At 36.2% G+C, this 57,671-nt stretch carries 58 protein-coding genes and 1 other annotated feature (1 of these 59 running past the window's edge); of the genes, 39 read left to right on the top strand and 19 right to left on the bottom strand.

Annotated elements, in window-relative coordinates; translation table 11 throughout:
• The 5 genes in view from QE109_RS07195 to QE109_RS07175 are tightly spaced (at most 31 nt apart) and all read right to left on the bottom strand, a layout consistent with a single transcriptional unit that may run on beyond the window.
• Positions 1-330, bottom strand: the start of a protein-coding gene (locus tag QE109_RS07195; RefSeq protein ID WP_281093756.1) for an ABC transporter permease. Its footprint begins 396 nt before the window's first position; only the first 330 of its 726 coding nucleotides appear in the window; its start codon is at positions 328-330; the stop codon falls past the left edge of the window.
• Entirely contained in the window at positions 320-1,075 is a 756-nt protein-coding gene (locus tag QE109_RS07190; RefSeq protein WP_281093755.1) for an ABC transporter ATP-binding protein, read from the bottom strand. The genes QE109_RS07195 and QE109_RS07190 overlap by 11 nt, the downstream gene beginning before the upstream one ends.
• Positions 1,068-1,679 (bottom strand): UbiX family flavin prenyltransferase, encoded by a 612-nt coding sequence (locus QE109_RS07185; protein ID WP_281093754.1) that lies wholly within the window; start codon positions 1,677-1,679, stop codon positions 1,068-1,070. The genes QE109_RS07190 and QE109_RS07185 overlap by 8 nt, the downstream gene beginning before the upstream one ends.
• A 31-nt stretch (positions 1,680-1,710) precedes the next feature.
• On the bottom strand, positions 1,711-2,592 hold the full coding sequence (locus QE109_RS07180) for a UbiA-like polyprenyltransferase (RefSeq protein ID WP_281093753.1): 882 nt from the start codon (positions 2,590-2,592) through the stop codon (positions 1,711-1,713).
• Positions 2,579-4,324, bottom strand: coding sequence for a menaquinone biosynthesis decarboxylase (locus QE109_RS07175; RefSeq protein ID WP_281093752.1), 1,746 nt, complete (start codon positions 4,322-4,324; stop codon positions 2,579-2,581). The genes QE109_RS07180 and QE109_RS07175 overlap by 14 nt, the downstream gene beginning before the upstream one ends.
• 120 nt (positions 4,325-4,444) lie before the next feature.
• Here QE109_RS07175 and QE109_RS07170 point away from each other — a divergent pair, with 120 nt between their 5' ends.
• On the top strand, positions 4,445-5,374 hold the full coding sequence (locus QE109_RS07170; protein WP_281093751.1) for an ABC transporter substrate-binding protein: 930 nt from the start codon (positions 4,445-4,447) through the stop codon (positions 5,372-5,374).
• Positions 5,375-5,482: 108 nt separating this feature from the next.
• Here QE109_RS07170 and QE109_RS07165 read toward each other — a convergent pair whose 3' ends face one another.
• The 3 genes from QE109_RS07165 to proB all read right to left on the bottom strand — a co-directional run bounded on the left by QE109_RS07165 (position 5,483) and on the right by proB (position 8,111).
• Positions 5,483-5,953 carry a MarR family winged helix-turn-helix transcriptional regulator gene (locus tag QE109_RS07165; protein ID WP_281093750.1) on the bottom strand — a complete coding sequence of 157 codons (471 nt, stop codon included), beginning with the start codon at positions 5,951-5,953 and terminating at the stop codon, positions 5,483-5,485.
• Between the two features lie 74 nt (positions 5,954-6,027).
• Entirely contained in the window at positions 6,028-7,308 is a 1,281-nt protein-coding gene (locus QE109_RS07160) for a glutamate-5-semialdehyde dehydrogenase (RefSeq protein WP_281093749.1), read from the bottom strand.
• Positions 7,309-7,316: 8 nt separating this feature from the next.
• Entirely contained in the window at positions 7,317-8,111 is a 795-nt protein-coding gene (gene proB, locus QE109_RS07155; protein WP_281093748.1) for a glutamate 5-kinase, read from the bottom strand.
• Positions 8,112-8,313: 202 nt separating this feature from the next.
• On the opposite strand from proB, the gene QE109_RS07150 reads away from it, so the two are divergent.
• Complete coding sequence (locus tag QE109_RS07150; protein ID WP_425365114.1) at positions 8,314-9,729, top strand: ISNCY family transposase; 1,416 nt, start codon at positions 8,314-8,316, stop codon at positions 9,727-9,729.
• Positions 9,730-9,945: 216 nt separating this feature from the next.
• Positions 9,946-11,361, top strand: coding sequence for an ISNCY family transposase (locus tag QE109_RS07145; protein WP_425365114.1), 1,416 nt, complete (start codon positions 9,946-9,948; stop codon positions 11,359-11,361).
• A 208-nt stretch (positions 11,362-11,569) separates the two neighbouring features.
• Here the strand turns inward: QE109_RS07145 and fabZ are convergent, their stop codons facing one another.
• From fabZ to acpP, 6 genes are all read right to left on the bottom strand, one after another.
• Positions 11,570-11,995, bottom strand: a complete 426-nt coding sequence (gene fabZ, locus QE109_RS07140) for a 3-hydroxyacyl-ACP dehydratase FabZ (RefSeq protein WP_425365112.1) — start codon at positions 11,993-11,995, stop codon at positions 11,570-11,572.
• Between the two features lie 6 nt (positions 11,996-12,001).
• Positions 12,002-13,240 (bottom strand): beta-ketoacyl-ACP synthase II, encoded by a 1,239-nt coding sequence (fabF, locus tag QE109_RS07135; protein ID WP_281093745.1) that lies wholly within the window; start codon positions 13,238-13,240, stop codon positions 12,002-12,004.
• A gap of 16 nt (positions 13,241-13,256) precedes the next feature.
• Entirely contained in the window at positions 13,257-13,979 is a 723-nt protein-coding gene (fabG, locus tag QE109_RS07130) for a 3-oxoacyl-[acyl-carrier-protein] reductase (RefSeq protein WP_281093744.1), read from the bottom strand.
• Between the two features lie 9 nt (positions 13,980-13,988).
• Complete coding sequence (gene fabD, locus QE109_RS07125; protein ID WP_281093743.1) at positions 13,989-14,948, bottom strand: ACP S-malonyltransferase; 960 nt, start codon at positions 14,946-14,948, stop codon at positions 13,989-13,991.
• Between the two features lie 52 nt (positions 14,949-15,000).
• Positions 15,001-15,951, bottom strand: coding sequence for an enoyl-[acyl-carrier-protein] reductase FabK (gene fabK, locus QE109_RS07120; RefSeq protein WP_281093741.1), 951 nt, complete (start codon positions 15,949-15,951; stop codon positions 15,001-15,003).
• A gap of 106 nt (positions 15,952-16,057) precedes the next feature.
• Positions 16,058-16,288: an acyl carrier protein gene (gene acpP / locus QE109_RS07115; protein ID WP_281093740.1), complete on the bottom strand. Its 231-nt coding sequence runs from the start codon at positions 16,286-16,288 to the stop codon at positions 16,058-16,060.
• A gap of 256 nt (positions 16,289-16,544) precedes the next feature.
• On the opposite strand from acpP, the gene QE109_RS07110 reads away from it, so the two are divergent.
• The 21 genes from QE109_RS07110 to QE109_RS07010 all read left to right on the top strand — a co-directional run bounded on the left by QE109_RS07110 (position 16,545) and on the right by QE109_RS07010 (position 38,246).
• Positions 16,545-17,717 carry an SPFH domain-containing protein gene (locus QE109_RS07110; RefSeq protein ID WP_281093739.1) on the top strand — a complete coding sequence of 391 codons (1,173 nt, stop codon included), beginning with the start codon at positions 16,545-16,547 and terminating at the stop codon, positions 17,715-17,717.
• Between the two features lie 11 nt (positions 17,718-17,728).
• Entirely contained in the window at positions 17,729-18,835 is a 1,107-nt protein-coding gene (locus QE109_RS07105; RefSeq protein ID WP_281093738.1) for a TFIIB-type zinc ribbon-containing protein, read from the top strand.
• Positions 18,836-18,868: 33 nt separating this feature from the next.
• Positions 18,869-20,041: a sensor histidine kinase gene (locus QE109_RS07100; protein ID WP_281093737.1), complete on the top strand. Its 1,173-nt coding sequence runs from the start codon at positions 18,869-18,871 to the stop codon at positions 20,039-20,041.
• A gap of 39 nt (positions 20,042-20,080) precedes the next feature.
• Positions 20,081-20,722, top strand: a complete 642-nt coding sequence (locus QE109_RS07095) for a response regulator (RefSeq protein ID WP_281093736.1) — start codon at positions 20,081-20,083, stop codon at positions 20,720-20,722.
• A 75-nt stretch (positions 20,723-20,797) separates the two neighbouring features.
• Positions 20,798-22,339 carry a bifunctional GNAT family N-acetyltransferase/carbon-nitrogen hydrolase family protein gene (locus tag QE109_RS07090; protein WP_281093735.1) on the top strand — a complete coding sequence of 514 codons (1,542 nt, stop codon included), beginning with the start codon at positions 20,798-20,800 and terminating at the stop codon, positions 22,337-22,339.
• 169 nt (positions 22,340-22,508) lie between these two features.
• Complete coding sequence (locus QE109_RS07085) at positions 22,509-23,501, top strand: hypothetical protein (protein ID WP_281093734.1); 993 nt, start codon at positions 22,509-22,511, stop codon at positions 23,499-23,501.
• Positions 23,498-24,433, top strand: coding sequence for an ABC transporter ATP-binding protein (locus tag QE109_RS07080; protein WP_281093733.1), 936 nt, complete (start codon positions 23,498-23,500; stop codon positions 24,431-24,433). Before QE109_RS07085 ends, QE109_RS07080 begins: the two co-directional genes overlap by 4 nt.
• Positions 24,434-24,450: 17 nt before the next feature.
• The gene (locus QE109_RS07075; protein WP_281093732.1) at positions 24,451-25,788 is read left to right on the top strand and encodes an ABC transporter permease; all 1,338 of its coding nucleotides are present in this window, start codon (positions 24,451-24,453) and stop codon (positions 25,786-25,788) included.
• Complete coding sequence (locus QE109_RS07070) at positions 25,766-26,941, top strand: ABC transporter permease (protein WP_281093731.1); 1,176 nt, start codon at positions 25,766-25,768, stop codon at positions 26,939-26,941. Before QE109_RS07075 ends, QE109_RS07070 begins: the two co-directional genes overlap by 23 nt.
• A gap of 208 nt (positions 26,942-27,149) precedes the next feature.
• Positions 27,150-27,542 carry an ArsR/SmtB family transcription factor gene (locus QE109_RS07065; RefSeq protein WP_281093730.1) on the top strand — a complete coding sequence of 131 codons (393 nt, stop codon included), beginning with the start codon at positions 27,150-27,152 and terminating at the stop codon, positions 27,540-27,542.
• Entirely contained in the window at positions 27,535-28,602 is a 1,068-nt protein-coding gene (gene arsB / locus QE109_RS07060) for an ACR3 family arsenite efflux transporter (RefSeq protein WP_281093729.1), read from the top strand. Before QE109_RS07065 ends, arsB begins: the two co-directional genes overlap by 8 nt.
• A gap of 69 nt (positions 28,603-28,671) precedes the next feature.
• Positions 28,672-29,082 (top strand): arsenate reductase ArsC, encoded by a 411-nt coding sequence (locus QE109_RS07055; RefSeq protein ID WP_281093727.1) that lies wholly within the window; start codon positions 28,672-28,674, stop codon positions 29,080-29,082.
• A 75-nt stretch (positions 29,083-29,157) separates the two neighbouring features.
• Positions 29,158-29,556 (top strand): secondary thiamine-phosphate synthase enzyme YjbQ, encoded by a 399-nt coding sequence (locus QE109_RS07050; protein ID WP_281093726.1) that lies wholly within the window; start codon positions 29,158-29,160, stop codon positions 29,554-29,556.
• A 124-nt stretch (positions 29,557-29,680) separates the two neighbouring features.
• Complete coding sequence (locus QE109_RS07045) at positions 29,681-32,377, top strand: sigma-54-dependent transcriptional regulator (protein WP_281094037.1); 2,697 nt, start codon at positions 29,681-29,683, stop codon at positions 32,375-32,377.
• Positions 32,378-32,689: 312 nt separating this feature from the next.
• On the top strand, positions 32,690-32,947 hold the full coding sequence (locus QE109_RS07040; protein WP_425365111.1) for an HPr family phosphocarrier protein: 258 nt from the start codon (positions 32,690-32,692) through the stop codon (positions 32,945-32,947).
• 8 nt (positions 32,948-32,955) lie between these two features.
• Positions 32,956-33,846, top strand: a complete 891-nt coding sequence (locus QE109_RS07035) for an N-acetylglucosamine kinase (protein ID WP_281093724.1) — start codon at positions 32,956-32,958, stop codon at positions 33,844-33,846.
• A 13-nt stretch (positions 33,847-33,859) separates the two neighbouring features.
• A complete protein-coding gene (locus tag QE109_RS07030) occupies positions 33,860-34,159 on the top strand; it encodes a PTS sugar transporter subunit IIB (protein ID WP_281093723.1) in 300 nt (99 codons plus the stop codon).
• 84 nt (positions 34,160-34,243) lie between these two features.
• On the top strand, positions 34,244-35,527 hold the full coding sequence (locus tag QE109_RS07025) for a PTS sugar transporter subunit IIC (RefSeq protein ID WP_281093722.1): 1,284 nt from the start codon (positions 34,244-34,246) through the stop codon (positions 35,525-35,527).
• Positions 35,528-35,604: 77 nt separating this feature from the next.
• On the top strand, positions 35,605-35,916 hold the full coding sequence (locus QE109_RS07020) for a PTS lactose/cellobiose transporter subunit IIA (protein ID WP_281093721.1): 312 nt from the start codon (positions 35,605-35,607) through the stop codon (positions 35,914-35,916).
• Positions 35,917-35,925: 9 nt separating this feature from the next.
• On the top strand, positions 35,926-37,014 hold the full coding sequence (locus QE109_RS07015; RefSeq protein ID WP_281093720.1) for a DUF871 domain-containing protein: 1,089 nt from the start codon (positions 35,926-35,928) through the stop codon (positions 37,012-37,014).
• A 74-nt stretch (positions 37,015-37,088) separates the two neighbouring features.
• Positions 37,089-38,246, top strand: a complete 1,158-nt coding sequence (locus tag QE109_RS07010; RefSeq protein ID WP_281093719.1) for an MFS transporter — start codon at positions 37,089-37,091, stop codon at positions 38,244-38,246.
• An 88-nt stretch (positions 38,247-38,334) separates the two neighbouring features.
• On the opposite strand, the gene QE109_RS07005 is transcribed toward QE109_RS07010, so the two are convergent.
• On the bottom strand, positions 38,335-39,228 hold the full coding sequence (locus QE109_RS07005) for a selenium metabolism-associated LysR family transcriptional regulator (RefSeq protein ID WP_281093718.1): 894 nt from the start codon (positions 39,226-39,228) through the stop codon (positions 38,335-38,337).
• A gap of 198 nt (positions 39,229-39,426) precedes the next feature.
• Positions 39,427-39,651: a binding site (T-box leader), on the top strand.
• Between the two features lie 116 nt (positions 39,652-39,767).
• On the opposite strand from QE109_RS07005, the gene cysK reads away from it, so the two are divergent.
• The 3 genes from cysK (at position 39,768) to QE109_RS06990 (ending at position 42,188) form a co-directional block, all read left to right on the top strand.
• On the top strand, positions 39,768-40,697 hold the full coding sequence (gene cysK, locus QE109_RS07000; protein WP_281093717.1) for a cysteine synthase A: 930 nt from the start codon (positions 39,768-39,770) through the stop codon (positions 40,695-40,697).
• Between the two features lie 14 nt (positions 40,698-40,711).
• Positions 40,712-41,293, top strand: a complete 582-nt coding sequence (gene epsC, locus QE109_RS06995; protein WP_281093716.1) for a serine O-acetyltransferase EpsC — start codon at positions 40,712-40,714, stop codon at positions 41,291-41,293.
• A gap of 103 nt (positions 41,294-41,396) precedes the next feature.
• A complete protein-coding gene (locus QE109_RS06990; RefSeq protein WP_281093715.1) occupies positions 41,397-42,188 on the top strand; it encodes an ATP-binding protein in 792 nt (263 codons plus the stop codon).
• 146 nt (positions 42,189-42,334) lie between these two features.
• Here the strand turns inward: QE109_RS06990 and QE109_RS06985 are convergent, their stop codons facing one another.
• Together QE109_RS06985 and QE109_RS06980 are read right to left on the bottom strand one after the other, a co-directional pair.
• Positions 42,335-43,243 (bottom strand): PhzF family phenazine biosynthesis protein, encoded by a 909-nt coding sequence (locus tag QE109_RS06985; RefSeq protein ID WP_281093714.1) that lies wholly within the window; start codon positions 43,241-43,243, stop codon positions 42,335-42,337.
• On the bottom strand, positions 43,233-43,787 hold the full coding sequence (locus QE109_RS06980) for a Holliday junction resolvase RecU (RefSeq protein ID WP_281093713.1): 555 nt from the start codon (positions 43,785-43,787) through the stop codon (positions 43,233-43,235). The genes QE109_RS06985 and QE109_RS06980 overlap by 11 nt, the downstream gene beginning before the upstream one ends.
• A 718-nt stretch (positions 43,788-44,505) precedes the next feature.
• Between QE109_RS06980 and QE109_RS06975 the strand changes: the two genes are divergently transcribed.
• From QE109_RS06975 to QE109_RS06960, 4 genes are all read left to right on the top strand, one after another.
• The gene (locus tag QE109_RS06975) at positions 44,506-44,739 is read left to right on the top strand and encodes a glutaredoxin family protein (protein WP_281093712.1); all 234 of its coding nucleotides are present in this window, start codon (positions 44,506-44,508) and stop codon (positions 44,737-44,739) included.
• Between the two features lie 84 nt (positions 44,740-44,823).
• Positions 44,824-47,319: an FAD-dependent oxidoreductase gene (locus tag QE109_RS06970; RefSeq protein ID WP_281093711.1), complete on the top strand. Its 2,496-nt coding sequence runs from the start codon at positions 44,824-44,826 to the stop codon at positions 47,317-47,319.
• Positions 47,320-47,331: 12 nt separating this feature from the next.
• Positions 47,332-47,595, top strand: coding sequence for a metal-sensitive transcriptional regulator (locus QE109_RS06965; RefSeq protein ID WP_281093710.1), 264 nt, complete (start codon positions 47,332-47,334; stop codon positions 47,593-47,595).
• A 194-nt stretch (positions 47,596-47,789) separates the two neighbouring features.
• Positions 47,790-49,205 (top strand): alpha/beta fold hydrolase, encoded by a 1,416-nt coding sequence (locus QE109_RS06960; protein ID WP_281093709.1) that lies wholly within the window; start codon positions 47,790-47,792, stop codon positions 49,203-49,205.
• An 82-nt stretch (positions 49,206-49,287) separates the two neighbouring features.
• Here QE109_RS06960 and QE109_RS06955 read toward each other — a convergent pair whose 3' ends face one another.
• A complete protein-coding gene (locus QE109_RS06955; RefSeq protein WP_281093708.1) occupies positions 49,288-50,466 on the bottom strand; it encodes an NAD(P)/FAD-dependent oxidoreductase in 1,179 nt (392 codons plus the stop codon).
• A 283-nt stretch (positions 50,467-50,749) separates the two neighbouring features.
• Between QE109_RS06955 and rd the strand changes: the two genes are divergently transcribed.
• The 6 genes from rd to pcp all read left to right on the top strand — a co-directional run bounded on the left by rd (position 50,750) and on the right by pcp (position 53,674).
• Positions 50,750-50,911: a rubredoxin gene (gene rd / locus QE109_RS06950; protein ID WP_281094035.1), complete on the top strand. Its 162-nt coding sequence runs from the start codon at positions 50,750-50,752 to the stop codon at positions 50,909-50,911.
• Between the two features lie 24 nt (positions 50,912-50,935).
• Positions 50,936-51,343 carry a Fur family transcriptional regulator gene (locus tag QE109_RS06945; protein ID WP_281093707.1) on the top strand — a complete coding sequence of 136 codons (408 nt, stop codon included), beginning with the start codon at positions 50,936-50,938 and terminating at the stop codon, positions 51,341-51,343.
• Between the two features lie 10 nt (positions 51,344-51,353).
• A complete protein-coding gene (locus QE109_RS06940; protein ID WP_281093706.1) occupies positions 51,354-51,734 on the top strand; it encodes a desulfoferrodoxin in 381 nt (126 codons plus the stop codon).
• 54 nt (positions 51,735-51,788) lie between these two features.
• Complete coding sequence (locus QE109_RS06935) at positions 51,789-52,298, top strand: ferritin (protein ID WP_281093705.1); 510 nt, start codon at positions 51,789-51,791, stop codon at positions 52,296-52,298.
• A 23-nt stretch (positions 52,299-52,321) separates the two neighbouring features.
• On the top strand, positions 52,322-52,897 hold the full coding sequence (gene rbr, locus QE109_RS06930) for a rubrerythrin (RefSeq protein WP_281093704.1): 576 nt from the start codon (positions 52,322-52,324) through the stop codon (positions 52,895-52,897).
• Positions 52,898-53,032: 135 nt separating this feature from the next.
• The gene (gene pcp / locus QE109_RS06925; protein WP_281093703.1) at positions 53,033-53,674 is read left to right on the top strand and encodes a pyroglutamyl-peptidase I; all 642 of its coding nucleotides are present in this window, start codon (positions 53,033-53,035) and stop codon (positions 53,672-53,674) included.
• 9 nt (positions 53,675-53,683) lie between these two features.
• On the opposite strand, the gene QE109_RS06920 is transcribed toward pcp, so the two are convergent.
• A complete protein-coding gene (locus QE109_RS06920) occupies positions 53,684-54,226 on the bottom strand; it encodes an RNase H family protein (RefSeq protein ID WP_281093702.1) in 543 nt (180 codons plus the stop codon).
• A 168-nt stretch (positions 54,227-54,394) separates the two neighbouring features.
• Here QE109_RS06920 and glnA point away from each other — a divergent pair, with 168 nt between their 5' ends.
• Complete coding sequence (gene glnA, locus QE109_RS06915; RefSeq protein WP_281093701.1) at positions 54,395-55,822, top strand: type I glutamate--ammonia ligase; 1,428 nt, start codon at positions 54,395-54,397, stop codon at positions 55,820-55,822.
• 181 nt (positions 55,823-56,003) lie between these two features.
• Positions 56,004-57,593 (top strand): M20/M25/M40 family metallo-hydrolase, encoded by a 1,590-nt coding sequence (locus tag QE109_RS06910; RefSeq protein ID WP_281093700.1) that lies wholly within the window; start codon positions 56,004-56,006, stop codon positions 57,591-57,593.
• Positions 57,594-57,671 lie beyond the last annotated feature (78 nt).

Here is a 57,671-nt window from a genome sequence, read left to right as displayed (position 1 = left end):
ATCACCTAAACCGAAAAATAACATCAAAAGTGGTAAAAATGCAATTTTAGGCACAGGATACAGCGCGTAAATAATCGGTGAGATAAGTCGATCGATACGTGGGTGCGTTGCAATGAGAATTCCAAGTGGCACACCAATGAGTAGTGTTGCAAAAATAGCAACTAAAATTCGATAAAGACTTAGACTCGCATGGTGCATGATCAAAGGAAACTCTTGAATCATGAGTAAAACAGCGCTATGTGGTGCAGGTATGAGCCTTGGATTGACAAATAAATGCAGAAAATACCAAAATAAAGTGATAATCGATAATGCATAGAGGTTACGCTTCATTAAACACCTCCTGCATGGCTTTTCTAATCTCAACACATAGTGCATAAAACTCAGGTTTTTCTCTAAGCGAAAGATCACCAAAATAAGGATTTGCAAAACGGTTTAGAATTTGTCCGCCTTTTGAAGACATGAGCAGTATCTCTGAACCGAGAAAAACAGCTTCTTCTATATTATGGGTCACTGTAATCCAAGTTAACGCTTTGGATTTGTTTAACGAGAGAATCGCATTTTGAAGCGTCTCTCTGGTAATCGTATCAAGTGCAGAGAACGGTTCATCCATGAGTAAGATTTCAGGAGATAAAAGCCATGCTCTCGCAATTGCGACTCTTTGCTTTTGACCGCCACTAAGCTGATGAGGATACTTGCACAGATGTGGTGTAAGTCCAAGATCATCCGCTAGTTTTCGTGCGCTTTGACCTTGATCATCTGAAATGCGCCCCGCCCTGATGGTCAATCCAAGGAGCATGTTTTCCCATACGGTTTTCCAAGGAAACAGGCCATACTCTTGTAATACCATGGCAATATGGTCTTTAGTTACATCTGAGTTAAATACAATTTTACCTTTAGAGGGCTTATTTAGCCCAGCAAGGGTGTAGAGCAAAGTGGTTTTACCACAGCCAGAGGGACCAATGATGGTATAAGCACGGCCTTTTTCGAAGGTTAAGTCAAGTGAAGTAATCACTTCTTCCTGATCATAGTTAATGTGGATGTTTTCAAATGTGACAATCGGTTTTAGATTACTCATCGAATCCACCTAAAGGGCCAAGTTCAGTAAGATTGCCGCTCCAAATAGGATAGGTATCTGATTGAATACCAAGTGTTCTTAGGACCCTAGCAGCTGTTTGATCCACAATATCTTTTACTGTTTTGGGTCTATTATAAAAGGCTGGAACAGGCGGCATAATCACAGCACCGTACCTTGTTAATTTCAGCATATTTTCCAGATGGATGCCGCTAAGTGGTGTTTCTCTCGTGACGAGAACCAGTGGCCTTTTTTCTTTTAATGTGACGTCAGCGGCGCGACAAATCAGTGAGTCGGCAATCCCACCGGCAATTTTGCCCATTGTGCCCATGCTACAAGGAACGATGCACATACCATCTATAGGAAATGAACCGCTGGAGATCGCAGCAAATAAATTTTCTTGATCATACTTTATAAAAAGTGGACTAGACATAAACTTTCCAATTATTTTTTCAAAATGATCTTCCATTTCGTAAGCCATCACTTTTTCGCCTAGTTTTGAAGTGACAAAATGCACTTCGTGTCCTAAAGCTAAAAGTTGCTCGATGACACTATATGCAAGTATACTACCACTTGCGCCAGTGAGGCCGACAATGATTCGTTTCATGTGATTTCCTTTCTATATGAAGATGTTAATTCTATACGAAGATATCAATAGCAGTGGTTATGAGCAACATAGTTGAGATCAATTGATTAATATGATAGGCTGCAAAATTCATTTTCATGCGGTGCCCTGGATCAATCAATCCATGTTCAATAAGGAGCAAAAGGGCACTAATACCAACACCAACATAGTAAACGATGCCGAGATGAGCAAGCATACCCACAGATATAAGAAGTAACCACATGATCATATGAAATACTCTGGCAATCGTAAGTGCGCCAGTGAGTCCAAATCTAGCAGGTATTGAAAATAAACCGACAGAGCGATCAAAATCGATATCCTGAGTGCCGTAAACGATGTCAAATCCTGAAACCCAAAGTGTTACAATAGCGCCTAAAATCAGTGGAATCAAGTCGATACCGCCTGTGACTGCTATCCAAGCACCTACAGGTGCCCCGGCACATGTAATACCAAGAACAATATGGCATAACCAAGTGAAGCGTTTAGTATAACTATATAGTGTGAAAAGCCCAAGTGCAATTGGAGATAAATAAAAACATAAAAGGTTGATTTGATAAGCCGCAAACACAAATAATATATAGCAAAGTGCAGTTATAATTAGGACTTCTTTGGACTTAACTATGCCTTTAGGCATATGTCTAGACTGTGTCCTGGGGTTTAAGCCATCATACTTTTGATCAACGTATCGGTTTAAAGCATTCGCACCATTTCTACCAGCAAATAAACAAACCATGATCCAAAAGAACAAATTTAGACTAGGAAAACCATCTGCAGCGATGAAAAGTGCAATTAGCGCAAAAGGTAATGAGAACAGCGTATGAGAAAACATCACAAGTTCACCATAGGTTCTAATCCTTTTGATTAATTTAGTCATTATCGTATTAGTCGATGCCATATTCTAACCATCTTTCTGTTACAAGTTTGATGATGTCATCTGACATTTCTATATCGTCAGGCCATGGTCTCATCAGTCCATCCATAGGACCTTTCTTTGTTGCATCAATGCCGACGAAAAGTTGTCCATCAGGTCTTTTAGTAATTAAAAGATCACGCATTGGATCAATGTTATTAAACACTTTCCAAGAAACTGTGGATAAACTCGCCTGATCGACCCAATCATCCACAACGACAACAAACCGTTCAGAATTAGATGTATCATTTGCATAATTGCTTAATACTTCTTTTACACCATTTGGAAAAGATGCTTTATCAAAACCAATAATTTTAAGTGCCTTTAGTGCGGAGAGGGTATGATCTGGTTTCGTATAAGATGGATTTACTTCTACATCGCGTTTTCTTGTTGCATCGATACCAAGTCTAAAACCTTGAAAAGCACGATTAGAGGCATGGTCTAACGCATCAAGTGGTCCTTCAGTGATGAGCATATGACTATCATCAATTACATTTGCATTAACAGCATTTGCCACTGCGTGATAATCGTGAACATCTACATCAGCATCGACGATGATGATCATTTTGGTATACATCATCTGTCCTAGTCCCCAAAGTCCATAAAGTACTTTGTTTGCATGCCTTGGAAACGCTTTTTTAATAGAAACGATAGCGCAGTTGTGGAAAACGCCTTCAAGCGGTAAATCCATGTCTATGATTTCAGGGGTTTGAATTTTCATAAGTGGCAAGAAAATTCTCTCTGTTGCTTTTCCAAGGTAACAATCTTCCATCGGTGGCTTTCCAACAATAGTCGTTGGATAGATGGCATTTTTACGGTGAGTGATCTTTTCAAGGTGAAAGACAGGATACATATCTGCTAGAGAATAATATCCTGTATGGTCACCAAAAGGGCCTTCCAGGCGGCGTTCATCAAGCTCAACATAACCTTCAAGGATAAATTCAGCCTCTGCTGGAACATAGATATCATTAGTGATACTTTTTACCAGTTTGACGCTTTTCTTCTTAAGATAACCAGCAAAGATCATCTCATCCACCATTTTAGGAAGTGGTGCAGTTGCTGCATATATAATAGTAGGATCACAACCTAGTGCAACTGAAACAGGCATTTTCTTACCCAAACGGCGGTATTTCTCGTAAATTTCCTTACCGTCTTTATGGAGGTGCCAGTGCATGCCAGTGGTATTTTTATCATATACTTGAAGTCGGTACATGCCAACGTTTTGCTGTCCATTGTCGGGATCTTTAGTAAATACAAGAGGTAATGTGATATATTTTCCACCATCTTGTGGCCAACATTTTATAATTGGAAGATCATCTAAATTGGGTTCAGAGATGACTTCTTGACAAGGTGCCTTTTTAACTTTTCTAGGAAAGATAAAAGGTAGTGGTGCGAGTTTTGGAATTGCTCTAACCTTTCCCATAAGTGAAGCATACGACCCTACATCCATGTAACCCTCTATTTGACGCGCAATTTCATCTAGATCGTTTACACCAAAACCAAGGTTGAGACGTTCATAAGTACCCATGGCATTGATCACCAAGGGGAATTTTGAGCCTTTGACATTGTTGAAAACAAGTGCATTACCAAACTGCTTTGATACTCGGTCGGTAATTTCTGTAATCTCTAGTTCAGGATCTACTTCTATATTTATCTCTGTTAGCAACTTTTTATTTTTAAGTGCATTTAGATAACTTTGCAAATTTTTATAGGGCATATAAACCTCCTTATTTTAACACTTTAGATTATAGTCATTTCTAGGCCTCATGTCAATTTGAGACGTATTGACCGAACCCTCAAAATATGTTAGCATTATTTGGTTGACAAGGAGGACAGAATGAAAAAAAATATTTCAATATTATTGACTTTAGTTTTAATGGTAAGCACTTTGATGTTTGGGTGCGCAAAAGAAGAAACAAATCAAACGCTAAAAATTGGTGTTATGTCTGATTTAGGGGCGGCTCCGTTTATAATAGCAAAAGAAAATGGTTATTTTAATGACCTTGGCTTAGATGTGGAGATCACAGTTTTCAAAAGTGCAACTGATAGAGATACAGCGATGCAAACTGGTAACTTAGATGCAGCTATGGCTGATATGCTCACAATTGTATTTTACAATGACGCGAAATTTGATGCTAAAATGACTTCGGCAACATATGGAAATTATGTTATGGTTTCAACACCATCACTTGATGGGGAAGGGCTTAAGTCGCTTGAGAAAGTACGCGTAGGAATATCAGCAAATACTGTAATTGACTTTGCAACACAACAAATCGCTGCAAACAATGGCATTGAATCTGTACTTGAAGGTGTTGCGATTCCACAGATGCCTGTTAGGCTAGAGATGTTAAGTGCAGGTGAACTCGAAGCTGCTACATTACCAGAACCACTTGCTTCGGCGGCTGTTTTAAGTGGTGGAGAAAAAGTAAGTGGCACCTTAGATTTAGGTTTACAACCGGGCATTTTTATCGTTACAGGAAAAACACTTGACGAGAAAGAGAAAGCTGTAGAAAAACTATATGAAGGTTATAATCAAGGGGTTGATTATCTCAACACCACGGATCAAACAGAGTATATTCAAAAGCTTGTAGATCAATTAGGATTTCCGCCTTCGTTAGTGGAAAGTTTTAAGTTTCCAACATTGAGTAAAGCAACTGCTGCGGATGAAGTTACTTTTAGTACCGTGCTAGGCTGGATGCAAGATAGAGAACTTACGACCTCTGAGTATAGTTTTAAAGATCTAAGTACAAATGCTTTTATAAAGTAGTATCAATAAGAAGCTTACAAATAATGAATTTCAAAAAAATAAGAGTTAAAATGATGACCGATTAACGGATTTTCATTTTAACTCTTTTTTAGTTGAACTTAAGCGTTACTAGTTATTTTTACTTGAAGTAAAAAGGGTTTCTGAAAGTAAATTGTTAAGGTTAGAAAAAGATTGATCTAATTTTTCAAGTGTTTTGAAATCTAAATCAAGCAATTGATTTGACATCTCCTCGCCAAAACTTTCAAGTGTTGCTGCAACGATGTTTTTACCTTTTTCGGTGAGTGAAATATAGTAAATTCTTTTATCTTCTAAATCTATCTGTTTTTGAATATAGCCATCCTCAATAGCGGTTTTAACATAGCGACTACAGTTTGGCAACGAAATATTAAGGATTTCAGAAACTTCAGAAATCATCAATCTTTCGTGTCTAAATACAGTGTGTAACAATTTGAATTCTAATTTACTTACCGCAGAGTCTTGATTCTTAACGATGCTAGATTGAATTACTTCTTCATAAAAATCGTTAAATATCATTACTTGTTTTAAGATGCTTTTGATTTTATGATTATTGTCTTTCATTTGTCAATCACGCTCCTTAATTCATTATAAAATGACATGTTTATAATTGCAACATAAGATATTGTCAGAATGTGCTAATTTCTTATTTGCCCGGTACCATAAACGATATATTTAATAGTTGTTAATGCTTTTAGTCCCATTGGACCACGTGCGTGCAATTTTTGGGTGCTGATGCCAATTTCAGCACCAAATCCAAATTGACCACCATCTGTAAATCGAGTAGATGCATTTACATATACTGTAGATGAATCTACATGATTTAGAAAATACTGTGCATGATCGTAGTGGTTAGTGAGAATGGCTTCAGAATGGCCTGTGCTAAATTGTTCTATATGACCGATTGCTTCATCAATATCTGAGACGATTTTCACAGCAAGCTTGTAATCAAGATACTCTGTTTCCCAATCTACAACTGTGGCAACAGAACACTGCTTATTCAGTATATTTTTCGATGAAGCAATACCATATGCCTGCTCACACAGTGCTAGCGAGACCCCTTTTTCTGTTAGGTAATCAATGAGTTTAGGAACCATTGTATGCGCTATTTTTTTGTGTATAAGTACAGTCTCAACAGCATTACAAGCACCAGGTCTTTGAATTTTTGCATTATCGATAATCTTTAGTGCGTCATCTTCATTGTAGTCAAAGTCTACATAGATATGGCAGTTTCCGGTTCCTGTTTCTATCATTGGTATTTTTGAATGATCTGAAACAAAATGGATTAGACCAGCACCACCTCTAGGAATGACGCAATCTATGTATTGCTTCGCACAGAGTAGTTGCTTGGTAAATTCACGATCTGTAGTTTTTACAAGTTGTACCGTGCCAATAGGTAATTTACAAAGCGTAATCGCTTTATCAATTGCAACGAGTATGGCTTTGTTGGTGAGTAGTGCATCAGAGCCGCCTTTTAATATGACTGCATTACCAGTTTTGAGACAAAGAGCAGTTGCATCCACGGTTACGTTAGGTCTGGATTCGTAAATCATTGCAATAACGCCAAGAGGAACTCTTTTGGCGCCGATAGTTAACCCTGCATCGTTAATCCACATAGAATCAATTTCGCCGACAGGATCTTTGAGCCTTATGATTTGACTTAAGCCACTCATCATTTCTTCAAAACGTGTCTCGTTTAAAGTGAGGCGTTCTACAAGCGCTTCTTTGATGCCACTTGATCTTGCATCTGCAACATCAATAGTATTTGCAGCTAAAATATCTTCTTTTGCAAGTAACAATTGATCATAAATTTCGCTTAGTAGGTTTTTTTTCTCATCAGATGATAAAGTACGTAAACTGCGTGCAGCCTCTTTTGCACGGATGCCCATTTCCATAATTTCTTGCGTATAATCCTGCATAATTCCCTCTAATTCTTTCTAAAGTCAAAAAAAGTTCCAACAGTCTTTCCTTCAAATAATTCATTGAGTATGTTCGGATGTGCACTGTTGACAATAAACATTGTAGAATTTTCTGAAGCTAAGATTCTGGCTGCTTTAAACTTCGTTTGCATACCACCTGTACCAACCTTTGAACCTGCATCACCCGCATCAATATCATCTAAAGTTGAGAGTTTTGTGATCGCCGGAATCATAATGGCATCAGTAAATTTTCTAGGGTCTTTATTGTATACCCCATTAATGTCTGATAAAATAATTAAATTTTCAAAATGAATCATTTTACAAACTTCAGCTGAAAGCGTATCATTATCACCAACTTTTATCTCGTCAATAGCGACAACATCGTTTTCATTGATAATTGGTATAACGCGATGCCTAATAAGTGCTTCAAGTGCATTGACGCAGTGTGCTCGCCTAGAGGGCTCATACATATCTTCTTTGGTCAAAAGAACTTGAGCAACTGTAATTCCAAATTCAGAGAAAAACTTTTCATACATGTGCATCAAAGTGCCTTGACCTACTGCAGCTGCAGCTTGTTTATCCGGTATGGATTTAGGTTTTTCAGTAAGTTTCATTTTTCCGATACCGGCAGCGATCGCCCCTGAAGACACAAGTATAATATCTTTACCACTATTATATAGATTAGCGATTTGTTTGACGAGACTTTCCATTTTCCATAGGTCTAGTAAACCGCTATCATGTGTCAATGATGATGAACCAATTTTGATGACAATTTGGTTGAAGTTTTTAAGGGTAGTGTTCATTTTTGCCTCCTAAATTTCAAAGAGTATAACATATCAAAAACAGAATGTAAAGATTACGGATAATTAACAAAGTTGTGGTCTGATTCACATGTGATAATGTCTTAAGTAATCACACGTGATTTTGTCCCGAAGATTACAATGATATAATAATACCTCAGTGAAAAATACATCGAGGTAAATAATGACAAAGGTCGAACTACGAATGAATGAGAATCAAAAGTATGAAATCATTAAAAAGCTGGTGGAATCCAACGGCAATAAGAAAACTGCAGCGCTTAAGATAGGATGCACAGAAAGAACGGTAAACAGACTAATTCATGGCTATAGCACAAAAGGAAAAGCCTTTTTTATCCATGGCAATCGTGGTAAAAAGCCTGTTCACTCTTTATCAAATGACACTAAATCAACAGTTGTGGGCATTTTTTCTTCCAAGTATCCAGATGCAAATTTTGCACATTTTACAGAAATACTAGCTGAATGTGAAGGGATTATGATTTCACCAAGTACAGTAAAGAATATTTTGATTGAGCAGGATATTTTGTCTCCAAAGGCCCATAAAGCAACAAAGAGAGCTCTGAGAAAAAAACTTGAACGGCAAAAACAAAAGGCTGTCACTAAGAACGAGGCTGCTAAACTTCAGCATAAAATAATCGAACTTGAAGACAGCCATCCTAGAAGGCCTAGATCCTCGTATTTCGGCGAAATGCTACAGATGGACGCATCTGTCCATCCTTGGTTCGGAGGTATCAAGACACAACTACATGCCGCTATTGATGATGCCACCGGTAGAATTGTCGGAGCCCACTTCGATCACCAAGAGACCCTGAATGGGTACTACAACGTCTTCCATCAAGTCTTAACAACATATGGCATACCTTACATGTTTTACACAGACCGAAGAACGGTATTCGAGTACAAACAAAAAAAGGCACCCTCTCTTGAAAAGGACACCTTCACTCAATTTTCCTATGCTTGCCATCAACTTGGTGTTGATATCAAAGTAACAAGCGTTCCACAAGCCAAAGGGCGCGTAGAACGCTTATTCCAAACATTACAATCACGACTGCCTATCGACCTAAGAAACGCAGGCGTAACTACCATCGAGCAAGCCAACGAATTTTTAAATTCCTACATAAAAAAATTCAATGACAAGTTTGCTCTATCTGTTGATAATATCAAATCTGTTTTCGAAACGCAACCGTCTGATGAAAAAATCAATCTTACACTTGCGGTAATTGCTGACCGTAAAATTGATACAGGACATTCTATTAAGTTTGAAAACCAATATTTCAAGCCTGTAGATGACAGAGGCCTTCCTGTTTACTATCACAAAGGGACCTCTGCAATTGTTATAAAAGCTTTTGACGGTAAGATTTTTGCTTCTATCAACGACCATGTATACGAACTTGATCTCATTCCGACACATGAACTTAAATCGAAAAATTTTGATTTTTCTAATGAACTTTCCAAGATATCGGTCAAAAGAAACATTCCATCTATGATCCATCCTTGGAGAAAAAGCGCCATCAACAAATTTGTGAAGAACCAAATCTCGCATCAAGATTATACTTATCTTGATATAATGAATACTCAGGAAATCATTTGCAATTACATTTAAAAGCACCGAATTTCATCGGTGCTAATGATTTAACTTTTTTGGGACATTTTCAAATGTGATTGACAGATTACGGATAATTAACAAAGTTGTGGTCTGATTCACATGTGATAATGTCTTAAGTAATCACACGTGATTTTGTCCCGAAGATTACAATGATATAATAATACCTCAGTGAAAAATACATCGAGGTAAATAATGACAAAGGTCGAACTACGAATGAATGAGAATCAAAAGTATGAAATCATTAAAAAGCTGGTGGAATCCAACGGCAATAAGAAAACTGCAGCGCTTAAGATAGGATGCACAGAAAGAACGGTAAACAGACTAATTCATGGCTATAGCACAAAAGGAAAAGCCTTTTTTATCCATGGCAATCGTGGTAAAAAGCCTGTTCACTCTTTATCAAATGACACTAAATCAACAGTTGTGGGCATTTTTTCTTCCAAGTATCCAGATGCAAATTTTGCACATTTTACAGAAATACTAGCTGAATGTGAAGGGATTATGATTTCACCAAGTACAGTAAAGAATATTTTGATTGAGCAGGATATTTTGTCTCCAAAGGCCCATAAAGCAACAAAGAGAGCTCTGAGAAAAAAACTTGAACGGCAAAAACAAAAGGCTGTCACTAAGAACGAGGCTGCTAAACTTCAGCATAAAATAATCGAACTTGAAGACAGCCATCCTAGAAGGCCTAGATCCTCGTATTTCGGCGAAATGCTACAGATGGACGCATCTGTCCATCCTTGGTTCGGAGGTATCAAGACACAACTACATGCCGCTATTGATGATGCCACCGGTAGAATTGTCGGAGCCCACTTCGATCACCAAGAGACCCTGAATGGGTACTACAACGTCTTCCATCAAGTCTTAACAACATATGGCATACCTTACATGTTTTACACAGACCGAAGAACGGTATTCGAGTACAAACAAAAAAAGGCACCCTCTCTTGAAAAGGACACCTTCACTCAATTTTCCTATGCTTGCCATCAACTTGGTGTTGATATCAAAGTAACAAGCGTTCCACAAGCCAAAGGGCGCGTAGAACGCTTATTCCAAACATTACAATCACGACTGCCTATCGACCTAAGAAACGCAGGCGTAACTACCATCGAGCAAGCCAACGAATTTTTAAATTCCTACATAAAAAAATTCAATGACAAGTTTGCTCTATCTGTTGATAATATCAAATCTGTTTTCGAAACGCAACCGTCTGATGAAAAAATCAATCTTACACTTGCGGTAATTGCTGACCGTAAAATTGATACAGGACATTCTATTAAGTTTGAAAACCAATATTTCAAGCCTGTAGATGACAGAGGCCTTCCTGTTTACTATCACAAAGGGACCTCTGCAATTGTTATAAAAGCTTTTGACGGTAAGATTTTTGCTTCTATCAACGACCATGTATACGAACTTGATCTCATTCCGACACATGAACTTAAATCGAAAAATTTTGATTTTTCTAATGAACTTTCCAAGATATCGGTCAAAAGAAACATTCCATCTATGATCCATCCTTGGAGAAAAAGCGCCATCAACAAATTTGTGAAGAACCAAATCTCGCATCAAGATTATACTTATCTTGATATAATGAATACTCAGGAAATCATTTGCAATTACATTTAAAAGCACCGAATTTCATCGGTGCTAATGATTTAACTTTTTTGGGACATTTTCAAATGTGATTGACAGATTACGGATAATTAACAAAGTTGTGGATATGAAGTTAGGCTTATAGGTCATCCTTAGATTTAATTAAAAGAAACGTTATCACGAAAAAAAAGCTTACGTATTTGCAGTTTGCATACAACGTAAGCCTAAGAGAAGGATTATTTTAACCTATCATAAAGGATAATTCCGCTTCACAAGCAATGGCATCGCCTACGCGAGCTATTGCCTTACCCACGCCAAAATTTGCACGTGATTTGATAATTTCAATTGTTAAGGTCAAGGTATCACCAGGGATGACTTTTCTTCTGAACTTACAATTGTTGATTGCAGCAAAGTAAGCTGTTTTTCCTTTGTTCTCTTCTTTTTTTAAGATTACAATTGCCCCTACTTGTGCAAGTGCTTCTACGATAAGGACCCCAGGCATCACATGTTCCATGGGAAAATGCCCTTGGAAAAAATTTTCATTAGCGGTGACGTTTTTGATACCAGTTGCACTGACGCCCTCTTCAAGTTCAATAATTTGATCAACAAGTAAGAAAGGGTAGCGATGTGGTATAATTTCTTGAATTTGGTTACTATTTAAAAGCATACTCACCTAACCTTTGTATTTTGAGAAGATTAAAGAAGCGTTATGACCACCAAAGCCTAAAGAATTTGTAAGCGCATAATTAACTTCTTGGTTTCTACCTACATTAGGCACATAGTCAAGATCACAGTCAGGATCTGCCTCGGTAAAGTTTATCGTTGCAGGGATATAATCCTCGAGAACAGACATAGAACACACTGCTGATTCAATACCGCCTGCTGCGCCAAGTAAGTGACCTGTCATTGATTTTGTTGAAGAAACGGGGAGTTTATAAGCATACTCACCAAATGCCGATTTAATAGCTGCTGTCTCAAAAGTATCATTGTAAGGTGTACTTGTACCATGCGCGTTGATATAACCAATCTCTGTTGGTGCGATACCAGCGTCTTTAAGTGCCATTTTCATAGCTCTTGCGCCGCCCTCACCACCTGGAGCAGGTGTCGTAATATGGTAAGAATCACTTGTTGAACCATAGCCAACGAGTTCAGCGTATATCTTAGCACCTCTAGCCTTTGCATGTTCAAGTCTTTCGAGCACTAACATGGCAGCACCTTCAGCCATAACAAAACCACTTCTATCCTTATCAAAAGGAATCGAAGCTCTCATAGGATCGGTAGATTCACATAGGGCAGTCATTGCTTGAAAACCACCTATACCGAGTTGTGAGATAGAAGCTTCAGTTCCACCTGCTAAAATCACATCATGGTTGCCATAACGTAGTTCTTTTAAAGCTTCACCAATAGCAGTTGCACTTGATGCACATGCTGTATTGTATGTGAGGCATGAACCTTTTGCACCAAGCTCTATAGAAACATTACCTGCTGCAAGGTTGGCGATAGACATGGGTATAAAGAAAGGTGAAATTCTATCAACACCTTTTGTTCTCATTTTTTCAGATGTTTCTTCAATCGTGATCAGACCACCGATACCATTGCCTAGATAAACGCCAACATTTTCAGCGTTATCAGGTGTGATGTTGAGGTTCGCATCTTCAAGTGCAAACTTAGAAGCTGTGATTGCGAAATGTGTAAAGCGGTCCATTCTCTTTGCTTCTTTTTTATTTATGGTTTGAGTTGGGTCATAATCTTTAATTTCACCAGCTACTTTTACTTTAAAATTTGTCGTGTCAAATGCTTCAATCATACTGATACCACATTTTCCTGCTTTGATATTATTCCAGAAATTTTCAATACCTTGTCCAATGGGTGACACAATACCGATTCCTGTTACTACTACGCGATGTTTCATGAAATTGCCTCCTATTTTACATTGCCATTCCGCCGTCAACTTGAACGACTTGGCCTGTGATATATTTCGCCTTTTCCGATGCAAGGAAAAGAACTAAGTTAGCGACATCTTCTGCTTCACCAAATTTACCCATAGGGATATTAGAAAGTGTTGCTTTTTTGATATCTTCGTGAATGACATCTGTCATTTGAGTTGCGATAAATCCTGGGGCAACTGCATTGACACGTACACCTCTAGGTGCGAGTTCTCTTGCAACCGCTTTTGTAAAACCAATAACACCAGCCTTAGAAGCCGCGTAATTTGATTGTCCGATATTGCCAGTGATTCCTACGACAGAAGAGATGTTGACAATAGCACCACTTCTTTGTTTAAACATCACTTTTGCAGCGTGTTTAGTACAATTAAAAGTTCCTTTTAGATTAGTTGATGTAACGGTGTCAAAATCATCCTCAGACATTCTTAAAAGGAGAGTATCTTTAGTGATGCCGGCATTATTAACGAGCAGATCCAATCTACCATAGTGAGTTACAGCAGATTTTACAAGCTCCTCAGCATCCTCAAAGTTTCTGATGTCACCTTTGACCAAAATTGCATCTGCTCCAATTTCCGAAACAAACTGCTCAAGTTCTGTGACATTTGAACGATAGTTAAGCACAAGGCTATATCCATCTTTTGAAAGTGCTGTGGCTATGCTTCTTCCTATACCTCTACCTGCACCAGTAACAATTGCTACCTTCATGTAATCCTCCTAAATAGCTTCTTCAAGTGAAGTTTGTTTTTTCAGTGTATCCACTACTGCGCTTAGTGAATCGATGTCATATATGGAAAGTACTTTGATTGATTTATCAATTTTTGAAATAAAAGAAGATAAGGCGTTTCCTGGACCAAATTCTACTATAGTATCGATGCCCATGTGTTTCATTGATTCCACACATTCAATCCATCTAACAGAACTGGTTACTTGTTTAGAAAGATAAGTTGGAATTTCATCGATACTTGATACGATTCTACCGTTAACATTTGTAATCACGGCATGCTTCATCTCGTGGAAAGTGATGTTAGCGAGTTCTTCTTCGAGTTTGAGTTCAGCGGGTTTTAGCATAGAAGTGTGAAAAGGTGCGCTTACTGGTAATGGGATAACACGTCTTGCGCCACTATTTTTAGCAATTTCGTGTGCCATTTCAAGGGCTGCGAGTTCTCCTCCAATAACGATTTGGTTAGGTGCATTATAATTACAGATCTCAACTGTTCCATACTCAGATGCTTGCTGTGCGATTTGCTCAGCGGCCTCTGGAGAAAGTCCCATAAGTGCTGTCATACCTCCAACGCCCATAGGGACAGCATCTTGCATAAAAGCACCACGTTTCTTTACAAGTTGTACTGCATCAGTAAAAACCATAGAACCAGCACAAACATGAGCACTGTATTCACCTAGTGAGAGGCCAGCGCTTGCAGTTGGTTTTATATCTATTAAAGATTCAAAAGCCTTTAACATCGCTATTGATGTAGTTAATATTGCAGGTTGTGTTTTTTCAGTTTCATTAAGTGATTCTTGTGGACCATTAAAAATCAGTGATTTAAGGTCGTAACCCAGTGCCAAGTTGGCTTGATCAAATACAGCTTTAGATGATTCGAAGTTATTGTAAAAATCTAATCCCATACCTTGTTTTTGTGCGCCTTGACCAGCAAAAATATATCCTAGTTTCATGAGTCCTCCTATAATTTTTCAGTGTGTATCAAACAGATTTTTTATACTCAAGTTATTTTCCAGCAATTCTTTGGAATTGCTTTAAGATAATGGCATCGCATTCGTCAAAAATTTCATCGACTATTTCTTTAGCAGGTTGCATCTTTTTCACAAGACCTGCTACTTGACCTGCCATTACCGAACCATATACGACATCTCCATCTACAGCAGCTTTCTTTAAAGCGCCAGCACCAACAGCCTCTAATTCATCAACAGAAGCACCTTTTTTTTCTAGGTCGCAATACTGCCTATATAATTTATTTTTAAGGATCCGCACAGGATGCCCTGTAGGTCTTCCTGATACAACCGCCGATGTATCTTTGGCATCGATGACCATCTCTTTGTAATTGGCATGTACATTACACTCGTGAGCTACTAAAAATCGTGTTCCAACTTGAATCCCATCAGCACCAAGCATAAAAGCCGCAGCGGCTCCACGTCCATCTGCGATACCTCCAGCTGCTACGACGGGGATTTTCACTGCATCAACAACTTGAGGAACCAATGTCATTGTTGTTAATTCGCCTATATGTCCACCTGCTTCTGTGCCCTCAGCAATGAGTGCATCAACACCTAAGCTTTCCATTCTTCTAGCAAGTGCAACTGAGGGAACAACAGGTATAATTTTTATTTGAGCTTCTTTTAAGCGCTCGATGTATTTTCCGGGACTACCTGCACCTGTAATCACGATTGGAACTTTTTTTTCGATTGCTAGATCGATAATATCATCCGCAAAAGGGCTAAGTAACATGACATTTAGTGCATAGGGTCTATTTGTTAATGTATTAATCTTATCAATTTCCTGCTTAACAATATCTCTTGGTGCATTACCGCCTGCAATTACACCTAATCCACCTGCGTTAGATACCGCAGCGGCAAGCTCGGCATCCGAAATCCAAGCCATCCCACCTTGAATGATGGGAAATTCAATACCTAATAGTTGGCTGAGTACTGTTTTCCTCATTATGGCCTCCAAATTTTATAAAAAGTTTATTTTTCCCCTATTGAAAGAAAATCCAGGGCGATTGCCATGGATTTTCCTGTGAAGTGGATGTTTATTTAAATAGATATTATGCGTTGTACTGGGCGATGTAGTTTACAATATCGCCAACTGTTTGTATAGAAGATGCATCGCTTTCAGCTACCTTAATTTCAAATTCATCTTCGATTGACATAATTAGATCAACCATATCCAAAGAATCAGCACCAAGATCTTCTTTGATTTTGCTCTCAAGCGTTACATCATCTGCTTCTAAATCTAACTCTTCAACCAATATACTCTTTACTTTTTCAAAATTCATTTTTTGCCTCCTAATAATTTGCATTTTTATGCGTATAATAATTTATAATTGCGATTGTTTTAAATACTTCTGCTGAAGTCAATCAAAGTATATGTGATTGCATAGTGGCATTCAATAGCTTTTATAAATTGTTTATAATTGAGTATAATTTGTTTATAATCGAATTTTAATACCGAAGAAAAACTTTTTTAAGACTTTGTATGGTAAAATAAGTATTAATAATAATGAAATAAAACTTTGAATGGAGGGCGTACACATGGGATTATTTAATTTCATAAAAGGTGAATTTTTAGAGGTCGTTCACTGGGAGGATGACAGTCAAGATACGATGGTATATAAGTTTCCAATGACTGATAAGCAACAAATTAAAGAAAATGCACAATTGATTGTTAGACCATCACAAGTGGCGATTTTTGTCTATCAAGGTCAAATTGCAGATGTATATGAGCCTGGTAAATACACGCTCCATACAGATACGATGCCGATATTAACTTCTCTTTCCAACTGGAAATATTTATTAGAAAATCATTTTAAAACAGATGTCTATTTCGTTAATACGAAGCAGTTTATCAATCAAAAGTGGGGTACGACTAATCCGATTATGCTTAGAGATGCAGAATTTGGTATCTTGAGATTAAGAGGGTTTGGTGTTTATTCATTTAGAGTGGATGAACCAGTAACGTTTCTCAAAGAAGTTTTTGGCTCAAATAAATTTTATACTGTAGATAAAATAAATGAACATTTAAAGAGTTTGATCGTATCAACGGTAACTGATTCTATAGCTGAAGCTAAGATTCCTGCCATTGACTTAGCAATGCAATATGATGAAATAGGTATGATGACGCAAACGAAAATTGATGAGAGATTCTCAGTGTATGGGCTTACGATTTCTGATTTTGCAATTGAAAATATCTCGTTACCTGAATCTGTGGAGCAAGCAATTGATAAACGGACTCAAATGGGTGCGCTTGGTGATATGAACAAATATATGCAGTATCAAGCTGCAGAGGCTTTAAGAGATGCAGCGCAAAACGAAGGTGGCGGTATGGCAGGTATGGGTGCTGGCATGGGTGCAGGTATGGGAATCGGAAAGATGATGACTGACGCGATGAATCAAGCGAACACACCTCAAAACACACCTCAAAATACGACATCAAACAATTCTAATGCAACTGACAATGGAAGTAAAAGAGTGAACTGTCCTTCCTGTCAGCATCAAGTTGAAGCAGGCGTTAAGTTTTGTCCTGAATGTGGAGCGAGTATGAAAAAAATGTGTATCCATTGCCAGGCTGAATTAAAAGGCGATCCAAAATTCTGTCCAGAATGTGGTGGAAAACAAGCTTTAGAAGGCACTTGTTCAAAATGTGGTGAAACTTATGAGGGAAATCCAAAATTTTGTCCTCATTGTGGTGAAAGCACAAAAGGATAAAGGAGAGTAGGATGAGTGAAAATATAGACAAAACCAAAATAAACATGTGTCCTTCTTGTGGTGGAAAGATGACCTTTGATCCTGATGATGGCATGTTAAAATGTCAGTACTGTGATACGACGAAGGAGATTAAGTATGAGCATGGTGAAGCGATCGAAAATCCATTTCATGATGCATTAAAAGAAGGTGCAAGGTCATGGACTGAAGATGATATCCAGGCAGTTGTGTGTAAAAACTGTGGCGCAAAGATCATTTTTGACATGTATTCTAAAGCTCAATTTTGTAACTATTGTGGTTCTTCTCATGTGAGTATACAAGCACCTGAGCAGATCATACCACCAGGATATGTAGTTCCCTTTGCCATCTCAGAAAAAAAAGCCGGTGAGGCATTTAAAACTTGGATCGGTAAAAGGTGGTTTGCACCTAACAAACTTAAGTCATCATATAAAAACAATCGATTACTAGGTACTTATGTGCCCTATTGGACATTTGATACACAAACCTTTAATAGATACACAGCAGAGCGTGGCGATTATTACTATGTCACTAAGACAAGAACTGTAAATGGCAAAACCGAAACCTATCAAGAAAGACACACAAGGTGGATGCATGTCAGTGGTAACTATGAGCGTTTTTTTGATGATGTGCTTATATCAGCCTCAAACAAGGTCGATTCACAGATTTTGAACAAAGTAGATGATTTTAACCTTGATGGGCTTGTAACCTATAAACCAGACTTTTTATCGGGTTTTTTTGCTGAAAAATATAGCGTGCCATTAGAAGAGGGATGGACACATGGGAAAAGAGTCGTTGACCAAACCTTGAATAGCGAAATCACAAGAAAAATTGGAGGCGACGAAGTAAGATTTTTAAATATCTCTACCAATTATGATGATATTATGTTTAAACACGTACTTTTGCCACTTTGGATATCAAGTTATTTATTTGGTGAAAAAAGTTATAATTTCATGATCAATGGTCAAACCGGTGCAGTTCAAGGTGCTTATCCTAAGAGCTGGTTAAAGATTTCACTTGCAGTGGTAGCAGGGTTAATAGCGGTTGGATTAATATATTTTTTACTATCTGGTCAGAACAATGCTGCCTTATTTGTGCGTTAGAAAAAAGGTTCAAGCAAAATAGTGAGGGAAACGATGAAGTTCAATACCATAAAAGGCGTAACTATTTTAATTGCCATGTTAATATCTCTTGTATTTGAAACCGCTTCTCAAAGTAGACTATTTGTTTTGATAGGTCTTTCTGGGATTATTATTGCGCTTTCATTTATAAGAGGTAGTTCACATCGAAGGTATACTTGGACTTTATTTTTAGAGATCATCGCAGTGTTTTTGTTAAATCAGTACACGCGATTCAACGTAAATTATTTGTATATTTTGTTTAATCTTTGGATATTGGCTGAAATTGTATTATATCAAAATGTTTACAAGGTAGTATTGTTAGTCACTTCAACGCTGATGGTTTCTACGCTTGCATTTATTCAAAGTTTTAATTATGGTGTGAATTATCAATTGATTACTCAAGCCTTCTTTGTGGAATTTATACTCATTCTCTTTTCAGTAATGCTCTATTTATATCGCTCATATCAAGAGGAGAAAAAAAGAGTAAATCGTCTAAATGAACAATTGATCGATCAAAATGCTGCACTTAAAAAAGCAAACGACAAAATGCAGATTTCAAATGAGGCTTTAGAAGTAGCAAACCTAGAAATTGAAAAACTGACTAAACTTAAAGAGCGTTCACAGTTTGCAAGAGATTTACACGATACTATTGGTCATGAACTCACAGGGTTAATTATGTCGCTGGAAGTTCTGAAACTCTCATGTGAAGATGAGACCCAAATTCGAGGATTGCAAGAATCGATCGATCAAGCGCGAGAGATATTAAGAGCAATGCGCGATATGGTTAGTGCTAATAAAGATGTCATTTCACACGAAAATCTATATGTTGCGCTTAAACAAAAAATGACACATTTTAGTGAACAAACTGCCATTGTGACGAAACTCAACTTTCAACTGTTTGATGAACCAACGACAGAAGTCATCAGCGATGTTTTATATAAAGTGGTTATTGAATCTATGACCAATACTGCAAAACATAGTCGAGCAAAACAGTTTTGGGTGTCTTTTCAATCGCTTAGCGATGGCGAAATCCTACTTAAAATCCATGACGATGGTGGCAGTGATCAAGCTTTAAAATTAGGTAATGGGCTAAACTTTATAAAAGAGCGCGTCAAGAGACTCGGTGGAGAAGTTACGTTTGAGTTAGATATATATGGTTTTAGAACGACAGTTAAGGTTCCCATGTAAGTTTGCCTCATCAGAAAAATTAGTAATTTGAAAGGACATATGATGGTTAGAGTAGGGATTGTAGATGATCAGCCTTTGCTGCTCAAGGGACTTGGTTTGATAATAAGTGCACAGCGTGATATGGAAGTGGTTTGGACAGCGAACCATGGCGTAGAAGCGGTATATAAAACCGAGCAAATACAACCAGATGTCATTTTAATGGATATACGCATGCCAGAGATGAATGGCGTTGAGGCTACAAAACATATTAAACAAGCGTATCCCCATGTTAAGGTGATTATATTGACAACTTTTATGGAAGATGAAGAAATCTATGATTCGCTAAAGTTTGGTGCAAGTGGTTATTTACTAAAAGATGCAACACCGGAAACGATTATAGATGCGATTATCAAGGCGGTATCAGGTGGTACGATCATAGAGGCGAATGTAGCTTCAAAACTAGTGAAGCATTTAACGCCCAAAGTAACAAGTCATCAAGATGAGAGGATTAGCACGCTGACACATAGAGAACTGGAGATTGCAAGGGCTATTGCATCTGGGCTTAGTAATAAAGAGATTGCACAGCAATTATTTGTATCGGAAGGCACTGTCAAAAATCATCTCACCAATATTCTTCTTAAACTTGAACTAAGAGATCGGACACAACTTGCGATATATATGGTGAAAAACTGTAATATTTAAATGGATTGATAAATCTTCGTTTAATCGGGTACATATAAAATGTTGACTTAAAATAATTTAACATGGAGTGTCCTTATGCAAACACAAGATTTATCAAAATTTGAAAAAAAACTTATTATTAGACAAATCCAAAGAGAAGATTTTAAGACGATCATTGAATTACAAAAAATTTGTTTTAAAAATATGATTCCTTGGAAAATCGATCAACTTGAAAGTCATCTTAATATTTTCCCTGAAGGACAATTTTGCGTAGAGTATGATGGTGTAGTGATAGGCTCATGCTCTAGTTTGATCGTTAATTTTGACGAGTATAATGACCAACATTCGTGGGATGAGATTACGGATGGTGGCTATATCACAAACCATAATCCAGATGGCTATAATCTTTATGGAATGGAAGTAATGGTTCACCCAGACTATAGAAATATGAAAATCGGAAAAAGATTGTATGAAGCAAGGCAAGAGCTAGCTGAGCAGCTTAATCTGAAAAGTATTATCATTGGGGGTAGAATTCCAGGCTATAAGGATTATGCAGATCAAATGAGTGCAAGGGCTTATACACAGCAAGTTAAAGACTTAAATATCTATGATCCTATACTTTCGTTTCAGCTACGCTGCGGATTTAGTTTAAAGCGTATTATTCGTAAATATATGCCAGATGATAAAGCTTCATTACAATATGCTACTTTGATGGAATGGAACAATATTGAATACCAATCAAAGGGAACGCATCAGTTCAAAACTGCTTTTCATGTGAGGATCTGTGTGATTCAGTATATGATGAAGAAGATCAATGCCTTCGAAGAATTTGCGCATCAATGTGAATATTATGTGGATGTTGCTGCAAATTACAAATCAGACTTCGTTGTATTTCCTGAAATTTTTACAACTCAATTACTTTCGTTTGTAGATCAAGAGACGTCTAGTCAATCTGTTCGAATGCTAACGACATTTACAGACAAGTACATTGCGATGTTCACTGACTTTGCTGTGCGCTATAATGTAAATATCATAGGCGGGTCACATTTTGTAGAAGAAAATGGACATATCTATAATATCGCTTACCTATTTCGACGCGATGGAACAATTGATAAGCAATACAAATTGCACGTTACGCCAAATGAAAAACAATGGTGGGGAATTTCCACGGGTGATAATATCAAAGTCTTCGATACAGATTGTGGTAAGATTGCCATACTTATTTGCTATGATATTGAATTTCCTGAACTTGCAAGACTGGTGACTCAAAAAGGGGCCAATATTATATTTACTCCGTTTTGTACAGATGAAAGACAAGGGTATCTACGGGTTAGATATTGTGCGCAAGCGCGTGCTGTTGAAAATCAAGTTTATACTGTTATTGCTGGAACTGTGGGCAATCTGACGCATGTTGAAAATATGGATATACAATATGCCCAATCAGCCATCTTCACACCTTCTGATTTTTCATTTCCTAGAGATGGAATTATGGCAGAATGTACACCAAATATTGAAACCGTTATCGTAGGCGATATAGATTTAGAGCTTTTAAAACGTTCACGAACCTCAGGCACAGTGACATTACTTAAAAATAGAAGAATTGATCTCTATGAACTGAAGGAAAAGAAAGATGAATAAGATAAACACTTGATAATTAAATATTAGATTAAGGTGAACCTTCTTCTGGAAGGTTCATTTTTTTTGATAGTCATGACAAAAGTCATATATATTAGGTGGTTTTATGGCTATTTGTCAGATGGCATCTAAGGTCAAAGGAGGTACAATAAATAAAAGGAGAGTGAATTCAATGCAAATCAATATAAAGATCAGTCAGTTGAATTTAAAACTTATCGGTTTAAGTTTATTTTTAATTGTTGCTACACTTGTAACGGGTTGTGCCGGAGGTGAAAGTTACAAAGATTATATCCATGCTGCTGATAAAACAGATGAGATTAAAAAAGGTGCTCAAAAAATTCAAATTGATGTGGTTAACACTTTTGATTTAGAAATTTTAGAAAATGCTATGGAAGCTGAAAGAAAATTGTTCTCAACTTTGGAACAAGTCGAACTCAGTATTACCAGTTACTTTGATTATGAGTTGAATCAATCTTTGAATTCGATTTATTATTTATATCAAGGGTTGGGTACAGATATAAAAATCTACCAAAAGTCGCAAGACGAAATATATTTAAAGCTACCATTTGATGGAAACTATTATGAAATTAATGAGAATAGTTCAGAAGTAGCGAGCGAACAAGTAGATTTCAAAAGTCTATTTCTAAAGGTAGGAAGTGATTGGAATAACATGCTTGAAGCAGAAAACATCTTTATAGGTGAAAAATCAATTATTACAAGTGAAGCCGGTGATATAAAGACAACAAAGTTCACTGTAAAACCTACTTCTACTCAACTCAACGATTTTATGTTGCTATTAAAAGACAATATCCTAAGTGATAGTGACATGCTTATAAAGTACCTTGGTAAGTTTATGGGTGAGGATACACTTGATCAATCGAATTATGAGGCATTTGTAAATGCACTTTTGGATTCAATGACAATTACTCGATTTGAAGAAATTGCTTTTGTAGATATTGATGGCTATGTCGTTGATGAACAAATAGAGATTGAAATCGAGTACAATACCTCAAATCAGTTTACAAGTGTTTTGAAAAATCAAAAAATCGTTATAAAATCCAGTCATTGGGACATAGAAAAAAATCAAGACTTGGATTTCAGTGAATTAAATCAAGATAAAATAATCCCTATAGAACAATTGGAGAAAGGAAGTGTAACACCATGATGATAAAAGCAGAAAATTTGAAGAAGACTTTTGGAGAAATAACGGCAGTTGATGGTATCGATCTTGAAATTGAAAAAGGCAAAATTGTTGGTCTACTAGGCCCAAATGGTGCTGGTAAATCGACCACTATTTCTATGATCTCTACGCTATATAAACCTACATCAGGACGATTATACTTTGATGGTAAAGATATAATCAAAGAGCCAAAGTGGATTAAGCCTCATCTGGGTTATGTACCTCAAGAGATAGCACTTTACCAGACGTTATCAGGATATGAGAATTTAAAGTATTTTGGTGGTTTATATGGTCTTACAGGAATTGAACTCAAAAAAAGGATTGATGCAGTTTCGGAAATCATCGGTATAAAAGATAGATTGAAAGACAAAGTAGAACATTATTCAGGTGGTATGAAGCGTAGGATCAATATCGGTGTCGCTTTGCTTCATAGTCCGAAGCTTATCATAATGGATGAACCCACTGTTGGAATTGATCCTCAGTCGAGAAATCACATTCTTGAAACTGTAAAATATCTCAACGAAGAGGGGATGACTGTGATTTATACCAGTCATTACATGGAAGAAGTTGAAGCGATTTGTCAAAGTGTTTGTATCATGGACCATGGAAAAGTGATCGCTCAAGGCTCTCAAGAAGCGCTCATTGAACAGTCAGATATTCATACGAGTATCCATATGAAATTTGATCAGATTATTGATAATCACCTAGATCAATTTAAGCAACTTGACCATGTGATGGCAGTTACTGCACCCTCTAAAGAAGAAATACTATTATTGGTAAGTGGCAATGGAAATGCACAAAAGGATATTATAAAAGATGTAATGGATCTCAACCAAGGCTTATTATCTTTTGATATTCTCAAGCCTAATTTAGAACAGGTCTTTTTAAAATTAACAGGTAGAGGTCTGAGAGACTAGAAAGAAAGGAGCACAAGATGCTATTGAAACTTTATATAAAAGATTTAAAAGTGATTCTTTCAGACAAGAAGGGACTGATGATCTTTGTTCTTATGCCTATGATCTTAACGACAATACTGAGCTTTGCTCTATCGGGATCTTTTGGAGAGCCTGGGAAAATGGACAGAATTCCTGTGGCGATTGTTTCGCTTTATGATAAAGCATCAGAATCAAAAGCGTATATGGAAACAGCTGCTCAATATATGGGAGATAATGCTCAGACACTAAAAAATTCCATGGATGAGTCACTTGATTTTGAGGCTATATTTTTTGATACTTTTCTAGGAAACTCAGAAATTCAGTCTATATTAGAAGTTATGAAGATGAGCGAAGCAGATGCCATGGCTGCACTTGAGGATGGTAGAGTTAAAGTGGCTGTTATATTACCCGAAGGGTTTATATATGATCAACTTGTTAATTTTACTTTACCTAATAGAAACAATATTGATGTTAAGGTTATTCAGCACCCAGACTACTCTTATTCTGGAGATATTGTAGAAAGTATCGTTGGAAGTTACTTTGATACACTTAATAAGCAAATTGTAAGTAAAAATACGTACCTTGAAGCTGGCGCGGTATACCTTGATAGGGATGCGCTGTTTAGTGGCATGTCAGAGATTCTCGCTCAAGATAATAACAGTAGTCGCGAAGTTGTAAATATCTTGACGATACCAGGGAAAAGGCTAATCAATAGCTTCACCTATTATTCGATAGGGATGATGGGAATGTTTATCTTGTATAGCGCAGGTTATATGGGGCGTGAACTTTTGAGAGAGAAAAGGATGCTCACATTAGACCGTGGTGTTGTGTCAGGCGTACATTATGGTAAAGTTTTAGCGAGTAAATTCATGATGACTTTAACTGTTTGTTTTGTTCAAATGAGTGTTTTAATTTTATATGCCACTTTGATTCTTGGTGTAGGCTGGAACAACCCTATCAAAATTATTGTGGGTATTTTTTTCTCGGCTATGGCTGTGAGTGGTGTTGGTGTCTTTATCAGTGCCATTACACTTACTGCAGATAACTATAGGGTTGCCAATATTTTTGAAAATCTATTGATTCACTTATTTGCTTTGATCGGTGGAAGCTACATTCCACTTGATGTATTGCCAAAGATTTTTCTAAGTATAAAATACTTTGCATTAAACGGAATTGTACTTGATTTATTTATCAATATTTATCAAAACGAAGGCTGGCAAAAATTAAGTTTTTACTTTGGATTTTTAGTTGCCATAACAGTAGTATTTACAACAATTGCAGCGATAATTATCAGAAGAAAGGAGGCAGCGACATATGAAGGCTTTATTGAAGCTTAAACTTAGGTTGATGAAAGATAATAAAACACTGTATGTGATTATGATTGCAATGAGTTTGATTCTTTCAGCAGTATTTGGGAATTCCATGACTGGAAGCTATCAGCCGACAATTGTAGTTGTTGATGAAGATCAAAGTATAGAAGCCTCTGATCTAATTGCAAAGCTATCTTCTGAATATAACTTTAATGTAAAGCTTAAATCCTATGATGAAGCGATGGATGATGTGATGAACCGTAATGCACTTTCAACAGTAGTCATAAAGGAGAACTTTTATGAAATTAAAAGTGGAATAGAAGTAATACAACTTAGAGAGACGGTTGAAAGTTTTCAACTTTCTAATTTACTGGAAAACGAAGTCAATTTAATCAAAAATATGAAACAACTTACGGATAAGACCATTGCACTTGTAAATGCTCAAGGTACTGAGTTTGATCAAAATAAACTTAGCGCTGATATCAAGACTGTATTTGTTGAACAATGGGAAACAAAAAAACCAATTAGGATGGTATCAGAGATTTTTAGTACAAATGAGGCGAAATTTTCTGGTTTAAATATACATTATATAGTTGGGATGACCTTATTTTTTGTAACATATTCTTTGATGTTTACTGTGGGTGATATTTTAGAGGATAAAAGACTTCACACACTTGATCGCATGATGGTTTCTCCTTCAACCAGGATGGATGTGCTTTGGTCAAACTTAATAAGTGCTATGGTTATTGGGACGTTACAGATTATAGTTATGGTATTTGCAGGACAATTTTTATTTGGAATTGACTGGGGGAACAATCTACTATTGGTCATAGGTTTAGGAGTACTATACATCTTTGTCATGACAGCTCTAAGTTTATTCGTGGTGAGCTTGATGAAAACCATGGCACAATTAAGCGCTGTTTCACCTATTGTACTGACTGGTATGGGAATGTTAGGCGGTTGTATGTGGCCTCTTGAGATTATTACTTCCAAACCTCTTTTAATGCTTGCAAATATTACGCCTCACAAATGGGCGATATCCGCAATAGAAGGTGTTGTCATTCACGGTAAAGTTGATAGTAGCACTTTGATTTCAGTGGTTGTACTTTTGAGTATGGGTATTGGTTATTTAATTCTTGGAGAACGTGTACTCTACTTGAAGTCGCTAAAAGACAATTAACAAAATAATTATTTTTAAATAAGTTTGAAAGCATCTTCATTTGAGACTGAATTAAGCAGTGATTAAATGAAGGTGTTTTTATTTGCCCGAAAGACAGAATTCTAATGTGATAAGAACCATCCTTGACAAGTACAAAGAAAATGGTATTATATGAGTATATTCGAATATTGGAATATAGTTTGCATATTGTTGAATAGGAGGCCAGTAAATGGTAGAAATTTTTAAAGCATTGGCTGATGAAAATCGATTAAGGGTTTTTATCATACTACTCTATGATGAATTATGCGTTTGTGAACTAGAAGTGATCTTAAATTTGTCACAGTCAAATGTTTCTAAGCACCTGTCTAAACTAAGAGCGGCTGGCATCATTGAAAGTCAAAAAGATGCACAATGGGTTCACTACAAAGTTTCCGAGGCGTTTAAGATGGAACAGCCTGAGCTCGTTAAAGCACTTGAAAAAAGCATACTGGCTAACATCGAGGCTATGGATGATCTTAGAAGACTTAAGAGGTATCGCGAGGCAGCACTTAATTGTCAAGAGATTAATAAAGATCGAGCACATGTGATAGAGACTATAAATAAGGAGTGGATATATGAGTAAAGACAAAGTTGATATGCGATTTTTTGAAAAATATTTATCGGTCTGGGTTGCAATTTGCATTGTTATGGGGATTGCGATTGGAAAATTCTTACCAATCATACCAGAAACACTGGGAAAATTTGAATATGCCAATGTATCAATACCAGTTGCGATTCTGATTTGGTTGATGATTTATCCAATGATGCTAAAGGTGGATTTTAGCAGTATATTGAATGCAACAAAGAAGCCAAAAGGTCTTGCGATAACCTGTACCACCAACTGGCTAATTAAACCATTTACCATGTATTTAATTGCTTTTCTATTTTTTAAGATTGTATTTAAAGTTTGGATCAGTGATGAACTTTCAGATGCTTATCTTGCAGGTGCTGTTTTACTTGGCGCTGCGCCTTGTACTGCTATGGTTTTTGTCTGGAGTCATTTAACCAAAGGTGATGCAGCTTATACGGTTGTACAAGTAGCAATTAACGATTTGATTTTGCTGGTTGCATTTGCACCTATTGTGGCTTTCCTTTTAGGTGTAAGCAATGTTATTGTTCCTTATGATACTCTCTTATTGTCTGTTTTTCTTTTTGTTGTGATTCCGTTAGTTGGAAGTTATATAAGCCGTAAAGTGATTATATCTCAAAAAGGTGAGGTCTATTTTAATGACGTTTTTTTGAAAAAATTTGATAAGACTACCATTGCAGGCCTTTTATTAACACTTGTAATAATATTTTCATTTCAAGGAAAGATCATCCTTGAAAATCCGTTTCATATATTACTCATTGCAGTACCACTAGTGATTCAAACTTTTTTGATCTTCTTCTTTGCTTATGGTTGGGCAAAACTGTGGAAGTTACCACATAATATTGCAGCACCAGCGGCGATGATTGGCGCAAGTAATTTTTTTGAACTTGCTGTAGCAGTTGCAATATCATTATTTGGTCTTCAATCAGGTGCAACACTAGCTACCGTAGTAGGTGTCCTAGTAGAAGTGCCCGTGATGCTGATATTGGTCAATATTGCTAACAAAACACCAAATTGGTTTAGAAAAAGTACTACTTCATCAACACAACGTTAGATTGTTAAATTTAAAGGGTAGAAGGGTATTTTAGTAAAATATATTTTAATTATAAATTAGGAGGAAACAATGAAATATAAAGTTGCTTTTGTATGTGTGCATAATTCTTGTAGAAGTCAGATGGCAGAAGGCTGGGCTAAAAAATTAGGCGGAGAGATTTTTGAGGTATATTCTGCTGGAACTGAGAATTATCCAGAGGTGAAACCGCTTGCTGTTGCTGTTATGGAAGAAGCTGGTGTAGATATGAGTGAACACCACCCTAAGTTATTGTCTGATATTCCAGAAACTTTAGACTTGCTCATCACAATGGGCTGCAATGTCGTCTGCCCTTTTGTTCCAAATCAACACTTTGAAGATTGGGGCCTAGATGATCCATCAGGTGGACCTATAGAAGATTTTAGAGTGACGAGAGATTTGATTAAAGAGAAAGTTCTTCAGTTAATATCACGTGTGCAATCAGGTGATATTGAATTGAAATAACCTCAAAAATGTTTAAAGTCTGCTGAAAATAGTATATATGAAATAAGAAGCAAACTGTTGAATGGAGGGGTGACTATGTTTAGGACAATTCATGTAAAAACCAGCGAAAAATATCAAATGATTGAGATTTTAGAAGAAATAAAAAAAATAGTTCTTGAAAGTGGTGTTTTGTATGGGATTGTCTGTGTACATGTACCACATACAACTGCTGCGCTGACACTAAATAAAAATTATGATCCAGTAGTTGCTGATGATATCATAAACAAGATGAATGCGCTTGTCCCTAAAGAGGGCGACTATAAAGATATAGAAGGCAATAGTGCTGCACATATAAAAACTTCTATGTTTGGAAATACTGAAACGCTCATAGTAGAAAATGGTCGTATCGAGCTAGGGATGTTTCAATCACTCTATTTATGTGAGTTTGATGGACCTAGAAAACGCAATATTAACATCAAGATTATAGCGGGTTAAGTTTATTGACGTCCACTCTCAGCTTATGTTACCATGAGCTGAGAGTTTTTTTTATGTGCGCTAGGCAGCATTAAGATGAATTTACAGAACGCGAGTTTTACTTAGATGAGGAGTGTATTGTTTGATGAGGAAAATTGACGAAGTCATGAACTGGTTGTTAAGTCATACTGAACAAGAACATACTGCAAAAGAAATTGCAGATGCACTGCAATTAGATCGAACCAATGCCAGCCGATATTTAAACCAACTTCAACTAGAAGGGAAAATAGAAAAACAAAATGGTAGACCCGTTAAATATAAAGTGCTAAAGAATAGTGAATCAAGTAGTACACAACCATCTTTAGATAAAAAATTTTCACTGGATTTTTTGATCGGTGCAGAGAAGAGTTTAAATGTGCCAATCCAGCAAGCAAAAGCAGCTATATTATACCCACCAAGAGGTTTACATACTTTAATATTAGGAGAAACAGGTGTTGGTAAATCGATGTTTGCTGAACTTATGTATCAGTTCGCAAAGGAATCTGGCATGGTGACTTCTAGTGCGCCTTTTGTAAGATTCAATTGTGCAGACTATGCAGAAAATCCACAACTCCTTACTGCTCAAATCTTTGGAGTAAAAAAAGGCGCTTATACAGGTGCTGAAAAAGATCGTGAAGGACTTCTAAGTAAAGCAAATGGCGGTGTGATTTTTCTTGATGAAGTACATCGGCTGTCTCATCAAGGTCAGGAAATGCTATTTACGTTTATTGATAAAGGATACTTTAGACGTTTAGGTGATTCAGAAGATAAAATTATTTCTGAAGTACAAATTATCGCTGCCACAACAGAAGAACCAGAATCTACACTTCTAAAGACTTTTACAAGACGTATTCCTATGACGATTTTACTTCCAGATTTAAAAGAACGAGGATTGAAAGATCGGTATATGTTAATACAAGCATTTATAAAAGAGGAGTCTAAAAGGCTTTCAAAAAGTATTTATATCAATAAAAATGCACTTGAGTCTTTTATGTTGTATGAATGCCCAAGCAATATAGGACAACTTAAAAGTGATATTCAATTGGCTTGTGCCAAGGCATTTTTTAACTATAAATCACAAGGCAAGAGCTATATTTTAATAGAATTAAGTGATTTGCCCCAACAGGTTGGTCGAGGACATCTTCGGATCAAAGAAAATCGTCAAGAGCTTGAAAAACTCATACGGTATCAAGACGATATTTTCAAATTTCATTACGATGAGGATGATACTTATCTCAATGATGAAGATGTAAATGATTCGTATTTTTATGAGCAGATTGAGCATAAATTATCCAAACTTAGGAACGATGGCCTTAATGAACAAGAAATTAATCAAATTATGAGTATGGATATTGAAAAGCATTTTCGACGTTACATCGTTGACCTATCTCCAAAGTTTAGAAAGGATGAAATAGCAAAAGTAGTTGATGTCCAAATTGTGGAATTTACAGATCGTGTGCTAAGTGAAGCTGCTCGAAAATTAAACAAAGAATTTGATGAAAAAATATATTATGGTTTTGCACTTCATCTAAATGGCAGTATAGAAAGACTGAGAAATGGCAAAAAAATTTATCATCCAAAATTAAATCTCATTCGCGTTAATTATCCCGATGAATTTTTAGCTGCAATGGAAATTGCTAAATCAATAGACGAGACCTTTAGTGTGGAAACCCCTCTTGATGAAATAGGTTACTTGGCGATGTTTTTGGCCTCAACACCAAACGAATTGACCGGTGAAAAGGCGGCTAACGTTGCAGTGCTCATCATCATGCATGGTAATTCTACAGCTTCAAGTATGGCACAAGTGGTAAATACTTTAGTGGGAACGACACATTGTCATGCCCTTGATATGCCGCTGAGTATGAAACCACAGAGTATGGTGGAACTTGCAATTGAGAAAGTAAAAGAGATTCATGAAGGTAAAGGTGTGATTCTTCTAGTGGATATGGGGTCGCTGGTTAACTTTTCTGAACTGATCTACGATGACACTGGCATACCATGTAAGACACTTGACTCTGTAAGTACACCTATTGCACTTGAGGCTTGTAGGCGAGCTGTCTTGGGAAGAGAATTATCAGATATCCATAATGCTTGTACTGAGTTAATGGGCAGAAGTACTGCAACAAATCAGATCAATGATATCAGAAAGCGAAACCTTATTATCACGGTTTGCTTTACTGGAGAAGGTGCAAGTGAAAGATTAAAAGATATTATTAGCCATAAATTAGAACTTGGTGCCTCGTTTGAAGTTGTTCCTATGAACATCCTTAACAGAAAGGATTTTGCTCATTCTATCGTTCAATATAGGCAAACTCATGAGATATTAGCGATTGTTGGAACTGTTGATATAGAAGAACAAGGCATTCCATTTATATCTGCTGTTGATATTTTAGCAGGTGACGGAATTGATAGGTTGAAGAAATTAGTATCTCATCAAGATGAGTACATCAAGATAGGCGAATCGCTTTCTGAACATATTAAATCGGTAGATGCAAAAGTGCTAATTTCATATGTTAGACAGTTTATAGTAGATTCTGAACGTATGCTGAAAGTTAGCTTGCCTGATGATGTAAAAGTTGGCATTGCCCTTCATCTAAGTTTTTTAGTAGATCATATAAAGCAAGGTATTTCTCATAAAGACAAAGGGGAACTTGAGGATTATATAGCTAAGAACAGCAGAGAAATGGCCTTGATTAAGCAACAATTGAAATCAATTGAACACATTTTCAAAATATTTTTTTCTCAAAGTGACATCGCTTATCTTACAAAGATGATATTATCCAATCACCAAGACACTGTGTAATAGATACACAGAAACACAAATTTTCGGCACACTTACACACAAAAACCAAACAGTGTAAAAGTGTGTATGCGGTATGACACACTTTTTTAAGAGCATTTAGCATATTATTACAGAAAAAATGACAATTTTAAATAAATGTCATTTTTTTTTATGCATTTTTTGATTTTATTTAGTGCCTCAAAAGGATTAGTTTTGCACAGTTTTCAATACATAGTACAAATTTCATCAGTGTATTAAGTGGTATTTTGGCATAAAAGGACTATACTTTGGCATCAAACATGCATTATATATGCGTGTAAAGGAGGTGTGAGTTTGAAAAATATACAAGTAACAGTACAAAGCGAAACGGGATTGCATGCAAGACCTGCAAGCCAATTTGTCAGTGAAGCTTCAAAATACCTTAGTGACATAAAAATTGAAAAAAACAATAAAACTGTCAATGGGAAAAGTATCATGAATGTTCTTAGCTTATGTGTCAATAACGGCGACCAAATTACAATTATTGCAGACGGAGAAGACGAAGATATCGCAATTCAAGGTGTATTAGCACTTTTTGAGAAAGGGTTATAGGTGATGCTGTGTACTTTGTTGGCATAGACGGCGGTGGAACCAATACAGTAGGTGTAATTGGTGATCAAAGTGGTATAATCGCTCAAAAGATTGTGGGTCCAAGTAATTATCATAATATCGGTATCGACCTGACAAAGAATACGATAGCAGAATTACTCAATCAGTTGCTCAATGAAGTCAATGGTAACTTACATGAAATAGAAGGTATTTGTTTTGGTGGCGCAGGTATTGATACAGCTGTTGATAGTTCTAGAATAAGTGCTCTATTTGATGAGATAGGGTACAACGGAAAGTTATCAGTTATAAATGATGCACTTGTTGCAATGGCAGCAGAGAATGGCTCGCTTACTGGTGGAATTCTCATCAGTGGTACAGGCTCCATAGCTTATGGTGTGGATCTTCAAGGCAATCTACAAAGAGTAGGTGGTTGGGGACATATCGTAGATGATATTGGAAGTGCTTACGCAATTGCAGTCGCAGGTTTAAAAGCAGTTTTAGAAAGCTACGATGGACGTGGAAAACAAACGACACTTTTCAATGCGTTAAAACCTATAATGCAAATTGAGCACGAAGAGGAAATTATAGATTATTTATATGCGTCAAAAAATGGTAAAGATCAAGTTGCTAGACTTGCTAAAGTGATTAGCGAGGAAGCTGCTAGTGATGAGGTTGCATCTGGGATTATCACAAATGCAGCAAGTGATTTGCTTACAAGTATCAAAGCGCTAGAAAAAAAGTGTGGTGTAAAACCGCTGAATATAGTCCTAAGTGGAAGTGTACTTATTAACAATGATCAAATATTTAATTTTTTAAATAGTCATGTACCAAGTCAGATTAAATTAAAACGACTTAACGCTTTACCAGTAAGAGGCGCGTATCTTTTAGCAACACAACTATAGTGAGGAGTGTATTATGAAGAAAATTATGTTGGTCTGTTCTGCAGGGATGTCTACCAGTTTACTAGTTACAAAGATGATGAAGGCAGCAACTGAAAAAGGAATTGAAATCGATATTTTTGCATGTTCTGAGTCAGAAGCAAAGCAAAAATACAATGATGTAGATATTATCCTTTTAGGACCTCAAGTAAGATTTTTGTTATCGAAAATACAAAAATCAGTTGAAGGTAAAAACATACCAGTTGCTGTAATTGACAGCATAGATTATGGGACAATGAACGGTCCTGTAGTTCTTGAAAAAGCTTTAAAATTGTAGACGTACAATTTTAAGATTCTAAAATGGAATCATATAATTTATTAGAAAAGCTGAGCATTTCGAAAAAAAAACAGGGGGTTACACATGAAAAGTATTATGAGATTTCTTGAAAAGTATTTCATACCAGTTGCTGGAAGAATCGGTTCCAACAGACATCTAGTTGCAATCCGAGATGGATTTGTGGCCTTAATGCCGATCCTAATTGCTGGTTCATTTGCAGTTCTAATTAACAATTTACCAATTGATCTTTATCAAGATACTATGTTGTCTATCTTTGGTGATGGATGGAAGAATTTTGGTGGAAATATTTGGTGGGGTGCATTCGCAGTTATTTCACTTTATTTAGTGTTTAGTATCTCATATAACTTAGCAAAGTCATATGAGATTGATGGTTTGTCAGCAGGTATGATTGCTCTTGCATCATTCTTTATCTTAGTTCCTCAAGTGTCGCCAAGTGGTGGATGGGGAGATATCAATTGGTCTTACCTTAACTCAGGTGCAATGTTTGTTGCTTTAATTGTTGCGATTATTTCAACAGAATTATTCGTAAGACTTTTTAGAGTTAAACACTTAGTAATCAAAATGCCAGAAGGCGTTCCGCCAGCTGTTGCAAAATCATTTGCTTCTTTATTTCCAGGTTTAATTGTATTAATTATCTTCTCAATTGCTTCGATGTTAATCGCGAAGATTCCAGATGGCAACTTATTTGTATTCATCAATAGAGTAGTTGCGGCACCGCTTACAAACGTTGCTGATACAATTTGGTCTGCTGTTGTGATTGTATTTATGAACCAAATCCTTTGGTTCTTTGGACTTCATGGCTCTAACATCATCGGTGGTATCATTGAACCAATCTTGCTTCCAATGATTCAAGCAAATATCGACGCTTTCCAAGCGGGTTTAGAACCAACTTATACTGTTACTAAGGTCATGTTAGATACATTTGTTTACATGGGCGGTAGTGGTGCGACATTAGGTCTTATTTTTGCAGCTTTCATCGTTGCAAAAAGAAAAGAACACCGAGAAATTGCAAAATTAAGTATTGGACCAGGTATGTTCAATATTAACGAACCTGTAATTTATGGTTTGCCAATTGTTCTTAATCCATTCTTATTGATACCGTTTATATTAGGACCAATTCTCATGGTTATATTGACTGTAACTTCCATGAAGTTAGGCTTTGTGCCTAAAACGGTAGTCATTGTGCCTTGGACTTTCCCACCAATTATTGGTGCGGCGGTAGCAACTGCATCAATAAGAGGCGGCATACTAGCTGCAATAAATTTAGTGATTGCAACTGCTGTTTACTTGCCATTCATGGGTGCACTTGACAGAAGCAAAACTTTACAAGCTGAGGATCACGAGTAGAATAAAATATATAAACACTGGGTTAGGGAATGATTATTTCATTCTCTAATCTCGGTTATTGAGATAAGGAGCAAATCATGGAAAATATAATCTTAAACTTAATTACAAATAGTGGTGAAGCAAAAAGTTATGCTATGGAGGCAATAGCTTTTGCTAAAGAGCAAAATTTTGAAGCTGCAAATAATGCACTTGAAGCTTCTGGAAAAAGTTTGTCACTGGCACACAAGAGTCAGACGAAACTTATTCAATCTGAAGCCGGTGGTGAGAAAGTCGAGCTTTCTATGTTGTTAGTCCATGCGCAAGATCATCTTATGAATGCAACAACAACTAAAGACCTTGCGACTGAAATGGTACAACTCTATGAAGTTATTTACCAAAAAAATGTATAGAGGTAGAAAATGAAGAGATTAGGTGTTTCAATATATGTAGACCAAGCGCCAAAGCGTGAGATTTTATCATACCTGAGTAAAGCCGCGGCCAATGGTTTTTCGCGTGTCTTCACCTGTTTAATTTCAGCTGCAGGAGAATCAGAAGAATTTTTAGAAGTTTTTAAAGAAGTTACTGCATATGCCGCAAGTTTAGGCATGGAGGTCATTGCTGATGTAGATCCAAGTGTGTTTGAGAAATTAAATATATCAATTACAGATTTATCCTTTTTTAAATCAATTAATTTATCGGGTATTCGTTTGGATTTAGGTTTTTCAGGGCAGGAAGAAGCGTTGATGACTTACAATGAATATGGTATAAAAATTGAATTGAATATGAGTTCTGGGAACCGTTATGTTGAAAATATATTGAGTTACAAGCCAAATGCTGAAAACCTGTATGGTTGTCATAATTTTTATCCGCATGTTTATACCGGAATATCACGCACACATTTTTTAACTTGTTCAGAGCAATTTAGAAAGTTAAATATTAAAACAGCTGCTTTTGTAAGTTCAGAGTCAGCTGAATTTGGACCGTGGCCAGTATCCGAGGGTTTATGCACTCTCGAATCACATAGAACACTACCTATTACAACGCAAGCAAAAGATTTATTTTCTAGCGGACTAATTGATGATGTCATCATCGGTAATATGTTTGCTTCAGATGTTGAACTTGAGGCGCTTGGGAAGTTAGATAGAAATATGCTGTATTTAGAAGTTGAATTTCAAAAAGGAACCACTGAGCTTGAGCGTAAAATAGTATTAGAGGAGCCTCACTTTGTGAGAGGTGACGTCTCGGAATATTTACTCCGTTCAACACAGAGCCGTGTGAAGTATAAGGGCGAGTCATTTCCACCACATGATAATGAGGAGATAAATCCTGGAGATGTCATCGTTGAAAGTGATCTATATAAACGTTACGCAGGTGAATTGCAAATCGCTCTAAAATCTATGAAAAACAGTGGAAAGTCGAATAAAGTTGCAGTGATAAAAAGTCATGAATTATATCTTATTGATACATTATTACCTTGGCAATCTTTTAGATTTATTGAAAAAAAGTAAGGCCACATATTTTTATTTTACAGGCTTAAACATTGTGCTATACTGATGCTTAAGACTATAATATGTGAGGCTTTATGAGAAGATTTAATGTATTTTATTTTGTGTTGTTTTTTACGTGGTCGTCGGCATATACGCTGATTACCCTTTATCTAAATGAAATCGTAGGGCTATCACTTTCAACAATTGGTTTGATTATGTCCGTACTCCCTTTAATCTCGCTTGTTTTCCAACCTATTTGGGGAGCCCTATCTGATTTCACGGGTAAGAGAAAGCGCGTTTTGCAACTGTTGATCATTGTTAATGCAATAATTGCCGGAATTATTACATTGTTTACCAACAGTTATGTAGTCGTTGTGATCTACTTTATGTATCAAATATTTTTATGTGGTCAAAATCCACTTGTCGATTCCATGGCGATACAATATGTTAACAACAATCCCCAAAGCTCCTTTGGTTATATAAGAGTATGGGGCTCTGTGGGATATGCAATAGGTGCTTTTGTCGTTGCTGCCATAGCCAATAAGCTAGGACTTGTTTGGCTTTTTTATATTGCATCTGTTGGTTACATGATCAGTTTTATTTTGACGAGGGGCATCAAAGAAACGCAGATCGTCCATTTGAAAAGTCACTTTGAAGCAGATTTAAAAGCGCTCTTTCGGGAGAAAAAGTACCTTTTCGTACTTTTATATGGTTTCTTAATGATTGGTTCTTTTTTCGGAGCTGATCAATATTTGGGGTTATATATAAGAAGTAATTCGATAGATCTATCTAAATTAGGTCTACTCACTTTTGTTTCTGTTTGTGTTGAAGTTCCTTTGATTTTCAATTCAAGAAGATTAATTCAGAAATTTGGTGTAACACGCTTAATGATTTTCATGAATTCAGTTTCTATTGCTAGGATGTTTCTTTTAAGCTTCAGTAGTACATTTGTATTGTTTGCTGTAGCAGGTGTGATGAGAGGACTGACTGTGGGGATTTTTGTCCCTTTATTTGTTGAACTGATTTGTGAGATAACACCTAAAGCAATTGTAACATCTGCAATTGCCATATACTCAGCAGTTTCATCTGGTGTCGCAAATTTTATTTTCACCCTGCTTGGCGGCTTTATAGCAGATATTTGGGGTTATGATAAATTGTTTATGAGTTATGGCTTGCTAATGCTATTGCCACTATTGTTAGTGATTAAGATGCATCGTACAATTCCGCACACCACTCAAAATAGGATATCTTAGTAAGGTGATTCGTGTATATGAACTTGTAAAATAAAAAATCCTGCTTTTATACGTATGATAAATACGCTATAAAAGTAGGATTTGTTTTTTAAATTTCATCTTTTAAGGTCAATAATAACTTGATAAAGTCTTCTGCAGCAGGAGATAAAGTTCTTCTTCTGTTTGTGAGCATATGAATATTGCGCGTCAATGCAATCCCTTTAATATGAAAAGCTTTTATTGGCATCGTTTTGGCATAGCAATTAAAGATACGCTGTGACATATACGAGATCCCAACCCCACCGGTAACTAGACTTATAATGAGGTTCATATTGTCACTTTCTACAATATTATCAAGTAGCTCTAAGTCGTAACCACATTCTACCATCATGCGTTCAAGTTCGATACGCGTTGCAGATTGATCGCTTCGACTGATGAATTTATATCCCATGATATCAGAAATATCCACTATTCCGTCGAGAGGTGCGTCTTTGGCGCATATGAAAACCACCTCATCATCAAAAAGATGTCGACTGATAAAACGTTCATTTTCAACATGCATTCCCACAAGTCCTAGATCGCTGGACAAAGAACAAACATCTTCTAAGATAACATTTGAGCTTTTTTCTTCTACGATAAACTTTACTTCTGGATGGATGCGCTGATATTTTTCTATAGCTCTAGGCAACAACACTAAACTCGGTGTCGTTGAAGCTGAGATTGTGATTGAGCCAGAAATTTTCTTTTGTGAATTTATAATATTATGAATTGCTCGGTTCTTCATATTGATCATATCAAGTGCGTAATTTAGAAATTCTGAACCTGCAGGTGTCAAGTTTACTTCCTTAGAAGTTCGGTCAAAAAGAGGCGTATTAAGTTCCTTTTCAAGGTTTGAAATATGAAGGCTGATAGTAGGTTGAGAAAGAAAAAGTGCTTTTCCTGCTCTTGAAAAATTCTTATATCGAGCAACATTTACAAATGCTTCTAATTGTCTGAAATCCATTGTGATCACCTCTGATACTATTTTAACATAAAAAAATTTTTATGAATATAGAACTAAGGACATAAAAGTTAAATGTTTAACGACATTCCGTTACAATTTGTTTACTTTTTTCTTATTGACAGGTATCAGGTAAGGTTGTAAAATACAAATTAAGATATCTTACTTAATTAGTTGGAATTAATTTGGTAGGAATTATAAAACAAGGCTAAGATAAAGGAAAGTAACTATTTTGCGCTTTATAGAGAGAAAACGGTTGGTGAAAGTTTTCAAGCAATTTATAGTGAAGTGCCCTTTGGAGCAGTGTACCGAATAAAGTAGGCTACACCGGGTTCTCCCGATATAGAGATAGAGCACGTAGGTGCTTGAAAGGGAATCTTGTATGATTAATTAGAGTGGAACCGCGGAGTTAACTTCGTCTCTTTGTGAGACGGGGTTTTTTTATACCCACTTTTGCCCGATCAAGAGTGCTTCAATGCTTTTTTAGCAGCTCAGTTGGCAGCTTTTCAGTGGAAAATAATATTTAGTTAGAGGAGAGTAAAATGAAAAAGGAATTAGATTTAAAAGTAAGTGAGAATATATTAGATTTAATTGGTAATACACCAGTGGTTAAATTAAGCCATATTGTATCAAAAGATGCTGCTGATGTGTATGTGAAATTAGAAGGTATGAATTTAACAGGTAGCGTTAAGGCGAGAGCGGCGCTAGGGATGATCCTCGAAGCAGAAGCAAGTGGTGACTTAAAAGAAGGTATGACGATTATAGAGCCAACTAGTGGCAATACTGGAATTGCGCTTGCTTATATTGGCAAACTTAAAGGATATCCTGTAAAAATAGTGATGCCTGATACAATGAGTGTTGAAAGAAGAAATATCATTAAATCTTATGGTGCAGAGTTGATGCTTACTGATGGTAGCAGAGGTATGAGTGGTGCGATACAAGAAGCGACAAGACTCTCAAAAGAAGAAAAATACTTTATGCCACAGCAGTTTAACAATCAAGCCAATCGTAATTTTCACTATCAAACAACTGGTCCTGAGATTATCAAGGCATTTCCTGAACTTGATGCATTTATCGCTTCGGTTGGTACTGGAGGTACAATATCAGGTGTTGGTGCAAAGTTGAAAGAGCATTATACTGACATCCAGATCGTTGCTGTTGAACCTGTTGAGTCTCACGTTCTATCTGGTGGTCAAGCTGGTCCGCATAAAATTCAAGGGATTGGTGCAGGTTTTGTTCCTGAGATTTACGATGCTACAGTAGTGGATTCTGTTGAGCAAATTGATAGCACTCAAGCTTATGAGATGACTAAGAAATTATTTCTTGAAGAAGGTCTTTTCCTTGGAATCTCAAGTGGCGCTGCTATACTTGCAGCGATTAGAGTTGCTGAAAAGCTTGGAAAAGGCAAAAAAGTTGTCGTAATTTCACCTGATAATGGTGAAAAATATATTTCTAATAATGTGTTTTTATAATAAAGGTGGTCTATATGTTTAAAAGAGCAATAGCTTATTTGAAATTTATAAAAGAAAGTGACCCTGCAGCGCGAAGCTATTTAGAGATTCTCTTGCTGTATCCTTCGGTACATGCTGTTGCTCTTTATAGAGTATCTAATTTTCTTTTTAGACATCATCAGTATTTTTTTGCGAGGTTTGTCTCTCAGTTTGCGAGGTTTATAACTGGAATTGAAATTCATCCTGGTGCTACAATTGGAAAAGCGTTGTTTATCGATCACGGCATGGGTGTTGTCATAGGTGAAACAGCTGTAATTGGCGATTATGTCACTATTTATCAAGGTGTGACTTTAGGCGGAACGGGTAAAGATACTGGTAAAAGACATCCCACTATTGGGGATCGCGTTACGATTGGTGCTGGCGCGAGAATACTTGGTCCAATCCACTTAGCTGCAGGGACAAAAATCGGTGCAGGATCAGTGGTACTAACAGATACCAAGACAGAATCAACAGCGGTAGGAGTACCAGCTAGAGTAATTGGTGGTATCGATTCATCTGTAATCCCGATCCATCACTATAAAGGAAAATGTGATGTCTACAATGATATGGTGATTTAACTAAAATCCTATAAAAAAGTAACTTAAGTTACAGACTGAATACACATTTCCCTTTATAATGAGTTTATAATGTAATTTACTGTTATATAAACGGAGGGTTTCGATGAAGAGAAATGTAATTGAGATTAATGAAGAAAAATGTATCGGTTGTGGATTATGTGCTGGCGCATGTATGCAAGGTGCAATAGAAATTATAGATGGCAAAGCAAAACTAGTGAGTGAGTCTTATTGTGATGGTCTTGGTATGTGTTTACCTAAATGTCCAGTTGATGCTATTCACGTAGTTGAAAAAGACACTGAAGTATTTGATCAGTCAAGGAAGAATATCAAGGCAAAAAGCAAGCTTGAAACAACGGCAACTAGTGATGAACCTATGGCTTGTGGCTGCTCAGGTACACATGCAAAATCTTTTGATAGATCGAGTATGATAACTTTAGATATGGCACAAACTTCAAAAGCACATGAAGAAAAAGTTGTACCTTCAAGTACTAAATCATCTATAGATACATTAGAACAGGGTTCAATACCGTCTCAGTTAATGCAGTGGCCAGTTCAACTAAGATTAATTAGTCCAAATGCGCCTTATTTAAATGGCGCAGATTTGTTAATTGCTGCCGATTGTACTGCTTTTGCTTATGGTGATTTTCACAGAGACTTTATAAAGGGAAAAGTAACGGTGATTGGATGCCCAAAATTAGATGACAATCAGTATAATGCAGACAAAATTGCACAAATTCTCAGTGCAAATGATATTAAAAGCATCACTGTAGTGAGAATGGAAGTACCTTGCTGTGGTGGTATGATTTCCGCTGTAAAATCGGCTATGCTAAAAGCAGAGTGTATTGTCCCTTATAGTGAAGTTACCATATCCTCTGATGGCAGAATAATTGGCTAAATAGATAAAATATAAAACAAAGATAAAAGAGCTATAGCCTTAGCTTGTTCTATTACATTTCCTATTTAAAAGGAAGCATGATAAACAAGTTAGGTCATAGCTCTTATTTTATGTGCTATTTGACTTTGAAAAGTAATGAAACCTGACTAAATCTCAATTGTAATTACTGTGTTTAGTGAGCAAGTGCCACCAACCCAAATTATGGGTTCCTTTATAGAATCTGTGTAATCTAACCTTGTAAAGATTAGACTAGGACTTTCCATCATCTCACCTTGTAGCACTTTGTACGTATATGAGTCTTTCATATGACCCTGATTTTTATGGCACTGTGAAATGTTGTAATGGTGTGCCAAATAAGCCGTTAAAGCACCGTTTGAAGTACCAGTAGCGGATTCTTCATCAATACCATATAAAGGTGCAAAGTTTCTAGCGTAAATCAATTGACTATCATTTGAACTGACAAATGCATGAACCCCAACGACATTGAGATCTTTTGAAAGTGTGGATAGTGCGGTCATATCTATCTGAAGCTGGTTTAGAGCATCTCTGGATTTAATAGGAAGTAATATATCGTGTAGTCCTGTGGACCAAATTTCTATTGGTAATTTAGAATCAATCATTGCACTAGGAAAAGCAGATTTAAATTGCGCATCAAAATCAAGATTAGATTTGATACATTGAGGATCAGATTGCGTCATCCAAACAGTTGTTAAGTTATCTGTCGTATCAACGGAGAGGTTAAGGATACCAGCGGGTGTTTTTTGTAATAATTCCGATTTTGATAAACGTTTTTGTAAAGTCATTAGCCAGAAACTCGCGATTGTCGCATGTCCACACAGAGGCACTTCATCAGTTGGTGTAAAGAAACGCAAATCAAAATCTACTTCATGTGTGCCATATCGTATAAAAGCAGTCTCGGATAATGCCATCTTTTTAGCAATTAACTGCATTTCAATTTCGCTTAAGCGATTTTCAAAATCAAAGACGATTCCTGCAGGATTTCCCCCTTTTTCATCTAAAGTAAAAGCGTTAACAACATAAACCTCAATTTTCATTGGTAATCTCCTTCTTAAGCTGTGCCTTGTAAGATACATAAACATTTAAAGTCGCCATATAATTCAAGATGCTACCAGAACGCTCTTTATTGATTTTAAATTCTTCCTGCATAGCACTATAAGGAATAGATTTTCGACTTCCCTCTTTTGCATAATAAAATTGATGAATAATCTCATATGGAACGAGGTAATATTCATCATTAAACTTAAAATGGATGATGATAAAAGCGAGTCCACCTTGTGCATCTATATCTCTCATATACTCAATTTGGTGAAGGTGAATATTCTGAAGTGGTAAACTCTTAAGTGTGGTTTCTTTGGCGTCAAACGCTAAACAAACGCCTTGTGCTATGCCTATGAAATCCACAGTAGATTTTTTTTCAAAAAAGCCTTTTGTAACCATTCCTTGATGATCTATATCAACTACTTTGATAGGTGTGCTAACTTTATCAATTCTACATAATCCTAATTGATGGTAGTATTGATTGGTATAATAAATCAAATCTTCTAATGCATCTCCACGATGCCCTCTTTTTCCCCACATACTATGCCTCCCAAAGTTAGTCTAACAGAAATCATGCCCCCTGTGAATAATGGGATAAAAATTGTGGACAAAATTGTGGATAGTGTGTATAACCGAACTATTTATTTTTATAATTTTCTGATTTAAGGGATTTATTTTAAGAAAATGAAGAAAATTGTGAATAAATGCATTCGAATGTTAAGTAATGTTCGATAAAAATTTACATACTGTTAACATAATAGAAAGATGTCAAAAGATTTGCACAAGGAAAGTTTTCAAAAAAAGAGGCTTTTTTGTGGACAACCTGTTGATGAATACTGGATGAATTGTTTACAAACAATTCACACCTAATTCGTAAGATATGAATTGACATTTATTTTAAAGCGCGATATTATAGTTATGAAATGACCCCTACGCGGGGGGTGGAGGCGTAAGTGAAAATATTTGCAACGGAAGCAGCAATAGAAAAACTTAAAAAAGATATCGCCAAGCGTGGCAATCATCGAATTGCAGTTACAGGTTTTGGCTGAGGCGGTCCACAATTTGGGCTTGTTCCGGGTGAACAGCAAACAGATGATTATGTTGAAGAATTTTCGGGTATAAAAATATTGGTCGAAAATATGTTGATTGAGAAGTTTGAAGGCTTTAAAATTGAGTACTCAAATTTTTGGTTGACAAGAGGCTACTATATTCAGGCCATGAAATATGGCTCTAGATGCTAAATAATGGAGGTAATGATATGTCAAAAAATGTAGTAATTTATTCAAGTAATTCTTGTGGGTATTGTGCAATGGCAAAAGATTATTTTAATGAAAAAGGCGTTGCATACACAGAGAAAAATGTATCAACAGATATTGAAGCTAGAAAAGACCTTATGTCTAAAGGATTTATGGGTGTACCTGTAATCTATGTTGAAGATGAAGTGATACAAGGCTTTGACAAAGCAAGATTAGATGAGTTGTTAGGTTTATAGTAAGTATTAAATAAGCCCTAAAAGGGCTTTTTTTTCCGCGAAATAGTTTGTTAAAAATATAATTAAGTCAAACCGGAGGTAGAAATGGGTCAGAAAGTGATAATCGTTGGAGGTGTTGCTGGCGGTGCAAGTGCAGCAGCAAGATTAAGAAGAATGGATGAACAGGCAGAAATCATCATGCTAGAAAGAGGTCCTTATATTTCTTTTGCGAATTGTGGATTGCCATATTACATTGGTGGTACTATTGAAGAAAGAAGTGCTTTGTTGGTTCAAACGCCAGAAGGTATGAGATCGCGTTTTAATGTAGATGTTAGAGTTGAAAATGAAGCAATTTCAATTGACAAAGAAAACAAAAAAATGCAAATTAAAGACATTAAAAACAACAAAGTTTATGAAGAAAGCTATGATGTGTTGATTCTTTCACCTGGTTCAACGCCACTTAAGCCACCGATCCCTGGTATTGACTCGCCTAATATATTTTCGCTTTGGAATATTCCAGACGTTGATAGAATCAAGAGCTTCGTTGACAATGTAAAGCCTAAATCAGTTGCAGTTATTGGCGGTGGATTTATAGGACTTGAAATGGCTGAGAATTTACATGATCTTGGTATGGAAGTAAATGTCGTAGAAATGGCTGACCAGGTAATGGCACCCGTTGACTTTGAAATGGCTCAAATTGTTCATAGACACATGAAAACTAAAAAAGTTGGCTTATACTTAGGTGATGGCGTTAAGTCTTTTGAGTATCACAACGGCGCAACTAAGGTGACATTACAAAGTGGAAAATCACTAGAAGTAGACATGGTTATACTTTCAATTGGAATACGTCCACAAAGTGAACTTGCTAAAAATGCTGGACTAGAAATTAATCAAAGAAACGGCATAGTTGTTGATCAGTTTATGCAAACTTCAGATTCAAGTATCTATGCGATTGGTGATGCTGTTGAAGTGACTGATTTCATAGGCGGTGGCAAGACGATGATACCACTAGCTGGCCCTGCAAACAAACAAGGTAGAATTTGTGCTGATAATGTAGCTGGTAAAAAAGTACCATTTAAAGGTTCAATGGGAACTTCTGTTGCAAAAGTATTTGACCTTACAGTATCAGCGACTGGCGTAAATGAGAAAACACTTAAACGTGATGGAAAAGTATATGGGAAAGATTATTATACAGTTTTAGTGCATCCAAACTCACATGCAGGGTATTATCCTGGAGCGCTACCAATGACATTAAAAGTGATTTTTGATATGTCTGGAAAAGTACTTGGTGCTCAAAATGTTGGTTATGATGGTGTGGAAAAAAGAATTGATGTTATTGCAACTGCAATTCGTTTTAATGCAACTGTTTTTGACTTAACTGAACTCGAACTTGCTTATGCACCACCATACTCTTCAGCAAAAGACCCAGTAAATATGGCTGGTTTTGTTGGTGAAAATATCTTAAATGGCATGGAGAAACCTTTCCAATGGCACGAGTTTAAGGATATGAACCCAAGTTTCGTTGTACTTGATGTTAGAGAGCCAATGGAAAGAGAAATGGGATATATTCCTAATTCTATCAATATCCCAGTGGATCAACTAAGAGAGAGAATGGTTGAACTAGATAAATCAAAAACGTATGTGGTTTATTGTGCAGTTGGTATTAGAGGTCATGCTGCTTCAAGAATTTTAGTTCAAAGTGGATTTGAAAATATATATAACCTTATTGGAGGTTTTACCACTTATTCAACTGTTTTATGTCAAGATGATAATGGGGCCTGTGCAGGTTCTATGCCACAAGCAGATGTACATGTATCAGAAACGGGGGACATGGAACAGGATGCGTCCTTTCAAGACGCAATAGAAGATTCAGATGCCCAAATAATTAAAGTCAATGCGTGTGGACTTCAATGTCCTGGTCCAATTATGCAAGTGCACAAGGCGATCGAGATGATGAAACCAGGAGATATCCTTGATATCAAAGCGACAGATCCAGGTTTTGTAAACGATATCGGTGTGTGGTGCGATAAAACAGGTAATACCCTTTTAGAATCGGGAAAAGAAGATAAAGCATTCTTTGCTAAAATCAGAAAAGGCAGGAAAAGACCACCACAAGTGCCTACTGTTGTAAATGATGACAAAACGATTGTCGTATTCAGCGGAGATTTGGATAAGGCAATTGCAACCTTAATCATCGCAAATGGTGCAGCTTCTATGGGTAAAAAAGTCACTCTTTTCTATACATTCTGGGGCCTAAATATTTTAAGAAGACCAGAGAAACTTAGTGTTAAAAAAGACTTGATGGCTAGGATGTTCAGTGGTATGATGCCAAGAGGCACAAAAAAACTAGGTCTATCAAAGATGAATATGTTGGGAATGGGACCAAAAATGATTCGCATGGTTATGAAGAAACATAACGTTGATTCTTTAGAAGATATGCTCAAGATGGCAATAGACAATGGCGTACGTATGGTTGCATGCAATATGTCTATGGATCTTATGGGAATTACGCAAGCAGAATTGATCGATGGTGTAGAATTAGGTGGTGTAGCATCGATGTTAGGTGCTGCTGAAGATTCAAATATGAGTTTATTTATTTAGGTGGAGGATAGTATGACAGAGCAAGAGGATAAAAAGAAAATTGTCAATCGATTAAAAACCATCAAAGGCCATATTCAAGGCATTGAGAACATGATTGAGGCAGATAAGGGATGTGATGAGATACTCATCCAAATCGCGGCTGTGAAACAATCAATTCACAAGGTGGGATTGGCAGTTATGGAGTCTCATGCCTCTCAATGCTTAATTGATACTGACAACATGGATAAAGAAAAACTAGAAGAAATGATTAAGATGATTTTTAATTATAGCAAGTAAATGTTTCAAAGTGGTGTCATTTTATAAAATGTAAGGTATGAAATGAAGTTTAGTAAGTAGATTAAAGTCTAAATGTAGAATAAAGGTCCGGAATAGAGGCAATATATTGCCTAGCTTCCGGACTTTATTTTAAACAAGTTTTGTTGTATGATAAATATATTGTTAAAATAGTTCAAGGTGAGGAGAAAATGACCATGAAATTTAAGCGCATCATTATCGCATTGACACTAATCATCGCTATGCTAGGTATGACAGCATGTGGTGATAAAGAAACTGATAACATGGCAACAACTGAAGCAACTCAAGGTAGTTCTCAAGAAACCACAGCTCAAAAGGAAATTGACTTTGATGCTGAAGGTATTGCAACAGCATTTATAGACAAATTTATGGCTGGATCATTTGATGAGATTTTAACTGAATTCGCTTTTTCAGATGAAATGAAGGCACAATTTACAAAAGAGGCAATGGAAGAAATCAGCAAGCAATTGGTTAAAGCTTATGGTGCTTTTGAAAGTACACATGGGATTAAAAGCCAAGAAAAGCCTGAGTATTACGTTGTGTCTATTGGTGCAAATCATGTGGATAAGGATTTGGCCTATAATGTAATTTTTTCTTATGACGGTAAGATTTCAGGGTTTAATTACCAAGAAATTTCATCAGTAGAAGATTATTTTGATGCTGAAATAAACGGTGCTGTTGAAACAGAAGTGACTTTTGGAGAAGATGATTTCAAAATTGAAGGAACACTAAGTTTACCAGCTGAGGGCAATGGTCCATTTCCAGTAGTTGTTTTAGTTCATGGTTCAGGTCCAAATGATCGTAACGAATCAGTATATGGCAATAAGCCTTTTAAAGATATTGCAGAAGGACTTATTGCGCAGGGAGTCGCTGTACTTAGATATGATAAAAGAACATATACACATCTAGAAAAGTATAATGATCCAACGATTGTGGCTGATTTTACGATTTATGATGAAGTTATTGATGATGCAAGATATGCAGTAGATTTTTTAAAGACTTATGACGGTATTGATCCTAGCAATATATTTGTAGTAGGACATTCTCTAGGCGGGAATCAAGCACCGAGAATCGCAGAAGATAACAAAGATATTGCAGGTATAGCAATAATGGCAGGTAATGTAACGCCATTGCAAGAATTAATTGTAAAACAATACGAGTACCTTTTGGGATTAGATGGAAGTATTGATGAAGCAGATCAAAAGCAATTAGATAGCATCAAAGATTCAGCAGATTTAATCTCATCTGAGGAAATGACACTTGATACTGATATGAACAAAACCATGGGACTTGCACCAAAATATTGGATGGATATAAAAGACTATAATCCTATTGCGATTGCAAGTGAATTAAATATCCCTATCTTAGTTTTACAAGGCGCAAGAGATTACCAAGTAACTGAGTCTGAGTTTGAACTATGGAAAACAGGACTTGGAGATAAAGCGGAGTACAAGTTATATGATGACCTAAATCATCTTTTTATAACGGGTGAAGGCATGTCAAAACCGGAAGAATATACAGCGGCAGGAAATGTTTCAGAGGATGTAATAGTAGACATCGCAACATGGATTAAAGCAAATTTAAACAAGTAAAATCATAGTAAACGTAAAAAGGACAGATGAAAATGATCATGATCATTTTCATCTGTCCTTTTAAAATTAGGTTATCATCAATTTATCCAATAAGTTGTTCAAAATCAGTTTTTGTCATACTTTCGCTAACGCCTTTTTTAAGTTTTGATGACTTTGAGATGTTCCCCATTAAAACGCCACCAACAATCTTATCATTTAGGAAAAAGTATTTTTCGAAATTCTCATCATCCCCTTTGCGTATGACTTCATAAGTGTTTGCAGGATTTCCACCAACATCTCCTATAGAGAATAATCTCAAGTTCATACCATGGTAAATATTGAAAGGAACAACTGGCGTATAGACAGATTTATCATCAATCATGTTAAGACCAGCAATTTTACCTTGTTCTACAGCCTCTGGCCAAATAGCAAAATTTGTACCTTGGTGTTCAGCACAATCCCCTGCAGCATATATATTTTTTATATTCGTTTGCATAAAATCGTTTACTAAAATTCCACGATTTGTAAGTAGCCCTCCATCTTGTGCCAGTTTAACTTCAGCTCTGATGCCAATTGAAATAACGACAAAATCCGCATCGATAGATTCACCAGAGGATATTTTTACACCTTCAGCAGCGGACGTGCCATATATTTCATGTGTCTGAACGCCTTTTATGACTTTAATGCCTGTTTCAAGTACTTTTTTCTCAAAGAGCTGAGATGCCTCAGTGTCAAGTTGTCTTGGCAACAAACGATCCATCATTTCAATCACAGAAACCTCTACATTGAGTTTTCTAAGTTGCCAACCGAGTTCTAATCCGAGTAATCCACCACCAATAATCACAGCTTTTTTTGAGTTCCAAGCTTTGCTTTTAAGAATCTCAGCATCTTCAAGATGTCTTAGATCCATAACATGTTCTAATTCAGCACCAGGAATAGGTGGTATAAAATTATGACTTCCTATACATAATAAAAGTTTATCATATGCAATTGGGTCGCCATCTAATATGGAAAGCGTTTGTGCATCCGTATGAATCGCAGTTACTTCTGTACCATATAAGATTTTGATATTATTATCTTTATACCAGTTGTGATCGTGTAGATAAAAACGTTTTGGAATCTCCTTTACAGAGATATATTCAGACAACATTGGTCTATAATAAGGCGGCGTTTTTTCTGCAGTTATCACAGTAATATCATAATCACCTTTAGATGATATGATTTCTTCAAGAGCCGCATTACCAGCAGCACCATTTCCAATTATTACAATTCTTTCTTTCACGTGAACCACCTTTCGAAAATATGTTTTATGTGTTACAATTTTTATACCAAATAACAGAAAGTTAAATCAAAATTTAAAAAAATATCTAATTATAGCAATATAACTAGAAATTTTGTTTTAAGTTCTGTATATTTAGGGTATATAGTATCTGAAACAAATCTGTTACTGTTATTAATAATGAATACATATTTATTGGTAAGGGTTGACAGCTTGTGTCAGTGATGGTATTATCAGTTTGTAATCATTACAAACTGAAATAAATTAAAAGTATAAGGAGAGTATCATTATGAAGTATGAATGTGTAGCATGTGGTTATGTTTATGATCCAGAAATCGGCGATCCAGATAGTGGTGTCGCACCAGGTACAGCGTTTGAAGATATTCCAGAAGATTGGGTATGTCCACTTTGCGGCGTAGGCAAAGATATGTTTGAGCCACTAAAATAAACTAAAGAAAAGAGTAAGGGACACATGAACGATGTAGGTGATTTTTTAAAAACCAATGGGATTAAGCCATCATATCAAAGGATTAAAATCTATGAGTATTTGATGCAGAATAAAGACCACCCAACAGTGGAAAGCATCTACAATGCGCTGAATGGACAAATCCCAACACTTTCAAAAACTACAGTTTATAACACGCTCAAAATTTTTATTGATAGAGGCATTGCTATGGCCATTACTATTGATGACAATGAAGTGCGCTTTGATGCGTTTGTTGAGACGCATGGACATTTTAAATGTCAACATTGCCATCAAGTTTACGATTTTAATGTAAACTTTGAAGGGGCTGTAGGCGATCAACTGGATGATTTTGATATCCTTGAGCAACAGATGTTCTTTTACGGCATTTGCAAAAATTGTAGAGAAGAATCTTAGGAGGATTAATATGATCAATAAGTTAGACGTTTTTAAATGCGGCGTATGTGGCAACATAGTAGAAGTTGCACATGTTGGTGGCGGCACTTTAGTTTGCTGTGGTCAAGAGATGAATCTTTTAGAAGAAAAATCTGCAGATTCAGCAACTGAAAAACACGTACCTGTAATTGAAACAGTAGCTGGTGGTTACAAAGTAACTGTTGGATCGACACTTCACCCAATGAAAGAAGATCATTACATTGAGTGGATTGAGCTGGTAACTGAATCAGAAACATTAATTACTTTTTTGAATCCAGGTGATGAACCTGTGGCGATATTCAAAACTGATGAAAAAGCAATTAAAGCTAGAGAATACTGTAATCTTCACGGATTATGGAAAAATGAATTATAAGATAGTTTAGAGTTTAGAAATTCATTTCTAAACTCTATTTTAAAGGAGACTGTTATGATTAATACGAGATTGGAAGAAGTGATCAATAAACAAATTAATGCAGAATTGTATTCGGCTTATCTGTATTTATCGATGTCTGCATATTTCGAGAGCATTAACTTACCTGGATTTGCAAATTGGATGAGAGTTCAATTTGAAGAAGAACAATTCCATGGATTAAAATTTCTTAATTACTTAGTGAGCAGAGGCGGTAGAGTATCTTTAGATGCGATTGAAAAACCTCAATTTGAATGGAATAGCGTACTTGAAGTATTTGAGCAAACTTTAGAACATGAAAAACATGTGACTTCACTACTAAACAATATTGCAGATATTGCTGAAGAAGAAAAAGACCGTGCAACAAGAAACCTAATGATTTGGTTTATTGATGAACAAGTTGAAGAAGAAGGTAATGCGGAAAAAATCATTAACGAACTAAAGATGATTGGCGGCGAAGGTCATGGTATGTTGATGTTAGATAGAGAGTTTGCTACAAGAACATTTGTGCCACCAGTAGGGGCATAAGATATAAGTGGAGGTATGAAATAATGGCGAGTATTAAAGGAACACAAACAGAAAAAAATCTTTTAAAAGCATTTGCTGGTGAATCACAAGCGAGAAACCGTTATCAAATGTTTGCTAAACAAGCTGAAAAAGAGGGTTATAGACAAATTGCTGATTTCTTTATGGAAACTGCTGACAATGAAAGAGTGCATGCAGGTAGATTTTTTAGCTTTTTAGAAGGTGGGGATTTAGAAATCACAGCTACTTACCCTGCTGGTAAAGTTGGAACAACTCTTGAAAACCTTAAAGCAGCAGCTATGGGAGAAAACGAAGAGTGGACAACACTTTATCCTGAATTTGCAAAAGTTGCAAAAGAAGAAGGTTTTCCTAAAGTTGCAGCGGCATTTGAATTTATTGCAAAAGCTGAAGTTGAGCATGAGAACCGTTATAACAAATTAGCTCAAAATATCGAAAATGGCAAAGTATTTAAAAAAGACGAAGTGGTTAGATGGAAATGTAATAAATGTGGTTATGTACATGAAGGCACTGAAGCACCGGAGGTGTGTCCAACATGTTTACATCCAAAAGAGCACTTTGAGTTAAAAGAATCTAATTACTAATATAAATTGAATAGGTGTGATATTGACTCTGTTTAATTGTTAGAAGTTTATAATTCAATATTAAAGATGTTAAGCCAGTATTATTTCTATGTGATCTTAGTACTGGTTTTCTTTTGATATAAAATGGAGGGAAAAATGAAAGTTCTGATTACAGGGTTTGAACCTTTTGGAAATGATGAAGTCAATCCTTCTTATGAGGCTGTGAAGAAAATAAATTTGTCTCAAAGTAAACATTCTATTAATCAGGCATGTTTGCCAGTAGTTTTTCATCAAGCGCTTAAAGTGCTTTATGATTTAATAGAGAAGCATCAACCTGACGTGGTGATCTGTGTTGGGCAAGCTGGTGGTAGAACGCACTTGACAATTGAAAGAGTGGGCATCAACGTCGATGATGCAAGAATCCCTGATAATGCAGGAAATTTGCCGGTTGACCAGGTTATCGTACCCAGTGGTTCAGATGCATATTTTTCAAATTTACCAATAAAAGCTATGGCTTTTGAGATGAATAAAATAGGCATTCCAACAACAATTTCAAACACTGCAGGGACATATGTATGCAATCATGTGCTCTACGGTTTAATGTATTACATCCATGAAAAAAGCCCCAACATAAAAGGGGGCTTTATACACGTACCATATATTCCAAGTCAAGCAACAGCATATCCTAATTCTGCCTCCATGGATCTCGATAATATAGTAAGAGGGTTAGAGTTTGCAATTGAAGCTGCTTGTGAGTATCAAGAGGACATTAAAATATCACATGGCACAACTTGCTAAATCCTATAGTTATTTAAAAGGCGCCATGCCATCATTAGCAAGTTGATCTGCTATATGATTAAGCGCGATTAGTTCTAAAAAATCGGATTCAGATAACGCAGTTTTGTGCTCGGTATTAAATTTTTGATGCCATTTTCGGACATCTGCCTTTTTGTTAGGATCAAGATGTCCTTTAATTTTATAAAAAGTAACTTTATGAAAAGATTCAACTAGATCAATGAGTGTTTCCCAAAGGGCTCTGTTTTCAACAGGCTCTTTTTTTGACGTTAACCACCCGTTAATTCGCCATTTATGATACCAACCGTTGTTAAAACAGTTAACGACATAGGCACTATCAGAATATATATCAACCATTAAATCTTTACTTTTAAGTGTTTTTAATGCTTCGATTGCTGCTGTAAGCTCCATGATGTTGTTTGTAGTCATTGCAGCACCACCACAAATCTCTTTTAGTTGGTCTTTGTATTTTAAGACTGCCCCCCAACCACCTACATTTTCATCTTTTCCATTTCCAGAACATGCGCCATCGCAGAATATTATTATATTTTTCATATGTCACCTCAAAGTTATTATAGCAATTGTTAGGAATTATGACAACTCGACAAATTTTGTATAATCTAATGGAAATAAGCAAAAAATTTGCACAATTCAACAAAAATTTGATATGATAAAAATAAGTCATCAAAAGGAGTCAACAAAATATCACTAGGAGGCGCACTCATGTTTAAGAACCATCAGGAAGTTCAAGAATTTTGTAAGAATAACGAAATTGAATTTATTGATTTTAAACTACTGGATTTGGCTGGAAGATGGCATCACCTTACCATTACACCGAGAAGATTTACGAGTGAAACCATTGAATATGGAATTGGATTTGATGGTTCGAGTTATGGTTTTTTAAGTGTAGAAAAATCAGATATGGTTTTTAAACCTGATTTAAATGCTTACTTTATTGATCCTTTCAATGAGGCGAAAACGTTGGTTTTTATGACGCGACTCTATAATGTAGGTGAGACACATACTAGATTTGAAAGTGATCCAAGATATATATGTGAAAAAGTGGATGCTTATATGAAGGCTGAAGGCTTTGCTGATCAGGCACTTTTAGGTCCAGAGTTTGAGTACTATACATTTGATAGTTGCCACTATCAAATGACCCCTCAATCAACTGGATATCAAATAGATACAGTACAGGCGGTATGGAATTCAAATCGTCCTGAAAATAATAACGGCTATATCGTTTCTCACAAAGGTGGGTACCATGTAGATCGTCCTAAAGATGTAAACTTTGACATGCGAAATGAAATGGTGAGAATACTTGAATCTCTTAACGTGCCAGTAAAGTATCATCATCCTGAAGTAGGGGGACCTGGTCAGCAAGAGATTGAACTTGATTTTGAAGGACCTGTTGTAATGGGCGATCGTTCAATGCTCGTAAAATATGTCATAAAAAATACCGCGCAATTATATGATAGAACTGCAACTTTTATGCCTAAGCCAATATTTGGCGAAGCTGGAAATGGTATGCATGTGCATATGCAGTTGTTAGAGAATAATGCTAATTTGTTTTATGAAAAAGGCGGTTATTCTGATATGAGTCAGATTGGACTTTATGCAATCGGAGGTATACTTAAACACGCAGCTTCAGTGATGGCATTTACAAACCCAAGTACAAATTCTTTCAAACGATTGGTTCCAGGGTATGAGGCGCCTGTAAGTATCTGTTTTGGTACTGCTAACAGAAGCTCAGTAATACGTATTCCAGGTTATGCGACGCAACCTATGAGAAAAAGGTTTGAATTTAGGCCTGCTGATGCCACTGCAAATCCTTATCTTGCATTTTCAGCACTTATGATGGCTATGTTTGACGGTATTAAAAATAAAATTGATCCAGTTGCTCATAACTTTGGACCACTTGATGTGAATATCTTTAAATTGTCGGATGAAGAAAGGGGTAAAATTAATGCTTTACCTAAAAATTTATTTGAAGTGGTTGAAGCTTTAAAAACAGATCAAGCATATTTGCTCTCAGGTGGCGTATTTACTAAAGAAATTTTAAAAGATCAGATGGATTATTTACTAAAAGAAGCTATTGAGGAGTCTATATTACCGTCAGCACGTGAATATAAAATGTATTATGACTTATAAAGAATTATTTAGTTAGAGATAAATGTTAGTTAGTGCAAATGTATGGGACTTGAGTCTCATTAAGCATTTGCACTATTTTTTTGAAGTTGTTTTTTACATAAATAAGTCAATAATCATTGTCAATGCGAGAAGATAATGAGATAATACAATATAAGCCTGACATATAAAAAGGACGAGATTTATGTTGAAAAAAGAAAGGAACTCAGTGTTATCACTACTTTATAGATTAATTAATACACGAAGTGATTCGGGAACTATACATGAAAAACAAATGGAAAAATTTTTGGTTGAAGAGATTGGCCAAATGCCATATTTTGTGAACCACCAAGAGTACTTTGGTACAAGTCCTATTGAAGGGGATTATTTGGGTCGTTCAATCGTATGGGCACTTCACGATATTGGCGCTTCCAAAACAGTTATATTATTGAGCCATTATGATACAGTAGATTTAACTACATACGGCGATTTTGATGGACTAGACCCCGAGTTGGTAAAAACACAATTGGAGCACTCATTAACATGTCGCCCAGATACTGAATTTAATGACGAATGGATTTATGGTAGAGGCAGTTGCGATATGAAAGCAGGTATTGCAATTAACCTTCAAAAGTTATATGAGTCGACAAATTCACCTAAAGGTGTAAATTTACTTTTTGTGAGCGTACCTGATGAAGAAACACAGTCTGCTGGTATGAGATCTGCTACAGCTTTGTTAGTTTCTCTTAAAAAAAGATATCACTTGACCTATGAACTCTCTATATTAACTGAACCACATGAAAGAGAATTTCCAAATCAATTTACCATCTCTACAGGTTCTGTTGGAAAGATTATGCCCGTTATTATGACTAAGGGGATGCCTTCACATTCTGGTGTAGCATATAGTGGACTCAATTCTATCAGTATTGCTATGGAGATTGTTAAAGCAATTGAACTCAATACAGAAATGGGTGACTCATATCAAAAGAAAATGACGCCACCACCGGCTTTTCTGAATTTGTACTCAATCAAGAAGTCATATGATGTAACAACACCGGAGTTTACAGTAGCTTATTTTAATTGGCTATTTCTCAAAGGGGATTTGGAAGTAAAATTTGCTCAACTCAAGGAACTTTGTAAGTGGTCATTAGAAGATGCAATTAATCAGTTTAATTATTCTTACAATGAATATTTAAGAAAACAAGCAAAGCCATCTTATTGTGAATGTATGGAATTTAACTTTGAAATTCTGTTCTTGGAAGAACTTAAAATGAGAGTAAAAGATAAATTAGATATAGAAGCCACGTATGAAAACTTGAGAAAAGAAAATCATGCATTGGCAGATCATGAATTTACAATACTATATATGCAGAAACTTTTAGAAGCGTTAGATGTCAATTATCCGGTTGTGGTTATTGGGCTACTGCCACCATTTTATCCAGTAGTTGAAAGTGAATCGTATTATTTGGAAATATTAAAAGAACCACTGGAAAACTTCATGTTATCTAGGGAGTTAGAATTAATACACAATAGTTATTTTATGGGAATTTCTGATTTGAGTTATATGAAACCTTCAAAGTTCGATCCTTCTCAAGCTTTGAACAATATGCCTGTCTACCAGCGTTCGTATAATCTAAACTATGATGAAATCAAGACTTTGGATGTTGATGTATTACATTTAGGGCCTTGGGGAAAAGATTTACATCAAAAGACGGAACGTGTATATTTGAAAGATATCGTCGAAACAGTTCCAGATATGTTGGAATACGTATTTCAAATAATTGCAAACAAATAAGAAGGTGCTGTTGCAAAATAGCCCCAAAGTAAAAAATGGACTCCAGCAAAATCAATTTTGATTTTGTTGGGTCCATTT

This window comes from Fusibacter bizertensis, assembly GCF_029914245.1.
GTDB lineage: Bacteria > Bacillota > Clostridia > Peptostreptococcales > Acidaminobacteraceae > Fusibacter_C > Fusibacter_C bizertensis.
This window is presented reverse-complemented; position numbering and strand designations above follow the sequence as displayed.

Bases quoted from the DNA above. Each gene is read 5' to 3' on its own strand.
- QE109_RS07190 (WP_281093755.1), bottom strand. From the start codon at position 1,075: ATGAGTAATCTAAAACCGATTGTCACATTTGAAAACATCCACATTAAC.
- QE109_RS07185 (WP_281093754.1), bottom strand. From the start codon at position 1,679: ATGAAACGAATCATTGTCGGCCTCACTGGCGCAAGTGGTAGTATACTT.
- QE109_RS07180 (WP_281093753.1), bottom strand. From the start codon at position 2,592: ATGGCATCGACTAATACGATAATGACTAAATTAATCAAAAGGATTAGA.
- QE109_RS07175 (WP_281093752.1), bottom strand. From the start codon at position 4,324: ATGCCCTATAAAAATTTGCAAAGTTATCTAAATGCACTTAAAAATAAA.
- QE109_RS07170 (WP_281093751.1), top strand. From the start codon at position 4,445: ATGAAAAAAAATATTTCAATATTATTGACTTTAGTTTTAATGGTAAGC.
- QE109_RS07165 (WP_281093750.1), bottom strand. From the start codon at position 5,953: ATGAAAGACAATAATCATAAAATCAAAAGCATCTTAAAACAAGTAATG.
- QE109_RS07160 (WP_281093749.1), bottom strand. From the start codon at position 7,308: ATGCAGGATTATACGCAAGAAATTATGGAAATGGGCATCCGTGCAAAA.
- proB (WP_281093748.1), bottom strand. From the start codon at position 8,111: ATGAACACTACCCTTAAAAACTTCAACCAAATTGTCATCAAAATTGGT.
- QE109_RS07150 (WP_425365114.1), top strand. From the start codon at position 8,314: ATGAATGAGAATCAAAAGTATGAAATCATTAAAAAGCTGGTGGAATCC.
- QE109_RS07145 (WP_425365114.1), top strand. From the start codon at position 9,946: ATGAATGAGAATCAAAAGTATGAAATCATTAAAAAGCTGGTGGAATCC.
- fabZ (WP_425365112.1), bottom strand. From the start codon at position 11,995: ATGCTTTTAAATAGTAACCAAATTCAAGAAATTATACCACATCGCTAC.
- fabF (WP_281093745.1), bottom strand. From the start codon at position 13,240: ATGAAACATCGCGTAGTAGTAACAGGAATCGGTATTGTGTCACCCATT.
- fabG (WP_281093744.1), bottom strand. From the start codon at position 13,979: ATGAAGGTAGCAATTGTTACTGGTGCAGGTAGAGGTATAGGAAGAAGC.
- fabD (WP_281093743.1), bottom strand. From the start codon at position 14,948: ATGAAACTAGGATATATTTTTGCTGGTCAAGGCGCACAAAAACAAGGT.
- fabK (WP_281093741.1), bottom strand. From the start codon at position 15,951: ATGAGGAAAACAGTACTCAGCCAACTATTAGGTATTGAATTTCCCATC.
- acpP (WP_281093740.1), bottom strand. From the start codon at position 16,288: ATGAATTTTGAAAAAGTAAAGAGTATATTGGTTGAAGAGTTAGATTTA.
- QE109_RS07110 (WP_281093739.1), top strand. From the start codon at position 16,545: ATGGGATTATTTAATTTCATAAAAGGTGAATTTTTAGAGGTCGTTCAC.
- QE109_RS07105 (WP_281093738.1), top strand. From the start codon at position 17,729: ATGAGTGAAAATATAGACAAAACCAAAATAAACATGTGTCCTTCTTGT.
- QE109_RS07100 (WP_281093737.1), top strand. From the start codon at position 18,869: ATGAAGTTCAATACCATAAAAGGCGTAACTATTTTAATTGCCATGTTA.
- QE109_RS07095 (WP_281093736.1), top strand. From the start codon at position 20,081: ATGATGGTTAGAGTAGGGATTGTAGATGATCAGCCTTTGCTGCTCAAG.
- QE109_RS07090 (WP_281093735.1), top strand. From the start codon at position 20,798: ATGCAAACACAAGATTTATCAAAATTTGAAAAAAAACTTATTATTAGA.
- QE109_RS07085 (WP_281093734.1), top strand. From the start codon at position 22,509: ATGCAAATCAATATAAAGATCAGTCAGTTGAATTTAAAACTTATCGGT.
- QE109_RS07080 (WP_281093733.1), top strand. From the start codon at position 23,498: ATGATGATAAAAGCAGAAAATTTGAAGAAGACTTTTGGAGAAATAACG.
- QE109_RS07075 (WP_281093732.1), top strand. From the start codon at position 24,451: ATGCTATTGAAACTTTATATAAAAGATTTAAAAGTGATTCTTTCAGAC.
- QE109_RS07070 (WP_281093731.1), top strand. From the start codon at position 25,766: ATGAAGGCTTTATTGAAGCTTAAACTTAGGTTGATGAAAGATAATAAA.
- QE109_RS07065 (WP_281093730.1), top strand. From the start codon at position 27,150: ATGGTAGAAATTTTTAAAGCATTGGCTGATGAAAATCGATTAAGGGTT.
- arsB (WP_281093729.1), top strand. From the start codon at position 27,535: ATGAGTAAAGACAAAGTTGATATGCGATTTTTTGAAAAATATTTATCG.
- QE109_RS07055 (WP_281093727.1), top strand. From the start codon at position 28,672: ATGAAATATAAAGTTGCTTTTGTATGTGTGCATAATTCTTGTAGAAGT.
- QE109_RS07050 (WP_281093726.1), top strand. From the start codon at position 29,158: ATGTTTAGGACAATTCATGTAAAAACCAGCGAAAAATATCAAATGATT.
- QE109_RS07045 (WP_281094037.1), top strand. From the start codon at position 29,681: ATGAGGAAAATTGACGAAGTCATGAACTGGTTGTTAAGTCATACTGAA.
- QE109_RS07030 (WP_281093723.1), top strand. From the start codon at position 33,860: ATGAAGAAAATTATGTTGGTCTGTTCTGCAGGGATGTCTACCAGTTTA.
- QE109_RS07025 (WP_281093722.1), top strand. From the start codon at position 34,244: ATGAAAAGTATTATGAGATTTCTTGAAAAGTATTTCATACCAGTTGCT.
- QE109_RS07020 (WP_281093721.1), top strand. From the start codon at position 35,605: ATGGAAAATATAATCTTAAACTTAATTACAAATAGTGGTGAAGCAAAA.
- QE109_RS07015 (WP_281093720.1), top strand. From the start codon at position 35,926: ATGAAGAGATTAGGTGTTTCAATATATGTAGACCAAGCGCCAAAGCGT.
- QE109_RS07010 (WP_281093719.1), top strand. From the start codon at position 37,089: ATGAGAAGATTTAATGTATTTTATTTTGTGTTGTTTTTTACGTGGTCG.
- QE109_RS07005 (WP_281093718.1), bottom strand. From the start codon at position 39,228: ATGGATTTCAGACAATTAGAAGCATTTGTAAATGTTGCTCGATATAAG.
- cysK (WP_281093717.1), top strand. From the start codon at position 39,768: ATGAAAAAGGAATTAGATTTAAAAGTAAGTGAGAATATATTAGATTTA.
- epsC (WP_281093716.1), top strand. From the start codon at position 40,712: ATGTTTAAAAGAGCAATAGCTTATTTGAAATTTATAAAAGAAAGTGAC.
- QE109_RS06990 (WP_281093715.1), top strand. From the start codon at position 41,397: ATGAAGAGAAATGTAATTGAGATTAATGAAGAAAAATGTATCGGTTGT.
- QE109_RS06985 (WP_281093714.1), bottom strand. From the start codon at position 43,243: ATGAAAATTGAGGTTTATGTTGTTAACGCTTTTACTTTAGATGAAAAA.
- QE109_RS06980 (WP_281093713.1), bottom strand. From the start codon at position 43,787: ATGTGGGGAAAAAGAGGGCATCGTGGAGATGCATTAGAAGATTTGATT.
- QE109_RS06975 (WP_281093712.1), top strand. From the start codon at position 44,506: ATGTCAAAAAATGTAGTAATTTATTCAAGTAATTCTTGTGGGTATTGT.
- QE109_RS06970 (WP_281093711.1), top strand. From the start codon at position 44,824: ATGGGTCAGAAAGTGATAATCGTTGGAGGTGTTGCTGGCGGTGCAAGT.
- QE109_RS06965 (WP_281093710.1), top strand. From the start codon at position 47,332: ATGACAGAGCAAGAGGATAAAAAGAAAATTGTCAATCGATTAAAAACC.
- QE109_RS06960 (WP_281093709.1), top strand. From the start codon at position 47,790: ATGAAATTTAAGCGCATCATTATCGCATTGACACTAATCATCGCTATG.
- QE109_RS06945 (WP_281093707.1), top strand. From the start codon at position 50,936: ATGAACGATGTAGGTGATTTTTTAAAAACCAATGGGATTAAGCCATCA.
- QE109_RS06940 (WP_281093706.1), top strand. From the start codon at position 51,354: ATGATCAATAAGTTAGACGTTTTTAAATGCGGCGTATGTGGCAACATA.
- QE109_RS06935 (WP_281093705.1), top strand. From the start codon at position 51,789: ATGATTAATACGAGATTGGAAGAAGTGATCAATAAACAAATTAATGCA.
- rbr (WP_281093704.1), top strand. From the start codon at position 52,322: ATGGCGAGTATTAAAGGAACACAAACAGAAAAAAATCTTTTAAAAGCA.
- pcp (WP_281093703.1), top strand. From the start codon at position 53,033: ATGAAAGTTCTGATTACAGGGTTTGAACCTTTTGGAAATGATGAAGTC.
- QE109_RS06920 (WP_281093702.1), bottom strand. From the start codon at position 54,226: ATGAAAAATATAATAATATTCTGCGATGGCGCATGTTCTGGAAATGGA.
- glnA (WP_281093701.1), top strand. From the start codon at position 54,395: ATGTTTAAGAACCATCAGGAAGTTCAAGAATTTTGTAAGAATAACGAA.
- QE109_RS06910 (WP_281093700.1), top strand. From the start codon at position 56,004: ATGTTGAAAAAAGAAAGGAACTCAGTGTTATCACTACTTTATAGATTA.